Raw genomic sequence first — 50,553 nt, forward strand, 5'->3', positions numbered from 1 at the left:
TTATATGTATGAAGGGCTTATTGGAGAAATTGACGTGCTCAATAATTTTATATTTCGAGACTACGTAGTAGCGATAAGTGCATGTCTATTTGTCATATTAAGCTTGTCAGTATCAACTTTGTCAGCCTTGCTACGTAATAAATACTTGTTATATTTAGGGGAGATTTCGTACAGTCTTTATTTATACCACACTATATCTTTATTTTCCCTTGTATACATGCTCCATGAAATATTCCCGTTACCTATTGTTTTAATTTTGTCGTTTATTCTTTCGTTTATACTTGCAACGATTTCATATTTATTTGTAGAAAAATTTGCTTTCAGAGTTGGGAAGTATGTAACAAAGCAAGCAAATGTAGAGAAGAAAGAGTTATCTGTACAAAATGACTTACAGGATGTTATTCAGACAAAGGCGGTGAAATAATTGAAGCAAGAAATGAGTATAAAAGATTTTCAACAGCTATTGAAAAGAAGATTCGTAACAATTATTTTAACAATGTGTTGTTTAACCGCTTCTTTAGTTCTTATCTCTATGTATGTGTTAAAGCCGTCATATCAATATTCAATACAAATTCTTGTTGGGAATTTAGATGGGTTTAATAAGGAGAATTCAACAAATAAAACACAAGAAAATAAGCAACTCGTAACATCTTACGTAGATATATTAAAAAGTCCTCTCATTATTTCAACCGTTAAAAAGAATTTAAATTTAGAACAATCAAGTTATGAACTAGCACAAAAAATTTCGGTGGTAAATACTGATAACTCACAAATAGTTACTGTTACAGTAAAAGATTCTAATCCTAAAGTTGTAAAGGATATTGTAAAAACATTGGCGGAGCAATCTCAAAAAAGTTTTCAGCAGTATACGAATGTACAAGGAGTAAAAATATTAACTGATCCAGAGCTAAAGGAAAATGCTGAAAAATTATTTCCGAAATTTCAACTTATCATCCCTATCTCTTTAATTGTTAGTTTATTTATTGGTATTGGTTTAGCTGTACTTCGAGATTATTTTGATGAGCGTATATACGTGGAACAAGATTTAGAGAAAATAACAACCGTTTCTGTTATTGGTCACATAAATATGAAGGCGAAAAGAAAATCCTCAGAAGTTGAAACGCAATCGTCTATATATCGAGGTGAACATATTGATATTTAAAACAAAAAAACAGTTACAGTTCAATCCGCATGATGATGTGATGAAAGAGCAATTTTTTACTGTATATCATGAACTGAAAAAATCAGGAAAACAAGTATTTACAGTCAGTTCGACGAAGGACAGAGGTGTTGTTGCCTCTCTTATAGTAAATTTTGGGTTTGTTTTTGCAGAAATGAAGAAAAAAGTGTTACTTGTCGATATGAATTTTTCAGATCCTAAGCTGCATTTACTATTACAAAAAAAACATGTGACAACGGTAAACGATATACTAAGCCCTTCTACTTTAAATTATGAACCTTTTGCTAGTAGTTTTTCTAAATACTTATATTGTATTCCCGCAAAAAAAACCGTACATACTGGAACGCCCTTAGTTACTATGGATGAATTTGATAATGTAATTGCAAAGTGGAAAGAAGATTTTGATTATATTTTCTTTTATTCATCCGAAGTATTTGCGCTTCCTGCTACGTATATAATTGCGGAGAAATGTGATGGAGTAATCTTGGCGGTCAAAAAAAGAAAAGACTCACTGAAAATGGTGGAAAAAGTAATAGCGGACATAAAGCGGAAAGAATGTGAATTAATAGGTATAGTTTTATATTCTTGAATATGGGGGTAACGATCCATGATTCGTGAAACTAATCAAGCTAAGTTGTATACTGTTCCGGCTCAAGAAAAGAATAATATTTTGAATCGAAGTGTAAAACGTTTGTTTGATATAATATTTTCACTCATATTGTTACTAGTAACGATACCAATTATGTTGTTCTTTTGTGTGATGATTATTTTAGAAACATCAGGGGCTCCACTCTATCTTCAAGATCGTTTAGGTATTAATGGGAAGAAGTTTAAGGTCTTTAAATTAAGGTCCATGGTAAATGATGCGGAAAAGAACGGACCGCAATGGGCAAGTGAAAATGATCCAAGAATTACAAAGGTTGGATTATTTATTAGAAAAACGAGAATTGATGAATTACCACAACTTATAAATATATTAAAAGGTGATATGTCCTTTGTTGGACCTAGACCAGAGAGAGAGTATTTTTATAAACAATTTGATGCGTATATTCCAGAGTTCAAGGAACGTTTATTGGTAAAGCCGGGATTAACAGGATGGGCGCAAATAAATGGAGGGTATAATCTTGATCCGGAAGAAAAGTTGAAATTGGATATGGAATATATTGAACTGAAAACGATGAGGATGGACATTCGTATTTTATGTAAGACTGTTTTAATTGTATTAAATGGTAATGGTGCAAGATAAATATACATTTAAACAAACAACATATGTAAGTAGGTTACAAACAAAGGAGAACTGGTATGGGTAGATCTCTTCTAAACAATATTATCCATCTATTTTATAGTACGATTTTAGCTAACCTCCTCCAAGCGGTGAGCTTAATTGCTTTAGCGAATTTCTTTAATGCACAACATTATGGGATGTTTAGTGTTGCCATAGCAGTGACGTTTGTTATGTTATTTTTTACAGATTTAGGGCTTAGTAATACATTCCTTCGTGAAGGTGCAAAGGATGGAGTAGATATAAGAACGATTTTATCTTCGTATATAAAAATAAGAATGGTTTTACTTACTTGTATTACTATAATTGGTTATATTGTTATTCATTATGTGTATGAGGATAGAAATTTAATTTATATGATGATAAACGTAATGTTTTTAATGTTAGTAGGACTAACGTGGCAAAATATAGGGATTGCTTATTTTCAGCTAACAGAACGTATGAAATATATAGCGCTTATTAAAGTTGTATCGGCATCTGTGGTCATCATAATTACATGTTTTTGTATTTTCGGAGATTTACCGGTTTATGTAACGGCTCGTTTATATGGATTTGGTTATTTAATTGGTGGTATATTCAGCATATATGTAATGAAAAGAAAGACGAATATTAGTATGAACATCGTAATTCATAAAGCGTTATTTTGGCAATTAACGCCTTTTATTGTTAGTGGTTTTTTAATAATGAGTACGCCGCAATTAGCACCAATCTTACTCAATTACACATTGCCATTAAGTATGGTTGGGATCTTTGCAGTTGCTTATCGAATGCCAGCAGCGTTATATCAAGTACCAGGGGTAATTGCAGGCGCGTTTTTTCCAGTACTATTTAAACATTATAATCAAAATAATTTAGAAGAGCATACGAAATTAAACCTGTTTCAAATCAAATCAATGACAATTGTGGGAATATGTATGACGATAGGTTTATATAATTTAGCGCCATATTTTATTTCTATATTTTTTCATGAGGAATGGAGTAGTGCAGTAGAGCCGCTCCAAATATTATCATTTCTTATTGTTTTACAAAGCTTAAATATCGCTATCGCTGATGGATTAACAACGAGTGGATGTCAAAATAAGAGAACTGCAGTGCAGTGTATAGCATTAGTGATAGGTGGGACTATGCTTTATAGCTTTAGTAGTATTGGTGGAGTGATAGGAGCGGCTTACGCTATGGTTTTATTTGAGATCGTGGCTTTAGTTGGGTATATAGCAGTAAGTGCAGTGAAGAAAAAAATTGTATTCCAAATTGTAATACCTTATACAATTTACTTTGGCGTAACCTTTATTGGTGTGCAATATATATTGCGTACATACAACTTGATTGCACTGGTTCTTCATACGTTAATCGTAGTAGTTGGCATATTTCTATATGATCATGAGTTAAAAAAACTTCTTTTTTCGTTTGTAAGAAAAAAGAAGTTTATTACAAAGCAGGGGATATAGTCTATGGAAAATAATATGCAAATTTCGATGAAATGGATTTTTCTTCTAATCTTATTTGTTATGTTAAGTAAATACAATATATATATAGGATTTTCCTTGAAGATATATATGATTTTCTTAGTTATATATTTTTGTTTAACAATTAAAAAATTTCATATTCGAAAGCTATATTTTCATGAAGTTGTATTTTTATTATTCTATTTCATCTATTGTTTAAGTGGTATTCTTTCCGTATATTTAAGTGCTAGTATTCGTATGATTTTTGGTGTAATACTTGTTTTAGGATGCTATTTTATAATGAGGAATTTATTGAGTAATACGGAAATCGTAGTACTTGAAGCGTCCATCGTTTACGTAGGATTAGTATTTAATATTGTAAGTTTGATACTCTATATAATCGGATTACAATATTTTGGATTACATGGCGGGGAAGAGAGAGAAATTTTTGCTGGGTTATTAGTTGATAGAGGGTATCCAAGATTAATTGGATTATTAGATGACCCAAACATTTATATTTTTTATAATACAATATTTTTCATGTATTATATGACAAATTTATATAATGCGACCAATGTTATAGGATTAATTTTATGCGTTACGACGAGTTTATTAACTTTTTCAAGGGGTGGTATATTAGCGATTGTACTTGTCGTTTTTGTATATATATGTATGTCTAGTTTTGCTAAAAAAATAAAAATGATTATGAGTTTAGTATTGTTTGGTGTAGTTATTTTTAGTTTATCGAATAGTGTAATGGGTGGCCAATTGGATGGTATATTGAATAAACGGATTTCTGATTTTGCGCATGATAATGGGAGCGGCAGATTTGCACTATGGGAAGCTGCTGTCAAATATTATTTGTCTAATCCATATATCGGTATTGGTGCGTTTAACTTCTCGAATTATTATGAGTATCAGTTTAATGAAAAATTATATGTGCACAATACATTTTTAGAAATTTTATCTGAATCGGGTACAATTGGTTTCCTTTTATATAGCTCATTTTTAATACTTTTAATGGTCAAGTTAACTAAGTATAACTTGTTCCGTGAAAAGCCATATCTGTTATTGACTATGATTGCATTTTTATTTCAGATGATGTCATTGTCACTGATTATTAACGAAGCATTTTTTCTATTTTTAGCGGTTGTTGTGAAATACATTTCAATATATGAAGGAAGGGGAAAGGTAGATGGTAAAATGTCTATCAGTATATAACGAGGCACCTTATGTTTCCGTAATAACACCTTCTTATAACAGTATACGATTTATAGATGAGACGATTGTATCTGTACAGAACCAATCATATGAAAATTGGGAAATGATTATCGTTGATGACGCTTCAACAGATCAATCTGCTGTCAAAATAAAACAAATGATAGAAGGGGATTCACGTATTCGATTATTATCGTTAAAAGAAAATATTGGTGCTGCTAAAGCACGAAATATTGCGATAAAGGAAGCGAGAGGAAAATATATTGCTTTTTTAGATAGTGATGATATATGGTTACCACATAAATTGAAGACACAATTAGCATTTATGGAAGAAAAGAATGCTGCATTTTCGTATACTTCTTATAGTTTAATAGATGAAAATGGTAATGATATGAATAGAGACGTAAATGTACCAGAAGCGGTTGACTATCATTATTTAGCGGGAAATACAATTATTGGGTGTCTAACAGTGATGCTGGATCGCGAGAAGATTTCTTGTATTGAAATGCCCAGTGTGCAGCCTGAAGACACAGCGTTATGGCTGAACTTGTTAAACGAAGGATATGAAGCAAAAGGGATACAACAAGTATTAGCAAAATATAGAATAGTTACAAATTCTGTTTCAAGAAATAAAATAAGAGCGGCCTTCCGCTATTGGAAGTTATTAAGAGCACAAAAACCACTTAGTTCAGCGCAAATCTTTTACTATTTTAGTAAATATGCTTATCATGCCTATAGAAAAAATAAAATCAATGTAGTTGGGAAGACACAATTATGAATATACTGTTGATGACAGATAAATTGATAACTGGAGGAGCCGAAAGTTACTTCTGCAAATTGGAAAATAATTTGCAATACGAGAATTTTACGGTGTATACAGCTGCAGGAGATGGGGAACTATATCAATCTCTTACTAGAAAAGAAAATTTCATGCTACTTAGTCGATGGAATCATTTGAGAAATATTTATTACTTACGAAACGAGATTAATAAACGAAAGATAGATCTTATTCATGCAAATAGTTTGCGAATGGTATTATATGCTTTTCTACTTCAAAAGTTTATTAAGAGAAAGATAATAGTCGTTTATACGAAACATAATATAACGATACTAGAAAAGAAAATGCCAACGATTTTTCGTTACTTCATGAATAAATATGTGAATAACATTATTACAGTAAGTGAGTTTGAAAAGAATAATTTAATTTCTATTCGTGTAGCAGAAGAAAAAATCAAGACAATTTATAACGGGGTGGATATTGAAAAATTTTTATTCCAGCAGAAAAAGAAAGAATCTATTTATAAAGTCGGTATATTAGCTAGATTATCCAAGGAGAAAAACCATCAACTATTTGTTAAAATTGCAAATGTGTTGAAAAAGAGAAATGACTTTTTGTTTTATATTGCTGGTGATGGGCCAGAGAAAGAATCTATTATGAAAGAAATAGAAAAATATGACTTGCAAAAAAGTGTAAAGATGTTAGGGAATATTTCAGAGCCACATGAGTTTATAGGAAATATGGATGCCTTACTTTTATTATCTTTTCGTGAAGTGTTTCCAATGGTAGTAATTGAAGCGATGGCTACAGGAACACCAATCGTTTCGATAGATGTTGGTGGAATAAATGAAGCGGTAATAGATGGGGAATCAGGTGTTTTAATATCTGAATATCGCGAAAAAGAATTCGCAGATGCGCTTAAGGAATTACAAGGAAATGAAGAAAAGGTGAATGATATGAGAGTGAAAGCGCGAAAAAAAGCGGAAAAAAATTTCTCGTTAACTAAAATGATAGAAGAAACGAAAGATATATATGAATTAAACAAATGATCGTGGAGGTCGTTTGTTTTTTTATTATAGAAACTTTTAAGAGAAAACTCACATATTATATGGAAAAGGTAATATGAGGAGTGAATTTATTTTGTCAGAATATATTTCTTCACAAGAAGATTGTGCACCCGAAAATAGCGTTCATATTGATTGTTTTGGAGCAGTTCCGAACTCAGGAAATGATAGTTCGTTAGCGATTCAACAAGCTATTAATTATTGTGTAGCGAATCGAATTTCGACGGTAAGAATTACAGGGGTAAATACGTATAAAATCTTAAAGCCGATTGTTATTAAATCCAACGTAAGATTAGAGTTAGACCCTACCGTAACGGTGCAAATTGATGGAGATTTTAATGCGTTTGAGCTACAAAGTAATGCTTCTATAACTGGTGGTACGATTCAAGTTATGAATCAAGTATTTCAGTCATCTGTTATTTATGTGTCCGGTTCACAACAAATAGAAGTACCTAATCAATCTGTTATATCAAATATAAATATAATAAATACAACACCATCATATAAAGGAAAAGCTATACATTTTTATTGTCAAAAAGCATGGGATTATATTAGTTTCTTTCAAGTTAACTGTATTCAAATTAAAAACTTTCAAACTGCAATATATTTGAAAACAGAATATGTAGATGACATAAATACACCTTGTTGGATTAACGCAAATGTATTTCAATCTATATTTATTGATGGATGTCAGTATGGAATTGAAGTAGATGGAAATAGTGATTTACCAAATGAAAGTTCAGGAAATACGTTTCATGATATTCAAGTACAATGTAGACAGCAAACAAAAAAAGTAATTCGTTGCACGGGTGCGTATAATACATTTAACTGTATGATTTGGGATACGTACCGGATGAGTAGTGAACCAATTGTAATTGAATTTTCTTCGAACTCTCATCGTAACTACCTTTTTTCAAATTTGCTTTCCACAACGATTGTAGATAAGGGACAATATAATGTTTGTACGTCAACCTATGAAGAATCACTTCGAATTCAGTTACCGATAACATTAAATAAACCGCATTTAATAGGGAATCAAGATGATATTTTAGTAAATGCTCAGCAGAAATATAATATTAAGCAAGTAAGTGGGAAATTACCGTACGGGGGAAATCTCGCAAATTGCTTTAATTTAATAGATGAGCAAAGTGTAAACTATATTGATGTTCCAGATAGTAATCCAGTTGTGATTGAACTGGATTTTACGAAAAACCCAATAAAAATGTTAAATTGTTTTGGGATGTATTTTGGATGGGGAGAGAGCCCAAAGAAAATTAAAATTGAATATGCATTAAGTGCAACTGGAAGTTGGGTTATCGCATCAGATGTTCCATTAAATGTTGGCGATACAATTATATCGAATATGAAGGCGAGTCAGCTATATAAAGTAAGAATTACATTGAGTGGTTACGCTCAAGACCATAAGCGTTTTCGAATTAATCGTATTTTTGCGAGGTCTTCTATGGAAAATGGGAATGCTTGGTTAGCGACAACTGGTGGAAAGATGTTTGGAGATATTGAAATAGAAGCAAGTAAAGGAATAATTATGAAGACTGCTAGTGGAGTGAAATGGAAAGTTACTATTAATGAAGCTGGTCAGCTTATTACGACTAAAATAACTTGAGACGATGCTTTTTGTATAACCTTGGACGAGTTACTAGGTAATGCAATGGATTTAATTTGAAAGAGAAAAGTATAGTCTGTGGAATGAAAAAGAGATTGTAGTTTTGTTTCAATCAAACTACAATCTCTTTTTTTGTTTAAATTAATTCCACCAAATCCAACTCCAAAAGTAATTTCGTATATTCCGAGGAGTAATTCGTATAAAGCGTTCACCGTCAAAGAAGCAATTTAAATTTGGAAGTATTTCATCTGGATTTTCTGGAATAAAGGTGACGATGTTTTCATTACTTATAATGGTTACTATGATTGGTGGATCGGTAGGGGTAGTTTGAAGCTGTAATGAAACATTTGCCGTGTTTTTAAATTCATTATCAAGAGGCTGATTTATCACTTGTACTGTGAATAACACAAAAATTGTTTCATTTGGTTCCAAATTAGTAGCGATTAGAAAACCGATATTCGGATTTGCTAATGGAGAGCGCTCCCCATTAATGAAGACAGTGCCGTTCATAAATTGTAAACCTGCTGGAATGGTATCTTGTAAAGAAACGTTTGAAAGTGAAATATCAGAAGTGTTCGTAATCTGCACCGTATAGTCAAAATATTGGTTTAAATAAGCTGAGCTAACGGAAGCATTTTTCATTACGGTTGCCGTTATAAACTGAACTGGTATACGAACAATATTCGAATTAACAATGAAAGTAATAATCGGATCCTGTGGTGTCAATTGGAAAGCGGCTGTAACTGTTGCGGAATTGATAATCGTATTGTTTGAAGGGAGAGAAGTGACGAGAACTTTAAATGTTATAGTTGCCATTTCATTTGCAGGCAAAGCACCAATGTTAATACCAATATCAGGACGAACATTTGGAACCGGGTTCCCGTTAATCGTAACACTGTTTTCTATAAATATTGTACCAACTGGAATTATATCTAAAACGGAAGTACTTATTGTAGGAATTGGGGAATGATTAAATATCTCTAATGTGAATGTAATACTATCTCCTATAACGACGATAGATTTGTCAGCTGTTTTTTCAATGCGAACCATTGGATCAACGATTGTTGTTGTAACGGTATTTGTTTGCTTTGTAATTGTAATAGGTGGTTCGGTTGGATCAATGGTAACAGCATAAGAAATAGAAGCATCGTTATTTATTACGGATTGAAGGGTAGAAGCAGATATTGTTACTTGGAACGTAATAATAACAGATTTATTAGGAGCAAGATTGCCTAACGTAATACCGTTTTCGGGATTTGCATTAGGCTGATTGATTCCGTTAATCGTAACACTGCCAGTAACGAAGGTTGTATCTACTGGTACGATGTCTATGGCAAGAATATCTTCAATATTAACATTACCACTATTAGTAATAGTAATTGTATACGTTAAAGTTTGACCGGGTAAGGCATTCGTGACATCAGCAGACTTCATAGCAATGACATTATCATCTTGGACGGTTGTTGTGACTGTATTCGTTGTAGTCGTATTTGTAACGGGTAAGTTATTTGGGTTGACTATATAGTTAAAAGTCGTAATTGCTTTGTTGTTGAGTTCATTTGGCGTTGGAATAGAAGTCACCGTTACTTGGAATGAAGCGATAGCATTTCCACCAACAATTATAGTACCAATTGGTATACCGCTTACTGGATTAACTCCCGGAAGCATTTCTCCGTTTACAATAACACTATTATCTATAAACGTAGTACCTTGAGGAATAATATCTTGAATGTTTACATCATTTGCTGAAACATTACCAGTTTGATTTAGTGTAATCGTATACGTTAACGTATCACCGACCGTTGCGAATGCAAAGTTAACGGCTTTATTACTAATTAAATTTGCGTGATTAATTTCTGTCACGGCAGCTGATGAAATAATAGTTTCGGTAATAGGTGGTCGATTCGGTAAAGTGTATTCATATTCAATTGTACTCGTGTTAGAAATTGGATTTGTTTGTGGAATCGAAGTAACTCGGACTTGGAATAGAATGGTTGCTGCCGTATTAGGTGGAATGTTATCAATTTGTATACCGCTAAGTGGGTTGTCATTTGGACGAGCGTTGCCATTCACAATAACACTATTCTCTATAAAGCTCGTATTTGCTGGAATGATATCTGTGACAATAATGTTTTCCACTTGTATATTTCCGTTATTTATGATGGAAATTGTGTAAGGGATGATAGTTTGTAAGTCAGCGTATTGGATAGGAGTGGTTTTTGTCGCAATTACATTAGCAAAAATCACTTCAGTGAAGGTAATATTACTAGTCGATATTTGTTCTTCCCCATTTATTGTATACCGAGAGGTTGATTGATTTTGAATGTGACTGCTAGCTGGAAGAGCTACGGCGGTAACAGAAAATGTAACTGGGATAGAAATGTTAGGAACAATCGTTCCTACAAGTATACCGGCACTTGGATTGGCGTTAAGCTGAGGAATATGATTTACTAAAACGCTACCGTCTATAAAGGTTGTTCCATCAGGAATATCGTCTGTAAATACAACAGCAGTAGCATCCGTATTCCCTGTATTTGTTAAAGTTGTTGTATAAGTTAAAATGTCACCAATTGTCACAGAGGTGAAATCAACAGTTTTAAGTGAAACGATATCAGCATCATTAATTTGAACGAAAGTAGTATTGGAAGTAGTAGATTTTTGAATTGGTGCAAAGTCAGGGTTAAAAATAAAGTCGTAGACGATGTTTGCAGTATTAGGTGTTGGATTTACAGTTGGTAAATTCGTAACAGAAACTTGGAATGTTATTGTAGTCGTTTGACCTGATGCAATATTAGGAATGGAAAAGCCAATATTAGGATTTGCTGCAGGAAGTACAGTATTGTTAACTATTACGCTTCCTGGAATAAATACTGTTCCACTCTCTATAGTATCTGTAAAAAAGATGGAGTTAGTTGTAGTAGATCCGTTATTTTGAATTAATACTGTATATTCAATGGTTTCATCGATATTAGCTAATACTTTATTAGGGGATTTTGTTGCGATAAGAATAGCATCAATAAATTGTATATTTGTACTATTGGAAGAGGTCGTTTCTGAAATTGGTGGTACGCTTGGTTCCGGTTGATACTCATAGTGAATGACAGCGATATTATTAATATTATTTTGAGAAGGTATAGAGACTACATTTACTTGGAACGTAACAATAATCGTATGATTTGGAAGAATTATATCAAGATTGATACCGGTAATTGGATTTTCGTCAGGTCTTGGTATGCCATCTACAAGGATGCTATTTGGAACGAATGTAGTCCCAGCTGCAATTGCGTCAATTAGGAGGGTATTTGTAATAGGTATTGTACCAGAGTTCGTAACTGCGACTGTATATGTGATAATTTGACCGATGCGTGTAATAGATCTATTAGCAGATTTAATTGCACTAACATTTGCCGTTCTTACTTCAGTGTTTACTGCATTTGATAATGACTGGCGCTGAATAATAGGAGAGCTAGGGTCAATTTGGTATTCATACGAAGTGTCTGAAATATTAATGACGGTATTGCCGGAAGGTATACTTGTAAGTTGTACTTGGAATGAAATAGTGACTGTTGTATTTGGTTGTATCGTGCCGAGAGTTACTCCGTTTTCAGGATTCGCGCCAGGCTGAATCACATTATTTATTGATAAGCTATCTTCAATGAATATAGTACCTTCTGGAATGTTATCAATGAACATAGTATTGTTAGCTGGAACGGTTCCTATATTTTGTAGTGTATTTGTGTAGGTAATAATTTGCCCAATGGATACAAAAGTTACATCCGCCGCTTTAACAGAAATAATATTTGCATTTTGAATCGATGTTGTAACAATATTAGAATTTGCAGAGCTATTCACTGGTGGAGCTGTAGGACTACTTACATATTGGTAAGTTACAGAAGATTGATTTATAATTTCGGTTTCAGTAGGTGGATTGTTTGTTTGCACTTGGAATAGTATCGTTTTGGAACCGTTTGATGGAATCGTTCCAATCGGTATTCCGTTTTCTGGATTTACACCTGGCTGCAAGACACCGTTAATTGTGACACTATCTGGAACCAATGTAGTCCCAGGTGGAATAGAATCTGTGAAAATAATATTTATTGCGTCAACATTTCCTATATTTTTTACTTCAGAAATATAAAGTATAGTTCCTCCAATATCTACATTTATTGGGTTGGAGGTTTTTGTAATTGTCAATTGTGCTTGCACGAAATTTGTAATGACGATATTACTTGTAGAGGTTTCAGTAATAGGCGGTTGCCCTGGGTCTGGTTGAATTGTATATGTTGTATTGGATTGATTTATAATCGATTCTTGCGAGAATGGATTGTTAATAAGAATTTGGAACGAAATAAGGTGAGTAGCGTTTGCGGCCAGGTTAGGCAAAGTAACACCTACATTTGGATTGGCACCAAGTATAGTTGTTCCGTTAAGAGTAAAACTATTTTCTACGAATGTAGTCCCATTTTGAGTAGAATCTAAAAATGAGAGATTAGTTGCTGAGATATTTCCGTTATTTTCTAATGTTATCGTGTAGGTCAAAATATCGCCATTTGTTGCTTGTTGTGCATTGACTGCTTTTAAAGAAATGATAGTCGCATCTGAAATTTGTGTGGATGCTGGATTAGAAGTAATTGTACGAGAGATGATAGGAGCAGTTGGATCGGTGATAAAAGTATAGTCAATACGGGCTGTATTAGAAATTGGATTCACGCTTGGAATGGATTGAACGATAACTTGGAATGTGACGGTGACAATTTCTGACGGCGCGATGGCGTTTAATGGTATCCCTACGTTTGGATCGGCACCTGGAACTGAAACGGTATTAATGGTCACGCTATTAGGAATAAATGCAGTTCCTTCTGGGACCAAATCTGTTAAAGTAACTGTATTTGCAGTTGTATTTCCGTTATTTTGAACGACTACGGTGTAAGTGATTGTACCGTTAGTAGATTGTACGAGAGAATCTGTATTTTTAATTACGGATAACGATGCATCAACGACAGCTGTATTAACCGTATTAGATGAGGATGTTGCGGTAACTGGAGGTTGACTTGGATCGACAATAAACGTGTAACTTGTAATGGCTTGATTTATAATCGCCCCTTGCGGTGGAATAGAACTTGCAAGAAATTGGAACGTAATAGTAGCAAAATCACCTGGTGCGATAATGCCAACTGGAATACCGAGAGTTGGACTTGCATCTGGAAGTGAAATTCCATTTAACGTAACGCTATTTGGAACGAATACTGCACCTACAGGAACTCCGTTTATGAGCAATACAGAATTTGTAGGTAAGTTTCCGGTATTTGTTAATGTTGCTGTATACGTAATTATATCTCCGATGGATACGATTGATCGATTTGCTTCTAAAACAGTAGTAACGGTAGCGTTATTAATTTGTGTTGAAGCGCCATTAGAATTTATTGTGCTTGTAACAGGAGGAGCAGTCGGATCAACAATGAATGTGAATTGAATAGATGCAACGTTTGTAATTGGATTTGAAGGTGGAGTAGATGCAACTATGACTTGGAAAGTAACAGTTAAGGAACTGTTCGCGCTAACGGTTCCGATATTAACTCCGTTATTTGGATTTGCCCCTGGAATGGTACTTCCATTTACAGCAAAACTATTTTCAATAAAGGTCGTTCCTGATGGAATCAGGTCTGAGAAATTTAGATTCGTAGCGTTTGTATTTCCACTATTTTGAATCAAAACTGTATAAGTGATGGTGTCTCCGATATTTGCAAAGGCTGTATTAGCAGTTTTTACGGCCGAAAGTATCGCTGAATTAATAGAAGTAACAAACACATTCGTTTCCACATTGCCAGGCTGAGCTTGTAATGCATTTCCTACGTTATATTGGAAGTTAACAAATCCTAAGTTTTGGAGTTCAGGTGTGAATGTTGTTGGGTTGCTTACAATTTGAACTTGGAATACGATTGTTACGATTTGATTTGGATTTATCGTATTTATGCCAACACCGTCAATGATAGAAGCGGATGGCAATGAAGTGCCATCAACAATGACTGATCCTGCAACAAATTGTGTCCACGATGGTATAGGGTCTGAGAAAACAACGTTATTAGCTGGGATATTTCCTGTATTCATAATAGTCGTTGTATACGTAATTGTATCACCAATCGTTGCAAAAGCTTTATCTCCTATTTTAAGAGTAGTTAAAATAGCACTTTCAATTTGTGTTGAAACGCTATTAGAAGCAATGTTTTTTGAAACGGGAGGATTAGCAGGATTAACGATATGTTGAAAACTAACGCTAGCTTGATTGGTAATTGGATTTATAGGCGGGATTTCATTTGAAGTAATATGAAATTCTACGATGGCAGATTGGTTTGGCGCAATATCACCAATTGGGACGCCTGTAATAATATTTGCATTTTGGATAATAGTTCCGTTAAGTGTAAAACTATTCGGTTCAAAGGAAGTTCCGTCTGGAATAATGTCGGTAAAAATAACATTCGTTGCACTAACATTTCCGCTATTTGTAATAGTAACGGTGTATACAATATCCTGCCCGATATCTACCGTTGACACATTTGAATTCTTTTGTGCAGTAAGGATAGCGCTATTAATTTGTATTGTCGTTGTATTAGATTGATTGGAAGCTGTAATAGGTGGCTGGCTAGGATCAACGACATAATGGTATGTGGTAGAAGCAGAATTAGAAATTGGATTAAGTGTTGGAAGTGTAGTAACAGTTGCTTGGAATGTGACGATTGCCGTATTACCATCAGTAATTGACCCAATATTTACACCGGTAGATAAATCGGCATTTTGGATGGTTTGCCCATTAACTGTGAAACTATTCGGAACGAAACTTAAATTGCTATCAAGAATATCGATAATAGTTACATCAGTTGCAGCCACATTCCCTGTATTAGGAAGGTTAAGTGTAAATGTTATTGTATTACCAACATCGGCAAAAGTAAGATCTGCTGTTTTTGTGCTAATAATATTTGCGTTATTTATTTGAAGAAGTGTAGTGTTGGAGCTGGCTGTATTCGATAACGGCGGATTAGTTGGATCAACAGTAAATTCATATGTCGTTGATGCTATATTTGGTACTGGATTACTAGTTGGAATGCTGTTCACTGTAACTTGAAAGACGATACTGTATATTTCATTTGGTGGAAGTGCTGCAAGTAATACACCTGTATTTGGATTCGCATTAGGTTGTAAAACGCCATCGACAGTTAATGTGTTAGGAACAAATGTGAGTCCACTTGGTAATACATCTGTGAATACAATATTAGTTGCATCGGTATTCCCTACATTCGAAATAGAGGTAGTGTAAAAAGCCGTTTGCCCAATATCTGCATAGGATACACTTTCATTTTTCGTCATAGATAATATTGCTTCTCTAATTTGAGTTGAAACAGGATTACTAATTGAAGTTTCTGCATCAGGTGGTGAGACTAATTGATACGATGTTGATGAGAAATTTACAATTGGGTTTTCAGTTGGTAATGAGGTCACGTTTACTTGGAATGAAACATTTACTGTAGTCCCAGCTGTTATAGGGCCGATATTTACACCGTTTGCAGGATCCGCACCACTTTGAGGAATTCCATTAATAGAAAATGTATTTGTAATAAATGTAGTTCCGCTTGGCACGGTATCTGTGAATATAACATTTTGTGCGGAGGAATTTCCGTTGTTTGTTAAAGTGACAGTATAAGTGAGTGTGTCTCCGATGCTGCTAAATGCTTTATCAACTTGTTTCGATGAAAGAATGGTAGCTGTATTAATTGTAGTAAACACTGTGTTTGAAGTAACATTTCTTGAAACAATCGGTGCATTTGGATCCGTGATAAATGTGTAAGAAGCAGCAGCTGAATTGGCAATAGGATTTTGAACAGGGGTAGCAGTAGCGATAACTTGGAATGCTATAGATATTGAGCTGTTAGGAGCAATTGATCCAATTGTTATACCTGTATTAGGATTGAGTCCGATTTGTGTGATGCCATCTATTGTAACGCTATCAGTAATAAACGTTGTACCATCTGGTATAAGATCAGTGAAAGTAATATTCGTTGCATTTGTATTCCCGTTATTCGTCACACTCGTCGTATAGGTAATGGTATCACCTAGTGTTACAAGCGTTTGATCGACTGATTTTACCATCGTTATCATAGCATCTAGTACAGGATTTGTAACGATATTAGTTGAAGTAGAAGTTGTAACAGGAGTTCCGTTTGGATCAACAGTATAAGAATATAAAATTGTGTCATTACCCATAATCGAATTTGAAGGGGAAATAGAAATAACATTTACTTGGAAAGTAACAGTTATTATTTCACCAGGTGCGATATTTGGTATATTTACTCCAAGTGCTGGCTGCGCACCAGACTGCTGAACTCCATTTATTGTGACTGAATTTGGTATAAATGTAGTGCTAGCTGGAATAGCGCTCGTAAATGTGATATTAGTTGCTGATGTATTTCCTGTATTTGTAATAGTAGTTGTATACGTAATCGTATCTCCAACAGAAATGATAGATTTATCAGCAATTTTTGTTGTAGTTAATATTGCGCTATTTATTGTCGTAGTCACGGTATTAGATGAAACGGTTTGTGTTATAGCGGGTTGACTTGGATCGACAATATGCTGAAATTGTACAGAACTAGAATTAGGGATTGGATTTATACTTGGAATGTTTGTAACAAGTACGTTGAGAGTAATAACGGCCGTTCCGCTTGGGTTTATATTTCCAATCTGTATCCCGCTAGCTGGATTTCCAATTTGTTGTGTACCAGAATCGTTTGTTAGAGTCCCGGAAATAAATGTCGTTCCGTCAGGTAAAATATCTGTGAAAATTATATTTTGTGAAGTTACATTTCCAGGGTTACTTAATGTGATTGTATAAGAAATTGTATCGCCGATCGTTGTATAATTTTTATCCGTGGATTTAACTAGTGCAATTTCCCCGGAATTTATTTGTGTAGAAACAGAGTTGGAGGTTGTATTTCGTGAAACAAGTGGTAAATTCGGTCCTATCATAAATTGATAATTAATAGAAGCACCGTTTACAACAGGTGAGTTTGGTCCGCCTGGTCCGATTGTGAAAATTGGATTCGGAATGCTAACTACTTGCACACGGAAGGTGACGTTTATAAAATCCTCTGCAATAATATCCCCAATTGGTATCCCATTCGCTGGATTTACTCCAGGTAATAAAACTCCCCCTACTCGAACGCTATCTTCTATAAATACTGTATTATTCGGAATTGGATCTGTAAAAATGATATTAGTAGCAGTCGTGTTTCCGATATTTTCTAATAAAACTGTATACGTTAAAAATGAATTTCCAGGTGCGACGTCAGAAAATAGTCGATTCACACTTTTAGTTGCTTGAATGATTGCTTCATTTATTTGAACTAAGACCGGATTACTAGTAGCCGTTTCTGTAACAGGCGGCTGAGTAGGATCAACAATGATAGAGTATGTTGTGCTAGATTGGTTCAATGTTGGATTTGTAGCTGGTATTGAGCCAACGATAGCTTGAAAGCTAATGGTTGTTGTTCCTCCAACTGGAATTGGGTCTAAAGGAACCCCGTTATCTGGCCTAAAACCGAGTTGTGGGATGGTGTTAATTTGTACGCTATCAGGAACGAATGAAAGTTCAGTTGGTAATATATCGATAAAAACAGGTGTGTTTGCAGTAGTATTTCCGCTATTGGTAAGGGTGGTTGTATACGTAATGGTATCTCCAACAGCAGCAAATGTACTGCTTGCAGTTTTTGTTGCGATAACGGAAGCAGTATTTACTTGTGTAAAAGTTTTATTGGATTGAACTGTTCGTGAAACAGGCGGTTCATTTATATCTACAATAAAACTATATTGAATCGATGATTTGTTAGGAATTGGATTAGGGTTTGGAAGCGTTGTAATGTTTACTTGAAAACTAAGTGCAACCGATGCATTTGAATTCATATTACCAATATTGATACCGTTTTGTGGATTTGCATTCGGGACGGTCACACCATTTATCTTAAAGCTATTTGGGATAAAGGCAGTACCATTTGGGATCGTATCGGTAAATACAATGTTGTTAGCAGTAGTATTTCCTGTGTTTGTAACAGATGAAGTGAATGTAATTGTATCACCAATCGTAGCGAAAGTTGTACTCGCATTTTTATTTAAAACTAAAGTAGCGTCAACAATTGGGGTAGCGGTCGTGTTTGTTACAGTGCTACCAATAGCAGGTGACTGGTTTGGATTAACTGTATATTCATAATTTACAAGGGCGTTATTTGTTAAAGTACCACTAGGAGGAATTGCGAGTATTTTTACTTGGAATGTAATGAATATAGTATCTGCTGGTGAAATATCGTTTAACTGAATTCCTAGTGAAGGGTCTAATCCAGGTTGGGAAACGTTATTTATCGTAACTGAATCCGGGATGAAGGACGCGCCTGGTCCAAGTCCATCTGTTAAAACAGTTGCACTAGCAGGGATATTTCCTGTGTTTGTAACTGCAATCGTATAGGTAACGATATCTCCAATTGCAGCTGTCGGCGTATTTACTGACTTCGTAGCGACAATAGTAGCATTGTTAATTTGAGTTGTTATTAAGTTGCTTAGTGCATTGGCGGATGTTGGAGGTAAGTTAGGATTTACGATATATTGATACGTTGTATTACTTTGATTCGGGATTGGATTCGGATTTGGGATGGAATTTACTTGCACTTGGAACGAGATGGTCGTATTTGCATTCGGATTTATTGGATCAATTGCAATTCCGCTTGCTGGATTTACATTAGGAATTATGTTTCCATTTACTGTTACACTATTAGGAATAAACGATGTCCCGTTTGGAATTACATCTGTAAATATCACGTTTGATGCAAGTGTGTTCCCAGTATTCGTTAAAGTAGTCGTGTACGTAATAATATCATTTACGTTAGCAAACTGTTTATCTGCAGACTTTGTAGCAGCAATCGAGGCGTTATTAATAGTTGTTTGTACAGTGTTAGAAGCAACCATCTGCATTACAGCTGGTTTTGATGGGTCGTACGTGTATTGGAAGGTAGTGCCTGATTGATTTGTAATCGGATTTACTGCAGGAATAGTTGGTACAAAAACTTCGAATGAAACGGTACGTGATGAATTTGCTCCGATCGTACCTATAAAAATGCCATTAGCAGGATTTGCATTGGCGATAGGGACACCGTTAATCATTACACTATTAGGGAGGAAGGTGGTACCCGCTGGAATGATATCTGTAAACGTTACATTAGAAGTAGGAATGTTTCCATTATTTGTTAAAATGGTTGCGTATAATATGACATCATCAACATCTGCGAAGTTTGTACTGGTTAGTTTCGTAGCAACAACATTAGCAGTATTAATTTGTGTAGTTACTATATTGCTAGTAGCGTTTTTAACAACAGCAGGTAAATTTGGATCAGCGATAAAGCTATATTGAAGTGCAGCGCTGTTTTGAACTGGATTTGGTGAAGGTAGCCCATTTGCACTTATTTGAAAAATAATCGTTGTAAAGCCACCAGCAGGAATTGTACCGACTTGAAGACCAACACTTGGATCCGCACCTAGCTGTAAAGCACCACCTATAAAAATACTATTTGGTACGAGAGTTGTACCGGTAGGAAGTATATCAGTAACAACAACATTATTTGCTGGAGTATTGCCAAGGTTAGCTAAAGAAATAGTATATGTGATTGGTAGCCCGACATCGGCGATAGTTAAATCTACCTCTTTGACAATACCAACATTTGCTAAATTAATTTGTGTACTTACAGTATTACTTAAAGATGTTTCTATAGTTGGTGGATCGCCTGGATTTAGAATAAAGCTATACTGTGTACTAGATGAATTTATCGTTGGATTTTGTACTGGTAAAGAGGTGACAGTTACTTGATAAGAGACGGTAAGTGAGCCGTTAGCAGGAATGGAAGGTAACGGAACACCGATATTTGGATCGGCGTTATTTTGGAGCACATCGTTAATAAGGAAAGTGTTTTGGATAAAGGTAGTACCATCTGGATTAGTATCTACGAAAGTTGGACTGTCAGCAGAAACGCTTCCTGCATTCGTTAAAATAACGGTATAAGTTAATATATCCCCAGTGGTAGCGAATGCTCGGTCCACTGTTTTTGCCGAAATGACATTTGCATCATTAACTTGTGTAAATGTAGTGGTGGAAGTTGTGTTTGTACTTACAGGGGAAGCATTTGGATCAACGATAAAATTATAGGAAACGGAAGCGCTATTCGAAATAGGATTAGGGTTTGGAATGCTAGTTATTAATACTTGGAATGAAGCTGTAATTGTAGTACTAGCATTGATACTACCGATATTGATGCTAGCTGGTGTAACGCCCGGCTGAGTAACACCGTTAATCATAACACTGTCTGGTACAAAGGAAGTACCATTCGCAATGGAATCGGATAGTAATACATTGTTCGCCGCAACGTTTCCGTCGTTTGTAAGAGCAAAGGTGTAAGTTAATACATCTCCAACTTCTGCAAACGTTTGATCTACAGATTTAATAGCTTGAACATTTGCTAGTCTAATTGTTGATGAAACAGAATTAGAATTTGCTGCTTTTGAAGTTGGTGGCAGACTTGGATTTACAGTATAAATATAAGAAGCGAAAGCGTTATTAACGATAGGATTTTGTGCAGTAATATTGATGACTGTTACTTGGAAAGAAAGGGTAAAAGTAGCTCCGCTAGGAATTGTACCGATAGGTAAACCAACGAGAGAATCTACATTTTGTAAAACGCCATTGAGTGTTACAGAACCTGGTGTTAATATCGTACCATTTGGAAGTGGATCTGTTAGCTGTACGTTAGTTGCGGCTGTATTTCCACTGTTTGTAATAAGGATAGTATAACTTATTGTATCTCCAATAGTAGCAAATTGTTTATTTGTAGACTTTGTTAATGTTAAATTTGCATTGTTAATTTGAGTAGAAACGAGATTAGAAGAAATGTTTTTTGTAACGGGTGATTGACTAGGATTGACGGTGTACTGATAAGAAGCGCTTGATCCATTAGATACGACATTTGATGGAGGAATTGTATTTACTACTACTTGAAATGAAACATTTTTGGTCGTGCCAGTTGGGATAGATCCTATATTCACACCATTAGCCGGATTTGCGCCAACTTGTGTCGTGCCATCTATTGTTAAACTGTTTAGGACAAAAGTTGTTCCTGTAGGAATGGCATCTGTAAAAATAACATTGTTCGCATTCGTATTCCCTGTACATGTAAGGGCAACAGTGTAAGTTAGTGTATCGCCAATATCTGCATAGTTTTTATCTACTGCTTTCGTCATTGTTACAGTAGCATTATTCACTTGAGTGGAGACAATATTTGTCGTATCAGTCCCACTTACTGCCGGTTGATTTGGTACAGGAATGTATTGATATGTTGTTGTACCACTATTTAATATTGGATTTGTTTGCGGGATAGAAGGAACGAATACTTGAAATGAAATAGTAGCAGTAGAATTTGCAGCAATAGATCCAATTGATATACCAGTAGCGGGATTTGCGCCAGCTTGAGTCACTCCGTTAACAGTTACACTATTAGGGGTAAAAGTAGTCCCGCTAGGAATTGGATCCGTATATATAACGTTCGTTGCAGCGATATTTCCTATATTAGCTAAGGAAATACTGTAAGTTAATGTTTCACCAATATCGGTAAATAGTTTGTTAATGGATTTTGTTCCATTAATATCTGCTAGGTTAATTTGTGTACCAGCAGAGTTGCTTGTTGCAATACCGCTAAAAGTTGTTCCTCCAGCAATTGGTGTATATTGAAAGGTAATATTAGCAGTGTTAGCGATAGGGTTTTGACTTGGAAGAGAAACGACAGTCGCTTGGAAAGTTACTGTACGAGAAGAGCTATTATTAATTGTCCCAAGAGATATACCGGCGGACGGATTTGCATTTGTTTGTGGTACGTTATCTATCGTTACGCTGCCAGGTATAAAGGAAGTGCCATTAGGAAGAATGTCTGTAAAAGTAACGTTATTTGCAGGAAGAAGACCGGTGTTAGGAACAGTAACTGTATAAGTGAGAATATCTCCAATTGCAGCAACACTTTTATTCACGCTTTTAGTTGCTTGTATATTAGGTGAATTTATATTGATTTGTAAGCCGACTGTATTTAGCATATATGCGTCACCGTTAGTTGTTAAACGGATTGCAGCGGAAACTTGGGAGTTTGTTAAATAAGGAGAAATATCAATGGAAGTAATGTCCCAGCCTTGCCTACCAGCAGAGATGTTGGTGCTTGAAGAGGCACTTTGGTTTCGCGTTCCAAATGTCCCAGTTGTATCTAAGTTCCCTGCAGCATTATTAATTTGAGAACCAAAGAAATTATTTACAGCATTGTTTGGCCCAGACAAAGCATTTAATGAACTGAAATTTGGTCCAAATAAAGCTTGATCCCCGGTTAAATCAGCATCTCCTTCAGTAGAGCTTAAAAATAATCTCCCGCTTACAGGCCCTCCAGCAGGTGTTAAAAACCCTGAGACAGATACATCGGCACTACCAGTTTCTGCAGAAACACGGTTACCAGCTACGTAAATTGTTAAGTTTCTTGCGGGTAATGTCCCGTTTTGGTAAGCGACGATAAGCGTCCATCCAGCCGAATTAATTGTTCCATTAGAAGCATCTATAGGATCTACAAGTCCAGGGACAGCTCCCGTAGTATAAGAACCAGAACCTCCAGCTTGAATAAGAGTTGTTACATCTGCTGAGCGTGTATAAAATCCAAATGTGACAGATCCAGAAACAAAAGTTTGATTTGAAGCTGTAACAGCTGAAGGGGTAATCGAGTATGTTGACACAGGTGTTGTGAAAGAAACGGGGTTTCCTAATACACTCGTAATGTTTTGATCACGAGATAAATAGTTTCCACCCCAAACAAGTTCTGCGTAAAGAATAGTACTACCAGCAGGGATATTTAAAATAGCAGTAGAACTATTTTGTGTATAGTTTAACGTTGTACCTGCAGGAAAAGTAGTTACTTGTAAAGCAGTATTCGTAGTTACGAATGCACCAATTGCCCCGATTGTACCAGCACGGTTTTGGTTACTAATTTTACTTAAGCCTAAAGTGTTTCCTGTAATAGCGAGTGCGCCGTTAGTGGTGGTAGAAAATCGATTCGTAATGGGCATGTTATCACCTCATTTACAATATAGTCTTGGTCAAAATAGAATATGTGTGTGACAAATAAAGGGAAACATGTACAAGTTGATTTGGGAAGATTGATTCAAATGTCTAGATAAGGGGATGGAGTATGATTGAATTGGAATTTAGGGTGGAGCGTCTTAGAAAAGAAAAAATAGAGGATATTGTTGCATTATCTTCTTATATTGGCTGGGATTATAACAGAGAAGAAATTGAAACGATTTTCAACTCAGGTATTGTATACGGCGTATGGAATGAGAGAAAGGAACTTATTGCTAGCGCTGCAATTATATTATATGGGGAGAAATTAGCGTCTATCGGAATGGTGATTGTACATCCAAATTATAAGGGAAGTGGGATTGGAAAGGCGATAACGAATTCATGCATCAAGAGCGTATCGGCTCAAACTCCAATTATGCTTATTGCTACGGATGAGGGGAAGCCTTTATATGAAAAATTAGGATTTAGGGCAGTAAGCTATGTTTCTAAATACATATGTAACTCGTACAATGCGAATGATCATTGTGTAGGAAATGGAGATTGTATGATGAATTATGAAGAGTGTGATTTAGAAAAAATAATAAAAATAGATGAATATGCTTTTGGAACAAATAGAAAAGAGTTTTTAAAGAAAAGAATTATACAAAGTGAACAGTGCATCGTTGTAAAGGACAACAAACAAAATGTATTAGGTTACGGTTTAAGTATACAAACACCAGAAAATAAAATAATAGGACCGGTCGTTGCTAAAAGTGATGTGGTGGCAATGAGAATAGTACATGATTTAGCAAAAGGGCATAACGGAAAATTAAGAATAGATGTACCAGAAGGAAAGAAAGATTTTATGAAAGAATTAGAGGTTACTGGTTTTAAAAAAGTGAATACACCACCAATTATGATGAAAAATAATGCTCAATTTTTGAAAAGAAATGGAGAATTATATAGTATTGCAGCACAAATTTTTGGATAAAAAAGAATCCTTTCGTGAAAAGGATTCTTTTTTATCGTTCATTTAATCACGATATTGGTCATGAGTTGGTTGAAAGAGATCTTCCTCGATATCTCTCACCATAGAAAAATGATCAACGTTATAATGACCGTGTAAAATCTTATTATGGTGAGAGATAATTTGCTCTGCAGACAATACGTTAGAATCAGTTGTTGAATGACCGTTTTTAATTAACGTAACATCAAAGCCTTGTACAGTAGCTGTCCTAACAGCGGTGTCGATGCAATGTTCTGTTTTACAGCCACCTATAACAATGTGATTGATTTTTTCTTCTTTTAAAAGTTCAAGTAACGAAGTACCGTAGAATGAATTTGTTGCTGCTTTATTAATAAGGGTTGCAGACTGAGGTACTTTAATTTGATTATGTACTTCAAAGCCCACGCCACTACCAGAAGCAACATCGATATCTCTTACGAAAACAATAAGAGCATTTGAATCTATTGCTTTTTGTACAGCTGTATTTAGTGTAGCTAATAGCTCAGTTTTACGAAAAACTTCATTTTCTTGTTCATTTCCATCAATTAACTCTTGTTGCGCATCAATAATTAATAGTGCTTGTTTCATTTTGTATCCCCTTTTATATGAAATAAATTCCACTTTACATATTCTTTCATATTGTAAGGAAATCCTCCATTGTAAGCGAAGTAGACGATTGATTTACAAAGTTGTCAAAGAAATTTCATTCTCATAGTGTGTAAAAACATGTATGATAGGAAGTGGAGAATTTTTGAGTAGGTGGGAATATCATGCAAACAGTAGAAGATTATCTTTCATTCTTACATACGAAAGGATTTAAACTATCAGAGGAAGCACAAGGATTTATTATGTTCGGACAAGGATATACTGGTTCATCTGATGGGATTGTGAACGCAGCAATAGAAGCGACGATTAAACATCAATTGCAGTTTGATGGCAGTTATTTTGTAGCGTTATTAGAACGATTGAAAGAAGAAGAAATTACAGATAAAAAAAGCGCTAAGGCTTTTATGCGGAAGTTACAAGCGTAACTTCACGCAGCCCGCGCTTCTTTTTTTGTTTTGGAAGGTAATTCAACAAAAATCATTCCTAAGAAAATACAAAGACACCCAACGATAGCAGAGACGGAAAGCTGCTCGTTTGCAACTAGAACGCCTGTTAATGCAGCAAAAACTGGTTCCATTGCGAAAATAATTGCTACTCTCGTTGGAGATGTATGTTTTTGTGCTGATGTTTGAATGAAAAAAGCAATGGATGTTGCAAACAGGGAAGTTAGAAAGAGTGCGAATAAAAAGGACTGATTCGTCCATAGTGATACTGAAAATAATTTTTCCCAATCTTCAAATAAAAAAGCGCAAATAGAAGAAAACATACCAACAGCTAATACTTGTGATGTGCTTAATAATAAAGGGGATATTTTTTTAGAAAAGAACCCGTTAATGAGAATATGCGCAGCGAATGCGACAGCACAACCGAGAACGAGTATATCTCCAATGTTTAATTGAAAAGAATCACCAGCCGTTAATAAATACAAACCTGCTGTTGCTACAGCAATACCAAGTACGATGAAAATTGTAGCCTTTTGTTTTAAAAAGATAAAAGACAGAATCGGAACCATAACGATACTAAGTCCAGTTAAGAAACCAGCTTTTGAAGACGTTGTATAAAGCAAGCCGAATGTTTGTAATAAATAGCCGACAAATAAGAAGAACCCGACCATCAATCCAGCTAAACTACTATGTTTTAATTCTTGTTTTGAAGTTTTCTGTGAGAAAATCATTTGAACGAATAATAAAATAATTCCAGCGAATAAAAAGCGAATGCCATTGAAAGTAAATGGCCCGACAAAAGACATAGCATTTTGAACGACAACAAACGTAGCTCCCCAAATAAAAGAGACAAATAATAAAGCAAGAGGAGCAATCCAATTTTTTTTCACAATCATACCCCCGTTAATTTTGTAAGATAGCTTTTCTAGCTAATTCATCAGCTACTTTATTTTGACTACTTGGAATCCACTTAATAAAAAAGAGGTCGAAACTTTTTATGTATTGCAATGCTTCTTCTAATAGTGGTGCAAACATTTTATTTTTTGCGTATTCTTTTTCAACAGCTCGCTCAACAAGCTGAGAGTCTGTACGAAAAGATACAATGCTATAATTATGCTCCGTGCAATACTTTAATGCTGCAAGTAAAGCATGGTATTCTGCTTCATGATTGGACATTGTCCCAAGTGGTAATGATAATTGTACAGGCGGTTGTATGCCTTTAATAAACACTCCCGCACCAGAAGGGCCAGGATTTCCTTTTGTTGCACCATCAATATATACTTCAATCAAAATGCGAAACCTCCAAATTATAAGATTATCCCCTACTTAAAAGTGTTCTCGAAGTAGGGGATAGAGTACTTATCCAATTGTAATGCTATAACGACATGTAAATGTTTCATTCGCTTGTAAAGACTGAATTCCTTTTTTTTCTTTGAAATCTTTTGCTGGTTTTACTTCATCAGCGATTCCATACCAAGGTTCAATACATAAGAAAGGTGCGTTGTCTCCTGGTGTCCATACGCCGACAAATGGGAACCCATCAAATTCTACTTTTACAAATTTATTATGCTTATGTGAGCGAATCGAAATTTCATTCGTATTCATATTTTCAAAAATAAGTGCGTCATTTTTGAATAGATCGTATGTAAGTGGTAACTCTTTCGTATTTTCAGCGATTAGTTGCTTGTTACTTGAAAGATAAGGTCCTTCTAGTACACTTGTTTCTAAGCGTTCTGAACCATTAAATGATAGATGATAATCTGTAAATGATTCGCCGTCTACTAATGGGAAATTGAATCCAGGGTGTGCTCCAATTGAGAAGAACATCTCTTTTGAAGAAGGATTATTTACTTCATATGTAACATGTATATTTTGTTCTTCTAACTCATAAGAAACAAGTAATTCAAATTCGTATGGATACTTTTGTAGTGTCTCTTCATTACTCGTAACGATATAAGTGATTTTTGTTTCACTTTGCTCTTTTACAGAGAAGGTAAGATCACGAGCAAAGCCGTGTTGAGTTAAAGAATAAGGTTTTCCATCTACGTAGTATGTATTATCTACTAATCGGCCGACAATGGGGAATAAAATAGGTGCACGACGTCCCCAATAAGTAGAATCACCTTGCCATAGGTATTCTGTGTTGTCTTCTTTTAAGCGAAGGCTTTGCAGTTCTGCACCTTTGTCAGAAGTGGAAACGATCACTTTTTCGTTTTGAATTGTTGCGGTCATGAAGTGAAACCTCCTAAATATTTCATATGTTTCATTATACGTTGTCTAAAAGAAAAAAGGTAGTTCATGATAGGAATCTATTGACGAAAGAGTGCCTATTGCGTAAAATATAATCTTGTTGCTTAAAAACGAATAACGTGGTTCGAAACCATCCCACGTAAAAAAACTAAGGAGATTTTGTCATGAATATAAGAACATTAGTCGGAAATGGTATTTTAGCGGCATTATATATTGCTGTTTCTATGCTTATTCAGCCATTTGGCTTTACGAATGTACAGTTCCGTATTTCAGAGATGTTTAATCATCTCGTTGTATTTAATAAGAAAGCAATTTACGGAATTGTATTAGGTGTATTTTTAACGAATCTCTTTTTCTCACCAATGATCGCTTACGATTTGGTATTTGGAGTAGGGCAATCTATTCTTGCGCTAGTTGCAACGATTATATCAATGCGATTTATTAAAGGTGTTTGGGCTCGTATGATTTTTAATACAGTTATCTTTACGATTACAATGTTTATGATTGCAATTGAACTTCATCTTGCATTTGATCTGCCATTCCTATGGACTTGGTTAACATGTGCAGCTGGTGAATTTATTGTAATGGCAATCGGTATGCCTGTAATGTACTGGGTTAATAAGCGAGTGCAATTTGAAAGGTTTATGTAATAGATGAAAGAGCTGTTCCTATAGGGGATAGCTCTTTTTGTATGTGATTATAGTGAATATAATACTGTGACTCTTGATAAAATATAATAAAATATATATATGAAGTCTTATATAAGGGGAATCTAGTATGAAATATAAAATTCATTGGTTGTATAAAACGAAGCGTGGTTTGCAGACGGAATTAACAACAGATTATATGAACATAGAGGAAGTACTTCAATTTGCAGAGGATTTCGAGAAAACAGGAAGAGTAAAAGAAATTTTATTTTACGATGAAATGGATGCAGAGTGGTCATTAAAAGAAATGAAAAAGCTGAGTAAACAAGTGGAGGAAGAGCTTCAAGAAATATATGTTTATTTTGATGGTGGTTATGATCTGCAGACGAAAGAAGCTGGAGTAGGTATATGTGTGTATTATAAAAAAGGAAATAAAAACTACCGAATTCGCCGCAACGCATATATAGATGGTATATATGATAATAATGAAGCGGAATATGCATCATTATTATACGGCATAAATATACTCGAAGAATTAGGGATTAAGTATGAAGCAGTTACACTTCGCGGAGATTCTCAAGTGGTGCTGCAGCAATTAGCCGGAGAATGGCCTTGCTATGATGAACATTTAAATCATTATTTAGATCAAATTGAACAAAAGGCGAAGCAAATGAAATTAAAACTTGTATGTGAGCCAATATCTAGAAAACAAAATAAAGAAGCACATCAATTAGCGACGCAAGCATTAGAAGGGACGGTCATTGATAGTCATAAAGAAATAACCGAATAGAGAGGTGCAAAGGTGGATAAAAAGCAACTCATTACGGAGGTAAATGACTTATTAGAAACATATTGTGAAGGATGTTTTTTGCGAGAACATAATCGAAAGACAAATAGTAAATATTACGCCCATTCATTTTGTATACGACAATGTACAGTTGGAGAAACATTGAAAAAGTATGGAGAACAGTTGTCATGAAAAAACATCCAGAGAAAATTCTCTGGATGTTTTTTTTAGTGCTTTGCTTCGTTTAATTGATGCTCGCACTTGCTTAATTTCTTTTCCTCATTCATTAGAAATGGTTCATCTAAATCTGTCGCAACAGATTTCATAATTTCAAGTTGAGAGCGAGCTGCTTCTACGGCAGTAGTGGCATGCTCTAATGTGTCTGGATCCATTGAAATTGTTGCAGAACCTACCATTTTTTGTGCCGTTTCTACACGGAATTTTACTTCTTCAAAATCATTTACATGTGATCCCATTGTTATTGCCTCCTTTGTATTTTGCACATTTCACATAGTTTTTGCTCTGTAAAACGGAAATATACAAAGGAATAACAAAGGAGGTTACCAAGTAAGGTAACCTCCTTTCATATGTTGGATTAAAGTTTTACTACGTTAGCAGCTTGAGGTCCACGGTTTCCTTCAGTGATGTCGAAAGATACTTCTTGACCTTCTTCTAAAGCTTTGTAGCCGTCGCCTTGGATAGCAGAGAAATGTACGAATACATCGTCAGCGCCTTCCATTTCAATAAATCCAAAACCTTTTTCGTTGTTAAACCATTTTACTTTTCCTTGCATGTTACAATTCCTCCTAAAAGCGTTTACTATTTTCATTTAGTGAAATTCATTTAAACGATAATATAAACTAAAAGTGCTATAATCTTGAATATTCTGCTAAATGATTAATTTAAATATACACGAATTGGTAGAATTTAGTCAAGTAAACGCTTTTAACTTTTTGTATTTTTAAATAATTTTTCAACTGAATTTTTAAAAGGTATAGGACAAGCCGAATATGTAATATTCTTAAGTGAATGCTGTACATAATGAGGTGAAAGAATGGGTGAGTCTTATTTATTAGATAATGAAGGAATGAGAAATAGAGCCGACATACCAAAATGGGTTGCAGAAGAATTTCATAATTTTTCGAGTGTTGTGTTAGAACCAACTTTTCCGTGTTATTTCGGTTTAACAGCTTTAAAAAAGAATGAGCTCCGTTACTCGTTTCTTTCTCATAATGATTGGGGTCATTTGTCAAATACAATGTTATCTTTCTTGGAGTTAATGAAAGAACGACCGCTTGTAAGAAGAGGATTTTTTCTATTTATCGAACCTGAACGTGAAGAGCAATCACTCGAATATTATCGAGATTATTTTTGGAAAGTACTACAGTATTTACATGAAAACGATGATCAAACATGGCCGCAACAAATTCCAAAAAATCCAGACCACTATTTATGGGAATTTTCATTTGGTGGTGAACCAATATTTGCATTTGGGAATGCACCGGCTTATAAACAGCGGAAAACTAGACATTTAGGAAATTCACTCGTTATTGGGTTTCAACCAAGAACTATTTTCGATGGGTTAGAAGGAGATCGTCCTAAAGGAGCGTATTCAAGACAAATGGTTCGTGAGCGAGTTGAAAAGTGGGATCAGTTGCCGAAACATCCTAACATTAGTCATTATGGTGATCCTGATCATCGAGAATGGAAGCAATATTTCATTGGGGATGATATTGATCCGATTAAAGGGAAATGTCCTTTCCATTATAAAGTAGAAAAATAAGAGCCATCATCTGGATGACTCTTTTGTATATTTTGGATAAAAAAGGGTATTTTAGTAGTGAATATTTCTTATAAAAGCTAGTCTATTTTTAAAATTTACATCATTACTTAATGGTAAAGGAAGTAGAAAGGATAGAGCTATGTTTGGAGCAATTATACAACAAATTGTGTTAGGTATTTCATTAGCTGCGCCGGTAGGTCCGATTAATATTGAAATGTTAAAAAGAGGAATTGAACGTGGATTTTGGCATGCGTGGATTGTGGGAATTGGGGGAATGACTGCTGATATTTTGTTTATGCTTCTTATTTATTTCGGTTTATCTTTTGTGTTTATGTATACATATGTACAAGCATTTATGTATTGCATTGGTTTTTTCTTGTTATTTTATTTAGGGTTTCAAAGTGTAAAACAAGGAATTTCCCACTCGAATATGGAATATAACAAAGAAGAGGTAGGTGGCCTTAAACAATCTTTTATGGCAGGTTTTTTAATTGCGATATCCAATCCATTAAATCTTGTTTTTTGGTTTGGCATATACGGAAGTACACTTAGCTCATTACTTACAAAGGTAACGAAACAAGAAGCTTTTTTGTACAGTCTTTGCATTATTGTTGGTATTATTTTGTGGAACTTAAATATTGCTTTTTCTGTACATTTTGGAAGGACTTTATTAAAGAAAAAAGCACTTGGCTATATAACAGCCGGAGCAGGTATTATTTTAGTAGGATATTCTATCCATTTTGCATACAAGGCTTTACAGTTGTTCACATAAGATTGAAGGGGAGATTTTTATGTATCGAACCACTATTGACGGAAAAGAAATTATTATCACGTTAGCACCAAAAATCCGAAAAGAAATTACTGATAGGAATCCATTATATGAGGCAGTATTTCATATTGCAGCAAGATTGCTGCAAACGAAGCAACCGACGTTTGCGGTAAATCATGAATTATTTGGGCTCATTATTGGAGAAGTCCAAAGGGGCGAAGTAACAGTATTTGCAGTGGAACATATTATTCCGAAGCAAAATATATTTGGACCGAACAATTTTTTCTCGACAATAGAGCAGCAGGCAAATTTGTAAAGTGAATAGAATAAAATAGGGATAGAAAAGAAATAGTCGTAACGATATGTTGCGGCTGTTTTTTGGGGAAAGGGGGAAGAAAGATGAAGAGAGTGGGGAAAGAGTTCTTTTTGCAACATGATATCGTTATTATGTATAGTATTCTATTTATTTTTATCATTATTTTAAAAATGCAATTTTTTACATTGATAGGTATGTTAGCATGTGTGTTTGGGATTGTTTTTTATACGCTTAACGAATATATGACACATCGTTTTTTATTCCATTTAAAGCCGCCTAAAAATGCATTTTTATTAAAAATGTTAAGAAGGTTACATTATGATCATCACGTATATCCAGATGATTTAAAACTTTTATTTTTGCCTGTATGGTTTAGTATACCTAGCTTTACTATATATTTACTTATAGCATATGGTATTACAAAAAGTGTTACTATTACACTTTCATTTGGAATCGGAATGATTATCATGCTCCTCGTTTATGAATGGAAACATTATATTGCGCATAAGCCGATTCGCCCCGTCACTAAGTTTGGAAGATGGTTAAAAAAACAGCATATATTACACCATTATAAAAATGAAAAGTTTTGGTTTGGTGTTTCAAATCCAGTGTTCGATTTTATATTTGGAACGCTTAAAGATGGGAAAGAAGTTGAATTAAGCGAAACAGCCCGTAATTTAGAAAAGGAAAAAAAGACAGAAGTAGTGCGATAAGCACTACTTCTATTTTAAATGAGGAAAAGATTTATCGAGCTTCACTTCATGCGGCTATTTGTGCGAACCGGGCTATTAATCCGTGTGGGGTGTACAAAATCTCTACGGAATCAAGTTGCACTTTATTTTGAAAAAGTATATTAAAAACTTAGGAGAAAATGCCGAAAAATGTCTATCGAAAAATCTTTGCAGGGATGTTTGGATTGTCTAAAATGAAAATAAGTTTCTGAATATTTATAAAATTTAGTCTTTTGGTATACAAGGGGGAATTGTATTTCAAGTAAGAGAGGGGATCAGAGAATGAAACGAGATGATACGTCAGCACGTAAGTTGCAAAATGAAGTGAATTATACAGAAGTTGTTCAGTCAGAAGAGTTTCAATTGCTATTAAATACGAAAAAGAAGTTTATTGTTCCGATGAGTATTTTCTTTTTAAGTTTTTTTATTGCGCTTCCAATATTAACATCGTATTCAAAAGTGCTCAATACACCAGCATTTGGTGATGTTACATGGGCATGGGTATTTGCTTTTACACAATTTATAATGACATGGGCATTATGTAAGATTTATAGCAAAAAAGCAGAATCATTTGATGAAATCTCACAAAAAATTCTGCAAGACATGCAAAAGGGGAGGGGCTGAATTTGAATACGACTGCTTTTGCCCTATTTTTAATTATCGTTCTCGGTACGCTCGTTATAACCTATTTTGCATCGAAAAAAACGAAAAATGCGAGTGAGTTTTATACGGCTGGAGGAGGATTAACGGGTTGGCAGAATGGTCTAGCCATTGCTGGGGATTACATGTCTGCTGCTTCATTTCTCGGTATTGCTGGAGCAATAGCGCTAACTGGATTTGATGGATTCTTTTATAGTATCGGCTTTTTAGTTGCTTATTTAGTTGTACTATATCTCGTTGCAGAACCGCTTAGAAATTTAGGGAAATACACGCTTGCTGATATGATTGCCGCACGTTTTGATGCGAAAAAAGTTCGTGGTATTGCCGCGCTTAATACGATGACGATTTCAATTTTTTATATGATTGCACAATTAGTTGGTGCAGGTGCACTTATTAAATTATTATTAGGCATAGAATATACGACATCTGTATTAATCGTGGGCACACTTATGACAGTGTATGTTATTTTTGGTGGTATGACTGCTACGAGCTGGGTACAAATTGTTAAAGCTGTACTACTTATGGCTGGTACATTTATTATTTCTGTTATCGTTTTCTCAAAATTTAATTTCAGTGTGACTGAAATGTTCGCTCAAATGAAAACAGCTACTCCATTAAAAGATTCGTTTTTAAATCCGGGAGTAAAGTATAAAGATGGTCTCGATACACTTTCTTTAAATTTAGGACTAGTACTTGGTACAGCGGGATTACCGCATATTCTTGTCCGCTTTTTTACAGTACGTGATGCAAAAACGGCACGTCAATCTGTTGTGTACGCTACGTGGTTAATTGGTGCGTTTTATATTATGACAATTTTCCTAGGGTTTGGAGCAGCGGCGTTTGTAGGAAATGAGGCAATTATTAAAGCGAACCCTGCTGGTAATATGGCAGCACCTCTATTAGCTAAAGCGTTAGGTGGAGATTTCTTATTTGCTTTCGTATCAGCAATCGCCTTTGCAACTATTTTAGCTGTAGTAGCAGGGCTTGTATTAACAGCAGCATCAGCTTTCGCACATGATTTTTATAATGAGATTATTCGTAAAGGGAAGTCAACGGAAAAAGAGCAAGTATCCATGGCTCGTTATGCGTCTATTGGAGTAGCGGTATTATCTATTATACTAGCGTTATTTGCTCAAACATTGAACGTAGCATTTTTAGTTTCACTAGCATTTGCAGTTGCTGCTAGTGCAAACCTACCAGTTATATTATTTACAATATATTGGAAGCGCTTTAACACAACGGGTGCAATCTCTGGTATGATCGTAGGTCTTGTGTCAGCGATCGTTCTCGTAGCGTTAAGTCCAAACGTTTGGAATCCTGTAGCTGGAAAAGCTATTTTTGTCGGGGAAGCGATATTCCCATATACGACACCTGGAATTGTTTCTATTCCGCTTGGATTCCTTGCAGCATATTTAGGAACTGTTTTCTCTAGTGAGAAAGAAGATGCAGCGAAGTTTGATGAAATTCTTGTGAAATCTAATACTGGTCATGGTATTAACGATGCATCTTCACATTAAAAAAAGAGGAGCTTTTCGATATATAAGAAAAGCTCCTTTTTCTTTTGGAATTTTATTATAAATATTACTTTATTTTGGGTAGGATTTGTCTTTGTTTTGTGGAATGAAAATAGCAGGGAGAAATTTAAATCATCATGGCACCAGCGCAGCTTTTGTGAAAAATAAGTTGTTATGGAAGGTGGAAGAAATGATGAAAACGAAACAAACTAATGAATTATTAGCAAAAGATGAACAATATGTTTGGCACGGAATGCGTCCCTTTAGTCCAAATAATACAATGGTAGGGGCAAAAGCAGAAGGGTGCTGGGTTGAAGATATACAAGGGAAAAGATATTTAGATGGTATGAGTGGTCTTTGGTGTGTGAATAGTGGATACGGAAGAAAAGAGCTTGCAGAGGCGGCTTATGAACAATTACAAACGTTATCATACTTTCCGATGTCACAATCACATGAGCCGGCTATAAAGCTTGCGGAAAAGTTAAATGAGTGGCTTGGTGGAGAGTATGTTATATTCTTCTCTAATAGTGGTTCAGAAGCGAATGAAACAGCTTTTAAAATAGCAAGGCAATATTATGCTCAAAAAGGTGAGCCACATCGTTATAAATTTATGTCACGTTACCGTGGGTATCATGGAAATACAATGGCAACGATGGCAGCGACGGGACAAGCGCAGCGCAGATATCAATATGAGCCATTTGCTTCAGGATTTTTACATGTAACGCCGCCGGATTGCTACCGCATGCCAGAAATGGAATCACAAAATATTTATGATGTAGAATGTGTAAAAGAAGTAGATCGTGTTATGACATGGGAATTAAGTGAAACGATTGCAGCTTTTATTATGGAACCAATTATTACAGGAGGAGGCATATTAATGCCGCCACAAGACTATATGAAAGCTGTTCATGAAACGTGTCAAAAACACGGGGCATTACTCATTAGTGATGAAGTTATTTGCGGTTTTGGGCGCACAGGAAAAGCATTTGGATTTATGAATTATGATGTAAAGCCAGATATTATTACGATGGCGAAAGGGATTACGAGTGCATACTTACCATTATCTGCAACAGCTGTGAAAAAAGAAATATATGAAGCATTTAAAGGAACGGGAGAATATGAATTCTTCCGCCATATTAATACATTTGGTGGGAATCCAGCGGCTTGTGCATTAGCGCTTAAAAATTTAGAAATTATGGAAAATGAAAATTTAATTGAGCGCTCTGCACAAATGGGTTCACTTTTATTAAATCAATTAAAAGAAGAAATTGGAGAGCATCCGCTTGTTGGGAATATTAGAGGGAAAGGGCTATTAGTTGGAATTGAACTAGTAAATGATAAAGAGACGAAAGAGCCAGTTGATAACGATAAAATTGCAAGTGTTGTAAATGCTTGTAAAGAAAAGGGATTAATTATCGGACGCAATGGTATGACAACGGCAGGCTATAATAATGTCTTAACATTAGCACCGCCTCTTGTTATTTCAAGTGAAGAAATTGCTTTCGTTGTTGGAACGGTGAAGACGGCGATGGAACGTATTTAACTAGTAAAAAGGAGATTACTATCTTATAAGATAGTAATCTCCTTTTATTATAGTAAAGTTATTTACTTGCTTTCATTGCTTTATCTTTAGCACCAAAAGTGTATTTTAACATTGGTGGTGTAATCATTGTTGTTAAAATAACGACAATAACGATAGCTGTGAAATAATCTTGCGCTAATAAGCCAGAAGAAAGTCCTGTTCCTGCGATGATAAGTGCAACCTCACCACGTGAAACCATGCCAGCACCGATAATTGCAGAAGATTTTGCATCAAATCCAGTCATGCGTGCACCGAATCCACAACCGATTAGTTTCGTTAATACAGCGATAACTGTTAATGCTAAGATGAACCAAACTTGATCACCAATACCGTCAAATGTAATATTCATACCGATACTAACGAAGAAGACTGGTACGAACATAGCGTAAGCAATTGGTTCTACTTTCTTTTCTACTTCATGTTTGTAGTTCGTTTGAGAAATAGCGATACCAGCTGCGAAAGCACCGATAATACCAGCAATTCCTAATAGTTCGCCGAAATATGCGAATGAGAAACAGATGATAAGTGCTGCGCTAACGATAGACTCCGATACGCGTAGTGGTGATAACCAACGCATAATCGCTGGAACACCTTTCCAACCGATTAAAATAATAGAAGCAAAGAATACTACTTTCTTCAAGATAACCATTGTTAAGTTAACATCATCTGTACTTAAGAAGCTCATTGCGAATGCTAATAAAATAACAACAAGAATGTCGTCGAATACAGCTGCTCCAAGCATTGTTGTACTCTCACGTGTTTTCATCTTACCTAAATCGCGAAGTGTTTGAACGGAAATACTAACACTTGTTGCACATAGAAGTAATCCTAAAAAGACAGCGTTCCCTTGTTCCATTCCCATAACAAGACCGGAAACGTAACCACCTACGAATGGAAGAATGATACCTCCGAGTGCAACTGCTAAAGAAGAATTACGATTTGCATTTAATTCATCTAAGTCTGTTTCAAGTCCTGCCATAAACATTAAAAGAATAACCCCGACATTACTTAATTGCGTTAGAAGCTCTGAATTTTCAATCCAACCTAATACAGCTGGACCGATAACGATACCGACAATTAATTTACCAAGTACAGAAGGTTGGCCTAATCTAACACTAAGGTCACCAGCAAGCTTTGTACTTAATAAAATAAGTGCAATTTGAAAGAAAAATTCGAATTCCATTTAATCCTCTCCTTATCACTTTGTATTTTTATTAAACGATTTCTCGGAATTTGCCTAATGAAAATATGTAAAAACCCATTAAACAAAGGATCTTATTACAGGTTCTTTTGAACTTGTAATTTGAACCTGTAATTAATATATAATAAAATTTAGTAAAAATCAATGAAAAAATAGCAGATTTTCATGATAGGATTCGATTTAGGTATGGAGGGAATCACTATATAATAAGAAGAAATAAGGCTACATTTTTAACGAATTGGAGTAGGGTATATGTTATTAAATAAATGTTTTACAATTGGAGAAATGGCAAAAATGCATAATATAGCGGAATCTACTTTACGCTATTATGATGAAAAAGGAATTTTTCATCCGTCTATTGTAGATCCGCAAACGAATTATCGCTATTACACAATCGATCAGTTTTCACTATTAGATATGATAAAATTTTTACGCCAGTTAAATATTCCTTTAAAGGAAATTAAGAAATATATTGATGAAAGAAATCCAGCTTACGCACTCAATTTACTTGAAAAGCAACAAGAACTGATGCTGAAAAAACAAAGAGAAGTTGAGTATGCTTTGGCAAAAATGGAACATAGAATTCATTTAATAAAGAAGGCGACGAAAGCGGAAACAGATCGAATTGTTATGAAAAAGATACCGAAAAGAAAAATAACCGCGATTGCAGTGGCGCCCAATACGACAGATGATATGTTTGAATATTATATCCATTCGCTTCAAAAAAATATGAAGCAAATTGATGATAGTCTATTTTCAGGAGATATAGGTGTGACAATTTCAAAAAAAGCATTAATGCAAAAGGAGTTTCAAGCGTATAGCAGTGTGTTTATTCTTTTGGATTATATGCCGTATGAATTGCATAGTTCAGATGAAATTAAAGAAGGTTTATTTGCTTGTTCTTATCATCATGGACCGTATGAAGAAACAGATGCAACGTATAAGAAGTTACTTACATACATTGATAAAGAAGGTTACGAAGTGAATGGAGATTCGATTGAGATTGGGTTGATTGATTGGTCTGTAACAGAAAATCCAGATGAGCAAGTAACAGAAATTCAAATTCCTGTAGTAGAAAAATAAGGTAAAAACCTTTGAGTGGATTACAGATTGATATTTATTAGTATAATTCAGTTACCTATTTTTTAATTCTCTCTTGACCTTCAAGTTACTTGAAGGTTTAAACTGTGAACAGAGCGTTGAAAAAAGGAGCAATAGTATGGAAGCAACAGAAAAATTAAGAGAAAAACCAATTAAAAGTTTATTTATTTCTTATTTAATACCAGCCGTTCTTGGAATGGTATTAATGTCAGTTAATATTGTGATTGATGCGGTCATGATTAGTAGGGGAGTTGGGGCGAACGGTTTAGCAGGGGTAAACGTGGCGATTCCAGCGTTTTCAATTTTCTTCTCGATTTCATTATGGATTGGAATGGGCGGGGCAACATTATATTCCATTGCACTAGGTGAAAATAAATTAGAAAGAGCAAGATCTATTTTTACTCAATCTATGACAGTAGCAGTTATTATCGTAGGTGTTTTAGCGGCTATTTGCTTATGGAGAATAGAAGATTTAGCAAATCTGTTCGGTGCAAATGAAGTGATTTTACCATATGCGTTAGACTATTTACACGTGTTATTAACATTTGGAATGATATACGTTTTAGAAAATATTTTAAGTACATTTATACGAAATGATGGAAATCCTAATTTAGCAATGGCAGGTCTTGTTGTAACGGCTATATTAAACATAGTGTTTGACTATATCTTTATTTTTATTTTGGGATGGGGCGTAACAGGTGCTGCTTCAGCGACTATTCTTTCGGCAGCGATTGGTTTCCTTGTATTATTAACCCACTTCTTTAGAAAAAGTAGTATTTTAAAGTGGACGAAATTCCATTTTGAATGGGATACAATTAAACAAATTATGGTAATAGGTTTCCCGAGCTTTACAGCTGAAAGTACGGTGGCAATCGTAACGATTGGTTTTAATATCGCATTCGTCCAATATGCAGGAGAAGTAGGGGTTGCTTCCTATGCGATGGTGAATAGTATTCATGCAATGACATTGCTATTATTCTTCGGTGTAGGTGCTGCATTGCAACCAATTGCTAGTTTCCATTACGGTGCAAATTTATCAGAGAGACTTCGTGAAGGATTGCAGTTTGCTGTAAAAATTGCAGTTATACTCGGGGGCGTTGCGATAATTGTCGGATTATTCTTCGGGAAATATATCATCGGTCTATTTGATGTCCAATCTCCAGAATTATTGGAGTTAACATTAACAGGTATTAGCTTGTTCTTTATCCAATACGTATTTTTAGGCTATAACATTGTGTATGGAGAGTACTTCCAATCAGTGCGACAAACGAAAAAATCGGTACTTATTATAATGAGCCGCGGGTTACTATTTATTATTCCATTGTTATGGATTATGCCGAAATTATTTGGTATAAATGGAATTTGGCTCGTTATGCCTGTTGCGGAAGTAATGACAGCGATTATCGTATTTACGATGAATCGTATGAAACATCCTGTTCCATTAAACATGGCAGGAGAGAAAGAAGCAATATGATGAAGAAAATCCCCTTAAACAAGTAAGGGGATTTTTTTATTCCTTTACACTAATAGTAAATGATCCGTCCGTTTCTTGAACAGACGCAAAAGCAACGTTTTTAATAGTTGTGATTCCTTTTTCTTTTAATTCTTTATACAACCACTTTTCGTCTTTATGAATTAACTTTAAGTTATCGTATTGAATTTGTGAATCAACGATAAGGGCGATAGGTAATCCAGCATATGTAACATCAATGTTTAAATCTTTTGGAGTTAATGGTACAAGCTCTCTCTTTGGTAAAATACTAATAGCTCCATTCGCTTCTAAAATTGCATATTCAATTTCATGAACACTTGGATATCCTGCAACGCGAAGGTTAGAAAGTAATTCAGCGATTGGATATCTGCTTTTTTGTAAGTTCTCAAAAATTATATCACCATGTTTAATTAAAATGATGGGGTGTCCGAGAATGAAACGATTTAGTTTGTTGAATAAGCTTAATTTCGTAAGGAGCAAATGCAAACATGTAATAACAACCATACCGAGAAAGGCTTGCAAAGCACCAGAGACTGGTATGGCTTGAAAAGCTAAATAGGATAAAAAGATAATAGCCCCAAAATCATGAGGAGTTAGTTGTGCTAATGCGGATTTCCCGAGTAACTTAAGTGATAGTAAAAATAAGATGAAAAAGACTGATACGTTACATAAAAAGAGAAGCAATAGGGACACTCCTTCGTGCGAAGTTGTACTTACTATTCCCGAAAGTAATAGAAATATTACCTTTAGGAGGATAAATTAGGGTTAATTGGAATTTGTCAGTATACAAACGAATAAATGGATATTATCATGAAGAAAGTAAAGAAAATAGGAGTATATGAATATGAGAAAGAAGAAAATAATTAAGTATATTTTAGTTGTTATAATGATTTGCGCCGTGTATGCGGGTTTTTTACAATATAACATTTATAAGCATGGGCATATGAATGCCACCTACGATGCTGATTATATAATTGTACTCGGATCGAAAGTAAATGGAACGAAACCGTCTTATTCATTACAATATCGTATTGATAAAGCAGCTGAGTATTTAAAATCACATGATAAAACAATCGCTATTGTGTCTGGAGGAAAAGGAAAAGGAGAAGATATTACAGAAGCATTAGCGATGAAACAAGGATTAATGAAACAAAATATTGCAGAAGACCGAATTATAATGGAAGACAAGTCGACAAGTACAGATGAAAATATTAAATTCTCAAAACCTCTTATCCCTGAACATATGAAAAAAGGGATGATTGTAACGAACGATTTTCATATGTTCCGAGCGAAAAAGATTGCAGAAAAACAAGGATTGACATTAGAAGGTCTTCCAGCGAAAACACCGAAGCCAATTATTATTCAATCGAACGTTCGAGAGTATTTAGCAATTACTCAATATTGGTTTATGAATCGAATATAGTTAAAAAAGAATCCCGCCTGACATTTCAGGCGGGATTCCTTTTAATGAGGAAAATCTTACAAAACTGTCATCTTAATGAAAGGTAAAGTGATAGTTTCTAAAGTGGATTCCTGACATAATAAAGATAACAAAAAACATTAGAGGTGATTCGGATGAAAGGTAATAATATTTTATCTTCGCTCTGTTACTTTAGTATCTTTTTTGCACCATTTTTACTGCCAATTATCGTTTACTTCGTTGCAGAAGATGAAGTGAAATATCATGCAAAAAAAGCATTTTGGTCACATATTTTTCCGTACGCAATCTTATTTGCTGGATTAGCGGTGTCAGGCGTATACGGTCTAAGCTTCAATCAATCTGATGGTGCTGGAATTGGGATGGCTATCACATATGCGGTATTCATTCTTGTAGGAATATATTACTTCATTTGGAATATCGTAAAAGGTATTAAAGTTTTGAAAGCGGCGTAATAAGACAAGAAATAATTTGATGTAAATCTGTCGTTATTTGTCGGTAAATCGATAACCTTTTTCGAATCGTTGATATATTGAAATTATCGTTAATATAATTTCATTTACCGTATTAATAGACGTTATAAAAAAAGCAATTCAAAAAAAATTGCTTTTTTGTGCTTATAAGTTGTGAATATTGAAAAAGGTATGTTAATTTTTCTTTATGAAGAGAAAAAAGGAGTGATTTTCATGAATGAGATGATACATAAAATGGAGCAACACGTTTCAGTTCGTAAATATAAAGAAGAATCAATTTCGAAAGATGTAGTAGAAAAAATGGTGCAAGCTGCACAGCATGCGGCTTCCTCACATTTTGTACAGGCGTATTCTGTTATCTATGTAACAGACCAAGACCTAAAGGCTAAACTAGCAGAATTATCCGGAAATCGTCATGTGAAAGACTGCGCCGCATTCTTTGTATGCTGTGCAGATTTAAAACGTTTAGAAATTGCATGTGAGAAACATGGAACAGAAGTTAAACATGAGGGAGTAGAGGACTTTATTGTAGCGACAGTAGATGTCTCTTTATTTGCACAAAACTTAGCACTTGCAGCTGAATCACTAGGATACGGCATTTGTTATATTGGCGGAATTCGTAATAACCCGAAAGAAGTGAGCGAATTGCTTCATATACCGGATAAAGTATATCCTGTATTCGGAATGACAGTTGGTGTACCAGATGAAGAACATGGAGTTAAACCGCGTTTACCGGTAGCGGCAATCCTTCATGAAAATGGATATGATGAAAAGAAATATGATGGATTATTAAATGAATACGATGAAACGATGAGTGCGTATTATAAAGAAAGATCCTCGAATCAAAAAAACGTAACATGGACGGAATCAATGAGCTCGTTTATGTCTAAAGAGAAGAGAATGCATATGAAAGAGTTTTTAAGTGAGAAAGGGTTAAATAAGAAATAAGTAAAAGGACAAACCTGAGATGTGGGTTTGTCCTTTTTTAGAGGATAAATGTTATTTTCCTCTTAATTCTTCCCACATATTCTGAAGGGCTTCCAATATAATGGCTACATCCCTTTTTGAATATTAGTAATACTTACTTACAAATTAAAATCTTTAATTTTATTTAATTATTATTTATAAGTATACTTAACGTAATAATATTTTGAATATTCTTAAAAGTTACCGTTCAACCACTTGCATATGAATAAAGGGGGGAATCATTTAATGAGTTATAATTTAGACGAAAATCTGAAAAGAAGTGCAAGTAAGTTCCCAGACAGTATCGCTTATATCTATAGAGATAAAAGTGTTACTTATAGAGAACTAAATCAGCAGGTAGATCAATTGGCTGCTGGTTTGTCTGCCCGAGGAATTGGGAAGGGAGATGGGGTGGCTCTTTTATTAGGAAATAGCCCTGAATTTCTCATTACGTATTACGGCATTTTACGATTAGGTGCATTTGTTGTTCCGATGAATCCTTTGTATACGAAAGAGGAAATGAACTACATTTTAGACGATAGCCAAGTTAAAGGGGTTATTGCTCATGTATCTGTAGAACCGAAGTTATCAGAAGTAAAGGAACAATTGAAAAATCTAATGCTAGTTATTTATACAGATGCCGAGGATCAGGAATGTACATGGGAGCATCTGATGGAAACAAACAATAATGTTTGGCTAAGCCCTTTCATTGATCAGGAAGACCTTGCAGTCATTTTATACACATCAGGAACAACAGGGAAACCAAAGGGTGCGATGTTATCACATCGGAATTTGGCTTCGAATGCAGATGCCATTTCAGAATTAATTGAGCTTCATGGTAAAGATTGTGTAGTAGCTGTTCTACCAATGTTTCATGTTTTTTGTATGACTATTTGTCTGAATGCACCAATTACTTGCGGGGCAACTGTCCTAATCCTACCTAAATTCAGCCCTCTTGATGTAATCAATACCATTCGAGAAAAAAAGGCAACAGTGTTTGCTGGAGTTCCTACGATGTATAATTTTATCTTGCAATCGCCTGAATCCAAGGAGGAAGATTTCTTATCCGTTCGCTTGTGTATCTCAGGAGGTGCCTCGATTCCGGTCGAGCTGCTACAAAAATTTGAAAACAAATATAATGTTTTTATCTTGGAAGGGTATGGTCTTTCAGAAACTGCTCCTCTTGTCGCTATTAATCCTTTAAAGGGAACCCGCAAACCAGGCTCTATCGGCCTAAATATACCAGGCCTCAAGAGCAAAATTGTCAATGAGGACGGAAAAGAATTGCCCAGAGGAGAAGTCGGAGAATTAGTAGTTCAAGGGCCAAACGTAATGAATGGATACTTGAGGATGCCGGAAGCTACATCAGCGGTCTTAATAGATGGATGGTTTTACACTGATGATCTAGCGACAATGGATGAAGAAGGATACATCTACATCGTGGATCGCAAGAAGGACATGATTATTGTTGGTGGATACAATGTATATCCTCGTGAAGTGGAGGAAGTTCTGTATCAACATCCTGCTGTTATAGAGGCGGCCGTAATCGGAGTTTCAGATGGAGAATACGAAGAAAAAGTAAAAGCTTATGTCGTAGTCAATGATGAACGAATCACCATGAATGACATTATCCGATTTTGTCAGGATAAGCTGGTTAAGTACAAGCTTCCTAGCCAAGTGGAATTTTCTAAAGGGTTACCTAAGAACTCAACAGGGAAAATTTTGCGCAGAGAGTTAAGACAATTGATTGAAGTTAAGTAAGAAACTAACTAACCATATTATTGAAGGAGGAATATTTATGTCGCTCATTTTAAAGGAAAAGGTTCAAGGACCAGTAGCGTGGAAAGGTATTGATCTAGCTAAAGATGATTCATGGGTTTATTATTTGTCTGAGAAAACAATAGCATCTATTGAAAGCGCTTTATTTCATGTTAAACAAAAGGGTTTAAAAGCACCTAATTTTAACAAGGAAGACTTCCAGATTCCGGATCTCTCTGACGAAATTGCATACTTTGTGGAAGAATTAGAGAATGGGAGGGGGTTTCTATTAATTCGTGGATTGCCAATGGAAAGGTATACGGATGAAGAAGTGAGCACTATTTATTGGGGGCTCGGACTTCACATGGGCATTCCGGTATCGCAAAACGCAAATGGTGACCTCTTAGGGCACGTCATTGATCAAGGTCTGAGTTTAGAAAATTCAAATGTACGCGGTTACCAAACGAAATTGCATCTGCCTTTTCACGCGGATGGATCTGATGTCGTCGGATTATTAAGTCTTCGAAAAGGGAAATCTGGGGGGTTCAGTAGTATCATAAGTTCAATGGCTGTTTATAATGAAATTCTTGAGAAGTACCCAGAGTATCTGGGAATTCTCTGTCGTCCATTCAACTTTGATCGACGTGGTGAGGAGTCGCCAGGTGAATCACCAGTATTTACATCACCAATTTTTAGTTACTATGATGGTAAATTGAGCTGCAGATATGTCCGTACATTTATTGAATCAGCACAAGCGAAAACGGGTATCCATTTGTCAAAAGTTGAAATTGAAGCTTTAGACATACTGGATTCCATCCTTCATGATGAAAATATGCATTATAATATGATGCTGGAGGAAGGTGATATGCAATTCGTTAATAATTATACAGTTCTTCACTCACGTACTCAATATGAAGACTATGAAGAACAGGAACGAAAACGCCATTTATTAAGATTATGGCTCACGATGCCAAATGGCCGAGAAATTGCAAATGATTTCGCGATGTTTATTGATGAGAAAACAGGTAAAGCCGGTCGCGGCGGTATTCCAGTCCGTGGAAAAACATCTGGTGGTATTGTAGAAAACTTAAAGTAATTGAGTTTAAATCCGAAAGACTGACCTTTATAAACCAATTCATTAGAACACCAATTGATTCATGTAATGGGGAACGCCTTTTCAGATGGTAGGAAAAGGTTTTCCCTTGATGGTAAAAATAGGGGGGATTTATACGTTGAGCACTCCAAAGTATTCTTGGATTATATTATTATTTCTAGTTGCTTCAGGTATGATCAATCAAGTTGATAAAATTGTTATTGGTTTGGTTTCCGTTCCCCTTATGAAAGAATTACATTTAAGCCCTTCACAATGGGGATTGGTGGGAAGTTCTTTCTTTTGGTTCTTTACTTTTTCTTCTATCATTCTTGGTGGTATGGCCGATTCCAAAAATACGAAAAAAATGTTAACTTGGATGTCACTTACATGGTTGATTGTTCAATTTCTTACACCTTTTGTTTCCACTCTGTCTCTATTAGTCTTTACAAGAATGATCTTAGGAGCAGGCGAGGGTCCAGCACCTGCTCTATCAACGGCAATAATGGGGAAATGGTTTCCGAAACACAGACATGGTATAGGCTTTGGTGCAGTTCTGTTAGGAACAACAGGCGGAGCAGCTATTGCTTCACCATTATTAATCTCTTTAATCGATCAATATGGATGGAGATCTGCTTTTATAGCCATGGGAGCTGTTGGGCTTATTGTGCTAGTTTTATGGGTCATTTTCGGTAAAGAAAGTCCACAAGAAATTGGATTGCCTTCATTTCATCAAGAGGAGCAGCATTCATCAACCCTTTCTAAGGTTTCTTGGCGTCAGTTTCTTCCGCATCTTTTATCTAAAAATTTTGTTTTTACTGTTTTATGTGGAGGTTGTGCTTATTGGTTATTGTCCGTTCAAGCAATATGGTTTCCAGCGTATTTTACTAAAGTTCAACATTTTAATGGTCAAACATTAAAGTTAGCCGTGTCATTACCTTTTCTTTTCGCCGCCATTAGCCAAATCGGATTTTCCATGCTATCAGACCGGATTTATCGCAAAACTGGGGATATTCGTAAAGCGCGAATAAATCTTGCCGGTTCCACCATGGTCCTATCTGCTCTTTGTGTATATCTAGCAAATGTTGTGAATTCTTCTGCTGTATCCATCCTGTTCTTCATCCTTGCTCCAGGTTTTGCGTATGTCATTCTTTCACTCGCACCCGCAATATTTATGGATTTTTTTTCTCCTAAAAACATCGGAAAAGCACAAGGAACGTTCATTGCTCTTGCAAGCTCAACAAGTATTATTGCTCCACTCGTATTCGGGTATTTCATCCAATATGCAGCGACTGAGGCAATGGGATATCATTATGGATTTCAAGTAACTGCTTTTGGGATGTTCATTATCGGATTATTGTTTTGGATCGTTGTACGTCCCGCAAAGCAAGGCAACACAAAAATAAAAGCAGAGGAGCAAGTGAGTATTTAAAAGATATACAGCAAGTAAGGGCACAGTAATAACTTCAAAGAAGAATCGTCGTAGTTAGTGAATATATCAAATTGAGGTAAGGGGACCATAACTATGTTGAGGGATTATGTGGTCAATGAATCTATTACTTAATTTTTTGAAAGGGGTGTTTGTGTGATTGGATGACGGTATATATTCATGAAACTCACTTATAAAAAACTGAATATTCAGTCTGTTTTATGGTGTAAGTGTTATCGATGTTTCGGGAGATAGCGAGAGGTCAGGGGTAAGGAGCGATTAAGGAACTTCTCTTTTCTTCATTGTTAATGCAAAAAAATTCAGTCATCTTAAGTAGGGAAATAACCAAATTAATAAAGGAGGATTATTTATGTCGATCATTTTAAAGGAAAAAATTCAAGGGCGTTCAGTGTGGAAGGGTATTGAACTAGCTAAAGATGATTCATGGATTTATTATTTGTCCGAAAAAATGATTGCTGCACTTGAGAAGGCTGTATTACATGTTCAGCGTAAGGGATTAAAAGCACCTGAGTTTGGAAAAGAAGATTTCCAGATTCCGGATCTTGCTGACGAGATCACTTACTTTGTTGACGAGCTGGAAAATGGTAGAGGATTCCTATTGATTCGTGGATTGCCAATGGAACGTTATACTGATGAAGAAGCAAGTATCATTTACTGGGGGCTCGGACTTTACCTAGGTATTCCAATCATTCAAAGTAAAAAAGGTGACCTTTTAGGGCATATCAAAGACGTAGGTCTCGACTTTAAAAATACTAGTGTACGTGGTTACCAAACGAATGTACACCTTCCTTATCACACAGACCTCGCTGATGTAGTTGGCTTACTATGCCTTCGCAAAGCAAAATCTGGTGGTCTAAGTAGTATCGCAAGTTCTATGGCTATTTATAATGAAATTCTTGAGAAGTATCCAGAATATCTTGGAATTCTTTATCGCCCATTCTTCCATGATCTTCGCGGGGAAGAAGTACAAGGTTCATCTCCAGTAGTTTCATCACCAATCTTTAGTTATTACAATGGTAAATTAAGCTGCAGATGGATACGAAATTATATCGAATCTGCACAAACGAAAACAGATGTTTCTTTGACGAAATTAGAAATCGCAGCATTTGATTTACTAGATTCCCTTACTCATGATAAGAACATGCATATTGATATGATGATGGAACCAGGTGATATGCAATTTGTTAATAATTATACAGTTATGCATTCACGCACAGTATTTGAAGATTATGAAGAAGATGACCGCAAACGTCATTTATTAAGATTGTGGCTTATGATGCCAAATGGTAGAAAAATTGCCCCAGATTTTGAGTTTTATATCGGAGGAGTACCTGTAAATAGATAAAGTGAAGCTTCTTATCAGTAGGGGCTTCATCCCCTGCTGATGGAAAGCTCATTACTGCCAGTTAATGCGGAATAAACAGCTAGTGAGAAGTAAAATCGTCATTTTTTCTTATATTAAGTTGTATGGTGATTTTATTCATCGAAATAAGGTGAATAAAATCACCATTGTATGTTTTTCAATGATGAAGTGAATGTGAAGGTTTCAGGACAGGAAGAAGGATTTAGGAAATATTCGGGTTAGTTTGAAAATAAATTGAAGTGAGGATGATGTTTCTTGGTAAATTTAGATCCGCAAGCAGAAAAGTTTTTACAAGTATGTAATCAGATGCCACCTATTCATACGATGGATCCTAAAGCAGTAAGAGATATGCTTTCCAACGCACCACGCCCTGCTGTAAAATTAGATCTGGTTTCAAAGGTAGAAAATTTAATGATACCGGTAAGTCAAGAGGAAGAAATCAAATGTAGGGTATACATACCGGAGGGGCAAGGTCCCTTCCCAATATTTATTTATTACCATGGTGGAGGATGGGTTCTAGGAGACATTGACGTGGTGGATGCAAGTTGCCGAAGGATCGCAAATAGAACAGCTAGTATTGTCGTATCTGTAAACTATCGTCTCGCTCCAGAGTATAAGTTCCCTACTCCAGTTGAAGACGCATATGCGGCATTGGAATGGTTTTATGAAAAAGGGTCCTCCTTTAACGGAGATGTTACTAGATTGGCAGTAGGGGGGGATAGCGTGGGTGGAAATCTAGCAACAGTAGTTACTATGATGGCGAGAGACCGAAAAGGCCCTGACATCACTGCACAGGTTTTAATTTATCCTGCGACAAATCTTGAGTTTAATACGGAATCCCACCAAATATTTGCGAAAGGATTTGGGTTAGATCGTGAACAGCTGGTTTGGTTCCGTGATCATTATTTAAGGAATGATGAGGATAGGTATAATGAATACGCTTCTCCTTTGGGTGCTGAAGATCTAAGTGGTCTCCCGCCAGCAATCGTAATCACCGCAGAAAATGATGTACTTCGGGATGAAGGAATGGCTTATGCTGAACGTCTGAAAAAATTTGGTGTGCAAGTTGAATATGCATGTGAACCTGGTATGATCCACGGCTTTTTTGCACACATGGCTATTTTCTCTAAGAACATTGAATCAACAGTTTCTAAGATTGACAAGTTCTTGAATACTGCTAAATATACAATAGGGATAGATTGAAATCGAAAAAGTTATAAAAAACGAGCCCCAGCTTTTTGCAGTGACCCCTGTCAAGTAGACAGTATTTAAAAAGCGCAACTAAGCAACCTGAGTTCTATATTTATATGGACTCAGGTTATTTAATTTCTTTTGAAATCTTTGATGATTATAAAAATATATATATTTGC

General features: G+C 35.3%; 41 protein-coding genes and 1 riboswitch (1 of these 42 cut by a window edge). Of the genes, 31 read left to right on the forward strand and 10 right to left on the reverse strand.

Going from position 1 to position 50,553, the window contains the following annotated elements; genetic code table 11:
• The 9 genes from MR065_RS15045 to MR065_RS15085 all read left to right on the forward strand — a co-directional run.
• Positions 1-424: the 3' portion of an acyltransferase family protein gene (locus MR065_RS15045; protein ID WP_242214204.1), read on the forward strand. It extends 770 nt beyond the left edge of the window; the window shows 424 of its 1,194 coding nt (coding positions 771-1,194); its start codon lies beyond the left edge, outside the window; its stop codon occupies positions 422-424.
• Positions 425-1,162 (forward strand): YveK family protein, encoded by a 738-nt coding sequence (locus MR065_RS15050; protein WP_242214205.1) that lies wholly within the window; start codon positions 425-427, stop codon positions 1,160-1,162.
• The gene (locus MR065_RS15055; protein ID WP_242214232.1) at positions 1,149-1,769 is read left to right on the forward strand and encodes a CpsD/CapB family tyrosine-protein kinase; all 621 of its coding nucleotides are present in this window, start codon (positions 1,149-1,151) and stop codon (positions 1,767-1,769) included. Before MR065_RS15050 ends, MR065_RS15055 begins: the two co-directional genes overlap by 14 nt.
• A gap of 18 nt (positions 1,770-1,787) precedes the next feature.
• Positions 1,788-2,426 (forward strand): sugar transferase, encoded by a 639-nt coding sequence (locus MR065_RS15060; protein ID WP_242214206.1) that lies wholly within the window; start codon positions 1,788-1,790, stop codon positions 2,424-2,426.
• A gap of 56 nt (positions 2,427-2,482) precedes the next feature.
• A complete protein-coding gene (locus MR065_RS15065) occupies positions 2,483-3,910 on the forward strand; it encodes an oligosaccharide flippase family protein (RefSeq protein ID WP_242214207.1) in 1,428 nt (475 codons plus the stop codon).
• A gap of 3 nt (positions 3,911-3,913) precedes the next feature.
• Positions 3,914-5,128, forward strand: coding sequence for an O-antigen ligase family protein (locus MR065_RS15070; protein WP_242214208.1), 1,215 nt, complete (start codon positions 3,914-3,916; stop codon positions 5,126-5,128).
• A complete protein-coding gene (locus tag MR065_RS15075) occupies positions 5,103-5,903 on the forward strand; it encodes a glycosyltransferase family 2 protein (RefSeq protein ID WP_242214209.1) in 801 nt (266 codons plus the stop codon). Before MR065_RS15070 ends, MR065_RS15075 begins: the two co-directional genes overlap by 26 nt.
• Positions 5,900-6,952 carry a glycosyltransferase family 4 protein gene (locus MR065_RS15080; protein ID WP_242214210.1) on the forward strand — a complete coding sequence of 351 codons (1,053 nt, stop codon included), beginning with the start codon at positions 5,900-5,902 and terminating at the stop codon, positions 6,950-6,952. Before MR065_RS15075 ends, MR065_RS15080 begins: the two co-directional genes overlap by 4 nt.
• 91 nt (positions 6,953-7,043) lie before the next feature.
• On the forward strand, positions 7,044-8,591 hold the full coding sequence (locus MR065_RS15085) for a glycoside hydrolase family protein (protein ID WP_242214211.1): 1,548 nt from the start codon (positions 7,044-7,046) through the stop codon (positions 8,589-8,591).
• Between the two features lie 141 nt (positions 8,592-8,732).
• Here the strand turns inward: MR065_RS15085 and MR065_RS15090 are convergent, their stop codons facing one another.
• Positions 8,733-23,765, reverse strand: a complete 15,033-nt coding sequence (locus tag MR065_RS15090; RefSeq protein WP_242214212.1) for a DUF11 domain-containing protein — start codon at positions 23,763-23,765, stop codon at positions 8,733-8,735.
• 122 nt (positions 23,766-23,887) lie between these two features.
• Here MR065_RS15090 and MR065_RS15095 point away from each other — a divergent pair, with 122 nt between their 5' ends.
• Positions 23,888-24,748, forward strand: a complete 861-nt coding sequence (locus tag MR065_RS15095) for a GNAT family N-acetyltransferase (protein WP_242214213.1) — start codon at positions 23,888-23,890, stop codon at positions 24,746-24,748.
• 42 nt (positions 24,749-24,790) lie between these two features.
• On the opposite strand, the gene MR065_RS15100 is transcribed toward MR065_RS15095, so the two are convergent.
• Positions 24,791-25,351: a cysteine hydrolase family protein gene (locus MR065_RS15100; protein ID WP_242214214.1), complete on the reverse strand. Its 561-nt coding sequence runs from the start codon at positions 25,349-25,351 to the stop codon at positions 24,791-24,793.
• Between the two features lie 182 nt (positions 25,352-25,533).
• Here MR065_RS15100 and MR065_RS15105 point away from each other — a divergent pair, with 182 nt between their 5' ends.
• Positions 25,534-25,794 carry a DUF6123 family protein gene (locus MR065_RS15105; RefSeq protein ID WP_002117829.1) on the forward strand — a complete coding sequence of 87 codons (261 nt, stop codon included), beginning with the start codon at positions 25,534-25,536 and terminating at the stop codon, positions 25,792-25,794.
• Between the two features lie 2 nt (positions 25,795-25,796).
• Here the strand turns inward: MR065_RS15105 and MR065_RS15110 are convergent, their stop codons facing one another.
• The 3 genes from MR065_RS15110 to MR065_RS15120 form a co-directional block, all read right to left on the reverse strand.
• On the reverse strand, positions 25,797-26,702 hold the full coding sequence (locus tag MR065_RS15110) for a DMT family transporter (protein ID WP_141558125.1): 906 nt from the start codon (positions 26,700-26,702) through the stop codon (positions 25,797-25,799).
• Between the two features lie 13 nt (positions 26,703-26,715).
• Positions 26,716-27,102 carry a reverse transcriptase-like protein gene (locus MR065_RS15115; protein ID WP_097902251.1) on the reverse strand — a complete coding sequence of 129 codons (387 nt, stop codon included), beginning with the start codon at positions 27,100-27,102 and terminating at the stop codon, positions 26,716-26,718.
• A 69-nt stretch (positions 27,103-27,171) separates the two neighbouring features.
• A complete protein-coding gene (locus MR065_RS15120; protein WP_242214215.1) occupies positions 27,172-28,044 on the reverse strand; it encodes an aldose 1-epimerase family protein in 873 nt (290 codons plus the stop codon).
• 131 nt (positions 28,045-28,175) lie between these two features.
• A riboswitch (PreQ1 riboswitch) is annotated at positions 28,176-28,220 on the forward strand.
• A gap of 6 nt (positions 28,221-28,226) precedes the next feature.
• Between MR065_RS15120 and MR065_RS15125 the strand changes: the two genes are divergently transcribed.
• From MR065_RS15125 to MR065_RS15135, 3 genes are all read left to right on the forward strand, one after another.
• Positions 28,227-28,712 carry a QueT transporter family protein gene (locus MR065_RS15125; protein WP_097902249.1) on the forward strand — a complete coding sequence of 162 codons (486 nt, stop codon included), beginning with the start codon at positions 28,227-28,229 and terminating at the stop codon, positions 28,710-28,712.
• A 127-nt stretch (positions 28,713-28,839) separates the two neighbouring features.
• Positions 28,840-29,499 (forward strand): ribonuclease H family protein, encoded by a 660-nt coding sequence (locus MR065_RS15130; protein WP_098991714.1) that lies wholly within the window; start codon positions 28,840-28,842, stop codon positions 29,497-29,499.
• 12 nt (positions 29,500-29,511) lie between these two features.
• Positions 29,512-29,688: a zinc-finger domain-containing protein gene (locus MR065_RS15135; RefSeq protein ID WP_000358801.1), complete on the forward strand. Its 177-nt coding sequence runs from the start codon at positions 29,512-29,514 to the stop codon at positions 29,686-29,688.
• A gap of 35 nt (positions 29,689-29,723) precedes the next feature.
• Here the strand turns inward: MR065_RS15135 and MR065_RS15140 are convergent, their stop codons facing one another.
• Complete coding sequence (locus MR065_RS15140) at positions 29,724-29,972, reverse strand: DUF2564 family protein (protein WP_097902247.1); 249 nt, start codon at positions 29,970-29,972, stop codon at positions 29,724-29,726.
• Positions 29,973-30,091: 119 nt separating this feature from the next.
• Entirely contained in the window at positions 30,092-30,289 is a 198-nt protein-coding gene (cspB, locus tag MR065_RS15145) for a cold shock-like protein CspB (protein WP_001161731.1), read from the reverse strand.
• A 261-nt stretch (positions 30,290-30,550) separates the two neighbouring features.
• On the opposite strand from cspB, the gene MR065_RS15150 reads away from it, so the two are divergent.
• The 7 genes from MR065_RS15150 (at position 30,551) to MR065_RS15180 (ending at position 36,812) form a co-directional block, all read left to right on the forward strand.
• On the forward strand, positions 30,551-31,279 hold the full coding sequence (locus MR065_RS15150; RefSeq protein WP_242214216.1) for a YqcI/YcgG family protein: 729 nt from the start codon (positions 30,551-30,553) through the stop codon (positions 31,277-31,279).
• 139 nt (positions 31,280-31,418) lie between these two features.
• Positions 31,419-32,051, forward strand: coding sequence for a LysE family transporter (locus MR065_RS15155; RefSeq protein WP_242214217.1), 633 nt, complete (start codon positions 31,419-31,421; stop codon positions 32,049-32,051).
• Positions 32,052-32,070: 19 nt separating this feature from the next.
• Positions 32,071-32,364, forward strand: coding sequence for a cytoplasmic protein (locus MR065_RS15160; RefSeq protein ID WP_097902244.1), 294 nt, complete (start codon positions 32,071-32,073; stop codon positions 32,362-32,364).
• A gap of 83 nt (positions 32,365-32,447) precedes the next feature.
• The gene (locus MR065_RS15165; RefSeq protein ID WP_242214218.1) at positions 32,448-33,077 is read left to right on the forward strand and encodes a sterol desaturase family protein; all 630 of its coding nucleotides are present in this window, start codon (positions 32,448-32,450) and stop codon (positions 33,075-33,077) included.
• 300 nt (positions 33,078-33,377) lie between these two features.
• Positions 33,378-33,719, forward strand: a complete 342-nt coding sequence (locus MR065_RS15170) for a DUF485 domain-containing protein (protein ID WP_242214219.1) — start codon at positions 33,378-33,380, stop codon at positions 33,717-33,719.
• A gap of 2 nt (positions 33,720-33,721) precedes the next feature.
• The gene (locus tag MR065_RS15175; protein ID WP_242214220.1) at positions 33,722-35,272 is read left to right on the forward strand and encodes a solute symporter family protein; all 1,551 of its coding nucleotides are present in this window, start codon (positions 33,722-33,724) and stop codon (positions 35,270-35,272) included.
• Between the two features lie 190 nt (positions 35,273-35,462).
• Positions 35,463-36,812, forward strand: coding sequence for an aspartate aminotransferase family protein (locus MR065_RS15180; RefSeq protein WP_242214221.1), 1,350 nt, complete (start codon positions 35,463-35,465; stop codon positions 36,810-36,812).
• Between the two features lie 58 nt (positions 36,813-36,870).
• On the opposite strand, the gene MR065_RS15185 is transcribed toward MR065_RS15180, so the two are convergent.
• The gene (locus MR065_RS15185; protein ID WP_242214222.1) at positions 36,871-38,034 is read right to left on the reverse strand and encodes a cation:proton antiporter; all 1,164 of its coding nucleotides are present in this window, start codon (positions 38,032-38,034) and stop codon (positions 36,871-36,873) included.
• 270 nt (positions 38,035-38,304) lie between these two features.
• Between MR065_RS15185 and MR065_RS15190 the strand changes: the two genes are divergently transcribed.
• Together MR065_RS15190 and MR065_RS15195 are read left to right on the forward strand one after the other, a co-directional pair.
• Positions 38,305-39,135: a MerR family transcriptional regulator gene (locus MR065_RS15190; RefSeq protein ID WP_242214223.1), complete on the forward strand. Its 831-nt coding sequence runs from the start codon at positions 38,305-38,307 to the stop codon at positions 39,133-39,135.
• Between the two features lie 136 nt (positions 39,136-39,271).
• A complete protein-coding gene (locus MR065_RS15195) occupies positions 39,272-40,627 on the forward strand; it encodes an MATE family efflux transporter (RefSeq protein ID WP_242214224.1) in 1,356 nt (451 codons plus the stop codon).
• Between the two features lie 36 nt (positions 40,628-40,663).
• On the opposite strand, the gene MR065_RS15200 is transcribed toward MR065_RS15195, so the two are convergent.
• A complete protein-coding gene (locus MR065_RS15200; RefSeq protein WP_242214225.1) occupies positions 40,664-41,329 on the reverse strand; it encodes a DUF421 domain-containing protein in 666 nt (221 codons plus the stop codon).
• Between the two features lie 160 nt (positions 41,330-41,489).
• On the opposite strand from MR065_RS15200, the gene MR065_RS15205 reads away from it, so the two are divergent.
• The 8 genes from MR065_RS15205 (at position 41,490) to MR065_RS15240 (ending at position 50,386) form a co-directional block, all read left to right on the forward strand.
• On the forward strand, positions 41,490-42,068 hold the full coding sequence (locus MR065_RS15205) for a YdcF family protein (protein ID WP_242214226.1): 579 nt from the start codon (positions 41,490-41,492) through the stop codon (positions 42,066-42,068).
• 152 nt (positions 42,069-42,220) lie between these two features.
• Positions 42,221-42,538, forward strand: coding sequence for a magnetosome magnetite crystal formation protein family (locus MR065_RS15210; RefSeq protein ID WP_097902235.1), 318 nt, complete (start codon positions 42,221-42,223; stop codon positions 42,536-42,538).
• Positions 42,539-42,769: 231 nt separating this feature from the next.
• Positions 42,770-43,504 carry an oxygen-insensitive NADPH nitroreductase gene (gene nfsA / locus MR065_RS15215; RefSeq protein WP_242214227.1) on the forward strand — a complete coding sequence of 245 codons (735 nt, stop codon included), beginning with the start codon at positions 42,770-42,772 and terminating at the stop codon, positions 43,502-43,504.
• Positions 43,505-43,768: 264 nt separating this feature from the next.
• Positions 43,769-45,283: a long-chain-fatty-acid--CoA ligase gene (locus MR065_RS15220; RefSeq protein ID WP_242214228.1), complete on the forward strand. Its 1,515-nt coding sequence runs from the start codon at positions 43,769-43,771 to the stop codon at positions 45,281-45,283.
• A gap of 37 nt (positions 45,284-45,320) precedes the next feature.
• Positions 45,321-46,376 carry a TauD/TfdA family dioxygenase gene (locus tag MR065_RS15225; RefSeq protein ID WP_242214229.1) on the forward strand — a complete coding sequence of 352 codons (1,056 nt, stop codon included), beginning with the start codon at positions 45,321-45,323 and terminating at the stop codon, positions 46,374-46,376.
• A gap of 136 nt (positions 46,377-46,512) precedes the next feature.
• Positions 46,513-47,802: an MFS transporter gene (locus MR065_RS15230; RefSeq protein ID WP_242214230.1), complete on the forward strand. Its 1,290-nt coding sequence runs from the start codon at positions 46,513-46,515 to the stop codon at positions 47,800-47,802.
• 367 nt (positions 47,803-48,169) lie between these two features.
• Entirely contained in the window at positions 48,170-49,165 is a 996-nt protein-coding gene (locus MR065_RS15235) for a TauD/TfdA family dioxygenase (RefSeq protein WP_242214231.1), read from the forward strand.
• 429 nt (positions 49,166-49,594) lie between these two features.
• Positions 49,595-50,386, forward strand: a complete 792-nt coding sequence (locus tag MR065_RS15240) for an alpha/beta hydrolase (protein ID WP_242214233.1) — start codon at positions 49,595-49,597, stop codon at positions 50,384-50,386.
• Positions 50,387-50,464: 78 nt separating this feature from the next.
• Here MR065_RS15240 and MR065_RS27750 read toward each other — a convergent pair whose 3' ends face one another.
• The gene (locus MR065_RS27750) at positions 50,465-50,545 is read right to left on the reverse strand and encodes an IS3 family transposase (protein ID WP_363331823.1); all 81 of its coding nucleotides are present in this window, start codon (positions 50,543-50,545) and stop codon (positions 50,465-50,467) included.
• Positions 50,546-50,553 lie beyond the last annotated feature (8 nt).

Origin of the sequence: Bacillus cereus group sp. BfR-BA-01383, assembly GCF_022663495.1 — a bacterium.
Lineage (GTDB): Bacteria > Bacillota > Bacilli > Bacillales > Bacillaceae_G > Bacillus_A > Bacillus_A cereus_AU.

Excerpts from the sequence above, each read along its gene's own strand:
- MR065_RS15060 (WP_242214206.1), top strand. The coding sequence starts at position 1,788 with ATGATTCGTGAAACTAATCAAGCTAAGTTGTATACTGTTCCGGCTCAA.
- MR065_RS15065 (WP_242214207.1), top strand. The coding sequence starts at position 2,483 with ATGGGTAGATCTCTTCTAAACAATATTATCCATCTATTTTATAGTACG.
- MR065_RS15070 (WP_242214208.1), top strand. The coding sequence starts at position 3,914 with ATGGAAAATAATATGCAAATTTCGATGAAATGGATTTTTCTTCTAATC.
- MR065_RS15075 (WP_242214209.1), top strand. The coding sequence starts at position 5,103 with ATGGTAAAATGTCTATCAGTATATAACGAGGCACCTTATGTTTCCGTA.
- MR065_RS15080 (WP_242214210.1), top strand. The coding sequence starts at position 5,900 with ATGAATATACTGTTGATGACAGATAAATTGATAACTGGAGGAGCCGAA.
- MR065_RS15090 (WP_242214212.1), bottom strand. The coding sequence starts at position 23,765 with ATGCCCATTACGAATCGATTTTCTACCACCACTAACGGCGCACTCGCT.
- MR065_RS15095 (WP_242214213.1), top strand. The coding sequence starts at position 23,888 with ATGATTGAATTGGAATTTAGGGTGGAGCGTCTTAGAAAAGAAAAAATA.
- MR065_RS15100 (WP_242214214.1), bottom strand. The coding sequence starts at position 25,351 with ATGAAACAAGCACTATTAATTATTGATGCGCAACAAGAGTTAATTGAT.
- MR065_RS15105 (WP_002117829.1), top strand. The coding sequence starts at position 25,534 with ATGCAAACAGTAGAAGATTATCTTTCATTCTTACATACGAAAGGATTT.
- MR065_RS15120 (WP_242214215.1), bottom strand. The coding sequence starts at position 28,044 with ATGACCGCAACAATTCAAAACGAAAAAGTGATCGTTTCCACTTCTGAC.
- MR065_RS15125 (WP_097902249.1), top strand. The coding sequence starts at position 28,227 with ATGAATATAAGAACATTAGTCGGAAATGGTATTTTAGCGGCATTATAT.
- MR065_RS15130 (WP_098991714.1), top strand. The coding sequence starts at position 28,840 with ATGAAATATAAAATTCATTGGTTGTATAAAACGAAGCGTGGTTTGCAG.
- MR065_RS15140 (WP_097902247.1), bottom strand. The coding sequence starts at position 29,972 with ATGGGATCACATGTAAATGATTTTGAAGAAGTAAAATTCCGTGTAGAA.
- cspB (WP_001161731.1), bottom strand. The coding sequence starts at position 30,289 with ATGCAAGGAAAAGTAAAATGGTTTAACAACGAAAAAGGTTTTGGATTT.
- MR065_RS15150 (WP_242214216.1), top strand. The coding sequence starts at position 30,551 with ATGGGTGAGTCTTATTTATTAGATAATGAAGGAATGAGAAATAGAGCC.
- MR065_RS15155 (WP_242214217.1), top strand. The coding sequence starts at position 31,419 with ATGTTTGGAGCAATTATACAACAAATTGTGTTAGGTATTTCATTAGCT.
- MR065_RS15160 (WP_097902244.1), top strand. The coding sequence starts at position 32,071 with ATGTATCGAACCACTATTGACGGAAAAGAAATTATTATCACGTTAGCA.
- MR065_RS15165 (WP_242214218.1), top strand. The coding sequence starts at position 32,448 with ATGAAGAGAGTGGGGAAAGAGTTCTTTTTGCAACATGATATCGTTATT.
- MR065_RS15170 (WP_242214219.1), top strand. The coding sequence starts at position 33,378 with ATGAAACGAGATGATACGTCAGCACGTAAGTTGCAAAATGAAGTGAAT.
- MR065_RS15180 (WP_242214221.1), top strand. The coding sequence starts at position 35,463 with ATGAAAACGAAACAAACTAATGAATTATTAGCAAAAGATGAACAATAT.
- MR065_RS15185 (WP_242214222.1), bottom strand. The coding sequence starts at position 38,034 with ATGGAATTCGAATTTTTCTTTCAAATTGCACTTATTTTATTAAGTACA.
- MR065_RS15190 (WP_242214223.1), top strand. The coding sequence starts at position 38,305 with ATGTTATTAAATAAATGTTTTACAATTGGAGAAATGGCAAAAATGCAT.
- MR065_RS15195 (WP_242214224.1), top strand. The coding sequence starts at position 39,272 with ATGGAAGCAACAGAAAAATTAAGAGAAAAACCAATTAAAAGTTTATTT.
- MR065_RS15205 (WP_242214226.1), top strand. The coding sequence starts at position 41,490 with ATGAGAAAGAAGAAAATAATTAAGTATATTTTAGTTGTTATAATGATT.
- MR065_RS15210 (WP_097902235.1), top strand. The coding sequence starts at position 42,221 with ATGAAAGGTAATAATATTTTATCTTCGCTCTGTTACTTTAGTATCTTT.
- nfsA (WP_242214227.1), top strand. The coding sequence starts at position 42,770 with ATGAATGAGATGATACATAAAATGGAGCAACACGTTTCAGTTCGTAAA.
- MR065_RS15220 (WP_242214228.1), top strand. The coding sequence starts at position 43,769 with ATGAGTTATAATTTAGACGAAAATCTGAAAAGAAGTGCAAGTAAGTTC.
- MR065_RS15225 (WP_242214229.1), top strand. The coding sequence starts at position 45,321 with ATGTCGCTCATTTTAAAGGAAAAGGTTCAAGGACCAGTAGCGTGGAAA.
- MR065_RS15235 (WP_242214231.1), top strand. The coding sequence starts at position 48,170 with ATGTCGATCATTTTAAAGGAAAAAATTCAAGGGCGTTCAGTGTGGAAG.
- MR065_RS15240 (WP_242214233.1), top strand. The coding sequence starts at position 49,595 with ATGATACCGGTAAGTCAAGAGGAAGAAATCAAATGTAGGGTATACATA.